Raw genomic sequence first — 43,904 nt, forward strand, 5'->3', positions numbered from 1 at the left:
TCGCGATCTCTCTCCTCGAAAGCCATAGTCTGATCCTCCCGATCAAGCTTGAGTACGGTGGCACGAACTACTGGCTCGTCGGGCTCGGGGTCGGCCTATTCTTCCTGACTGCGGTCTTCGTGCTCGTGTACGATAAGCGGATTGGGTGGTTCGGCTCGTGACCATGTCGCTCGGGCCTTCGCATCGACTGACGCAAGTTCGGGGGGTGGGACGGCGAGCGAACGAGCCGCTTGAACCGGGTACTGCCTTGTGAGGAACGATCGTCCTGGTCCGTACGGAGGGCCGGGGAGTTTCGCACGAGGAGAACCCACCATTGGCCCACGAACTCTGCACCGTCAACGGCCGAACCGCAATGATGTACGTCGACGCCGCCCCCTGGCACGGCCTGGGGCAGCGTCTTGATGCCCCCGCCACCGCCCGGGAGGCCATCGTCGCCGCCAACCTCGACTACGAGGCCGCCCTGGCCGACTTGGCCACCACCGCCGGGATTCCCGTCAACGGCAAGAAGGCCGTCGTCCGCACCGACACCGACGACGTCCTGGGGGTTGTCGGCGACCGGTATCGCCCCATTCAAAACGCCGAGGCGTTCGCCTTCTTGGACGCCATCGTCGCCGACGGCGGCCTCCGCTACCACACCGCCGGAGCCCTCCGCCGGGGCGGGAAGATCTGGCTCCTGGCCAAGCTCCCCGGCCAGATCCGCGTCCGTTTCTCCGACGACGTATCGGAGAAGTACCTCCTGCTGACCAATAGCCACGACGGCTCGTCGTGCCTGCGGGTCTTCTTCACCTCGATCCGCGTCGTCTGTGCCAACACGCTGGCGGCGGCCAACCGCAAGGGCCGGGGGGAGGGCATCTCCATCCGCCACGAGGGCAACCTCGTCTGCAAGATCCGGCGGGCCCGCGACGTCCTAGGCATCGCCGCCCGCTACTTCGACGACCTGGAGGGCCGGTTCGACCTGATGGCCCGCCACTACCCGACCTTCGCCCAGGTCTCGGCCTACTACAAGTCCCTGGTCCCCGACCCCGAGGACGCCCACCCCGGCCGGGCCCAGAACACCCGCGACGAGCTGTTCCGGCTCTACGAGCAGGGCAAGGGCCAGGACATCCCCCAGATCCGGGGGACGACGTGGGCCGCCTTCAACGCCGTCACGGAGTACACGGACCACTACCGGCCCACCCGCGGCAAGGAGGACTTCGATCGTGCCGCCGGTCGGCTCGACTCCGCCTGGTTTGGCAGCGGCTCCCGGCTCAAGCAGCGGGCCTTCGAGCTCGCTCTCGAGATGGCGGCCAGCAACAACTGACCACGTCCCACACGTCGCCCGGCGTCACCCGACCCCCTCGCGGACCAACGCCTTCCGACGCCGGGCGGGGTACTCCGCATGTCCGCTGAATCCTGATCACCCCATCCTAGTGAGGGCCCGCCCATGCTCCGAGCGAACGTCGGCGTCTCAAGGAAGACGTCCAAGGATTACAACTCCCGGGGGTTCATGCTGAACCTGGAGGGCGAGATCAACGCCGCCCTCGACGACCCCGAGGCCGTCATCGAACGGATCAAGGAGCTCTACTCCGTCGCCGAGGAAGCCCTGGACCGTCAGGTCGCCGAGGCCGAGGAGATCGACCGCATCGCCTCCCGGGACGCCGAGGGGCCTCCCCGTCCCCCGAGCAACGGCCACTCCAACGGTCATGCGAACGGGGAACCCGCCCGAAACGGCCACCGGGAGTCTAGGCCCACCGACCCCGAGCCGGCGACGAACAAGCAGGTCCAATTCCTCCAGACCCTGGCGAAGCGTCGGAAGCTGTTCGGGGCCAAGCTGGAGGACTTCATCGAGGAGATCGCCGGCCGTCGCTGCTCGCCGTACGACCTGACCAAGAAGGAGGCCGGGGCGGTCATCAACGCCCTCAACCCCGAGGCGTCCGGGGACGATCGGGCCCGACGATGAAACGGAGGAACCATTTCGACTCCCTGATCCGGGGATGGGGATGACCCTTCCCCGACTTCTTTTGGAGGACCCATGAGGACCGTCATCGCCAGGCCGCACTGGTCGTACTCGTCGGTGAGCCAATATTTGAAGTGTCCGCTCCAGTACTACTTCGAGAGGGTGGCGAAATTGCCCCGGAAGAGGGTGACCGACGCCCAGGTCCTCGGATCGGCCGTCCATTCGGCCCTGGCCGCCTATCACCGCAAGCTCCAGTCCGGAGAGCCCATCTCGTCGGAGGCCGTCCGCCACGCCTACCTCGATTCATGGGACGGCCAGGTCGGCGACGGCCGGGTCGTCGCCTCGGGGGGCAAGCCCCTCGGAGCCAGTCGCGACCTCGGCATGGCCCTCGTGGACATCTATCTGGAACAACCGCCCCCTCGAACCATCGTCGCGGTCGAGTGCCCGAAGATGGCCCCCATCGCCGACTCCCGCGGGGACTACCTGGAGAAGCCGGTGATGGTCGTCGCCGACCTGGTCACCCGCCGGGAGGACGGTTCGCTCCGGATCACCGAGATCAAGACCTCGGGCCGGGCCTACTCGGAATCCGAGGCGGCGACCTCCCTCCAGCCGACGTTCTACGCGAACGCTTACTACGAGTCGGCCGGGGAGGATCCGGCCGTCGAATTCGCGGTCCTGGTGAAGACGAAGGTCCCCAGGCTCCAGAGGATCCAGGCCGTCCGGACGACGAGCGATTACCGGAGGCTCGGCGACCTAATCAAGGTCGTGGAACGGGCCGTCGACGCCGAGATCTTCTACCCCGTCGAATCGCCCCTGAATTGCTCGGGGTGCCCGTTCCATCGCCCCTGCCGGGAATGGACCGGACGTCACGGTCGGACGCACGTCGTCGCGAGTCGCCCCGAGGAGCTCGTCGCATGTTGACGGAACTCCTGGGCAAGGGGGGCGATCTCTGTTCGCACGCCAGGTCGGGCGATGTCCGCTGCCCGCTCATCGTGAGGCCCACCTCGGAGGACGTCGTCACGGGCCACGTCTTCCAAGCGCTCGGCTGCCTGAACCCCCGATGGTGGCTCCCCGACCTGCTCAACACGGCCCTCGGGGCGGACCGTTTCCGGCGTCGCGTGTTCCGCGATCTGGAGATCCGACTCTGGCAGAATCAGCCTCGCTACCCGAGAGGCCTTCTCCCGTGGGAGGAGGGTCCGACCCAGGTCGACGCCGTGATCACCTGGGAGAATCCGGCCACGACCGTGTTCGTGGAGGCCAAATATGGGTCCGGCCTCTCCGCGAACGTCTCGGGAGACGACGGCTCCAGCGGCTTCCCTTCCGATCAGCTCATCCGCAACATCCGGGTCGGCCTGCATCACGCGGGCTATCTGCGGACGGGACGACGACTCTTCGAGCAACGTCCCCGGGACCTCGTCGTCCTGGTCCTCGCCCCGACCACGGGCCATCCTCTCGTGGGACGATACCGCGACACGGCACGCCTGCTGTCGGCCATCCCCCATTCGGACCGCCTGGACGGGCTCCCGAGAGGCCCCTTCGTCGGCGAACTCGGCTACGACGACGTCAACGCCATCCTTCGGCGTCAATCCCGGTTCATGACGTCGGCGGAGCGTCGGGTGGTCCGCGATCTGACCTCCTACCTCGAATTCAAGGCAGGAAATCCCCCGTCGAGATCGACGCGAATCGCTACCCCGACGGGACCGGGTTCGCCCCCGGAAACTCGCGAACTTCCCGGCATCTCGGGCGGGGGATGCCTGGACTGAACCCCCCCCCGAAATTCCTGTCAGCCTACTGACCCGCCCACGTCAGAGTCATCGGCTAGCATCGCGGCCCTCGCGTCGGAACCGGGATTTCCGCCGCCCGGGGGACGATCTCGACGATGGCCAAGAAGCGGACGGATGCACAACGGAGGGTTCGCCAGAGCGATCGGCTGGCCCGGGTCCTCCGTCTCCTGCAACTGATCCAGGGACCGGGGAACTGGAACGCTTCCACCATCGCCAGGAAGCTCGATTGTTCCGAACGGACCGTCTACCGCGACCTCCAGACGCTGTCGGCGGCGGGAATCCCCCTGTACTTCGACGACTTCAGCCAGTCCTACCGCTTGCGAGAGGGCTACCGGGGGCACTTCCCGAAGCCTCCGCCGACTCCGGCCCCGGACCTGGACCCGCAAGGTCCGGTCGGCGATCCCAGGTCCGCCGACGACGCCCGCTCCATCGCCTCCCTCGCCAAGGACGCCGCCCAGCGGCTCCTCGTCGAGGCCGAGGGAGTGGTCCGGGCGTTGGATCGGCTCGCCAAGGCGATCGAGGACATCGCCGGCCCCCGGTCCCCGTGAGCGGGTGCCCCCGGAAAACCCTCGACCCCGAGAGCCTGACTGACCCACTGTTGTCAGGATCCCCGATTAAGCTGCGGCCCACGATCCCCTCGAACCGTCGTGAGCCGACCGCCATGAGCCCCTACGAATACATCAAGCATCGCCAGATCCTCTGGGCACTGCGACACGGCAAGCGTCTGGGAAGCCAATTTCGCCACGACGCCGACCCCGCCCGGGTCGAGCGTGGCGAGAAGCTCTTCACCTTCGACCTCGACGACAACCTCTTCGAGCCCCTGGCGCCCGAGGTCCGTCGGGAGTTCGAGGCCGGGGACGGGGGGGAACTCGAGGGGAAGATGAACGCGGTCCATTCCTCCTCGGCGACCGCCGTCAACTTCTTCCATTACTGGAGGCGACGAGGCCTGATCGCGGAGGCGGCCAGGGCGGTCCGCGTCCCCTCCACCGGGATCGCCGGCTTGAGGTTCGAAGCCCGCTTCCCGATCCATGCCGACTTCTTCAAGGCCCCGAACCTGGACGTCGTGATCGATTACGTCCCGGGGAACGTCCTCAAGGCCACGGCGATCGAGTGCAAATTCAACGAACCCTTCGGGGGTTGGGGGAGGAAGGGCCTCAAGCCGGTCTATCTCGACCACAAGGAATTCTGGACCGAACTCCCCAACCTCCGGGCGATCGCCGAACAGGTCTCGCCGGCCGACACCCGGTTCGTCGCCCTGGACGTACCTCAGCTCCTGAAACACACGCTGGGCCTCATGAACGCCTACGGCAAGCGGGGGTTTCGGCTCCTGTACCTCCATTACGACGCTCCCGGGCCGGCGGCCGTGAGGCACGCCGAGGAGATCGCCGAGTTCTCGAGGCACATGGAACGGGATGGGGTGATGTTCCAATCCTCGACGTATCAGGAAGCGATCCTGAGCCTCGCCAGGGACCGACGGGCCGAGCACGAGGCGTTCGTCGACTACCTCGCGGAGCGGTATCTTTGACCCGTGATTAGGAGTACCGTCGCCTCCGACGCGGACCCGATCGTGGGGATGTTCGACATGGAAGGGATGAAGGCCGAAGACGATCCCGAGGGACGACCGCCCGTCGACTCCGCCCGGTGGGGGGCGTATTACTGGCTGCCGAGGCCCGGGGGCGACGGCGTTTCGTGGGGGATCTTCACCTGTGGCGACGCCGGCCTCGACCCGGACGCCGGCCACGACGAACTCTGGCCGGCCGTCGTCGATCGGCTCGTCGCGGCCTGGGGCCAGGACGCCAGGGCCCTTAGGGGGCGGTTGATCGACCATTACTCGGGACTCCCCCGCGGCCGGGTGACCCGTCGGAGGACTTCGTTCCTCATCCTGCACGGCGGGGACGGACCCGTCCCGGGCTGGCGGGAGGCCGTCGTCGGACGGTTCCACCTGGAAGGGCGGCGGGTGAAAATCCTGTTCGGCGAGCACGAGCGGATGATCGCGGGCGACCCCGAGGCGGTTGAGGAGGCCCTGGGGCTCGAACTAGGCCTGCGGGTGGAAGACGACCGAGCGAGGGAAAGACCTGAGAGGGAACGGCCCTCTAAATCGATCGGATCAACTCCGTGGCCCTCGCGGGTCTCGGCCGAATCCTCGACTTCTCGGGTTCTGCTCGTGCGTGGACGACGGGATCTCCCCCTCCCTCTTCCTGAGGAGCCGGACCCCGGCATCCGGCTCGTCCGACGGCGGTTCAACCCATCCCCGGTACGAGACGCCGGCGGGCTCGTAGGGGGCCGGATCGCCCCAAAGCGACGCGTCCATCTCCGTCAGGACGTACTCGGGGAGGCCCGTCCCGCCCGCGTCGCCGTGCTCGTGCAGGAGCGAGAAGAACCGCCGTCCATGGTGATCCAACGCGGACCTCTGACAGGAAAATCCGCCGAGCCGCACGAGCACCAGGGAATGCAGGCGGACCTTCAAGGGGGTGAAGACGTGTCGAATGGCGGCTTCCGACTCGAATGGGGAGAACCAGAGACGCATCGTTTCCGCCGTCGTCGAAGACCTACCCGATCCGAGGATCAACTCCGCGACGTCCCAGGAAACGCGTCGGGACGGTGCGTCGCCCCACGTCTCGGCCCTTCTCTCATCCGTCAGCCGTCGGACCTCCTCCGCTTCGTCGGGATCGAGCGGCCCCGGCCCGTCGCCGTCGAGCCTGAGGAACCGGACGGAGCGGACCGCGACGCCCTCGCACGGGATCGGGACGGCCGCGGAGCCGTCGACGTCGAGCAGCAGCGACGCGAACCCCGGCGTGTCTCCCGGTCGCAGCCTGTCGAAGTACCGGGCGACCTCAGGGTCGTAGTCCATCATCCAGAGGGTCGGAGCACCCGCCTCCGAACGATTCCGGGGGACGTGCTCGCGTCGTGGGTTGGAAGCGAGCAAGGTCGAGACGGGGGAGAAATCCCGTCCGCATCCGGGATACCAGACGACTTCCATCGGAATACCCTCCAGTTCGCATCGCCGTCGAATCACGACGACCCGGCCGATCGTCGAAGCCTAACCGACGTCGATGACAGGAGCGGGTCACCCTCGTCTCGAATCCACTTGCCCGCACCGATCCGCATGGAACCTGCCCAGGAGGGTGGATCGACCTCGCGACGCGGGTAAGGCGTCCGGAGCGGCGTCGACCCAACGTCGTCGCATTCGTGGAGCACGACGGAAGACGCGATTGGAATCGGGCCGTCTTCGGGCCGAGCTGGATCGAAGCGAGGGGGGGACGTGTCACCGAAACGGCAAGATCGATTTCATAATGCGGGCGGCGGAAAACTTCCCGGAGGTCGACCGCGGAAGCCCGACGGCGAACGGCGGATCCGGCAGGCCGACCGCCTCGCCCGGGTGCTGCGGGTGCTGGAACTCATCCAGGGACGAGGCCGGCACGATCTCGCCGACCTGGCGTCCGAGCTGGAATGCTCGACCCGCACCGTCCGCCGCTACCTCGACGTCCTGGAGCTCGCCGGCGTGCCCTTCTATCGCGATCGCGAGGCGGGGTGCTATCGGGTGCGGCCCGACTTCCGATTCCCGAGCTTGAACTTCACGGGCGGGGAGCTCCTCGGCCAGGCCACTGCGGCGGCGATCACGTCGGCCCCCGGGCTGGACGTCACCCTGGGGGCCGGTCCGACCACGCGGAAGTTGGCGGCGACCTCCGGCGACGAGGCGGCCGCGACCCTCGAGGCGGCCGGGCGGCTGACGACCGTCCTGGACCTCAAACTCGCGGATCACAGCCGGTGCCGCGAGGCCGTCCGGACCGCCCAGTGGGCCCTCCTGGAGGGCCGTCAGTTGGCGGGGCGATACCTGAGCCCGCACGACCCCCGGACGAAGAAGCTGACGCTCCACCCCTACCGGCTCTGCCTGCTCAAGCAGGCGTGGTATCTGATCGCACGCCCCTCCGACGGCGACGGGCCCCGGACCTACCGCGTCGCCCGGTTCAAGACCCTCCGCATGCTCGACGTTGTCGCCGTCGTGCCGCCGGACTTCGACCTGAAGGCCTATTTCGGCGACGCCTGGTGCGTGCTCCGAGGCGAGCGGAGCTACGATGTGGAGATCCTGTTCGACCGCGACGCGGCGGACCTGGCGACCGAGACGACCTGGCACCACACCCAACGAGCCCGCCGCCGTGCGGACGGTTCCTTGTCGCTCGAGTTCCGCGTGGACGGCCTCGAGGAGATCGCCGGCTGGGTCGTCGGCTGGTCGGGCTGGGCCGAAGCGGTCCGTCCGGCGGAGCTGCGGGCGATGGTGGTCGAACGGCTCCGCACGGCCCTTCGAAGGTACGGCGAGGCGACGCTTCCCGGCGATTGATCGATCGGCCTCCCTCCCGGACCGGAACGTCGAAGGCCCTCCGCGAGGGTATCCGAGGTCGACCCCATCCCGACGGAAAGCTCCGACTCCCCGGACCGGCTTGACCCGCCCGTGTCACGCGGCGTCGGCAGGATGGGACGGTCCTGGAACATCCCCGACGACCACGAACCGAAGGAGGAAGAGATGACGGCGGCGACCACCGAGAATCATTGTGCGTTCGGCCCGAAGAGCATTCGCCCGGCCTTATGGCTCCTGACGCTCCTGTTGGGATCGGGCTGCGGCCGGCCGGACGAGGCGGCCCCGGACGCGACCTCCGAGGCCCGCACGGCCCTGGAACGGGGCCTCGACGAATGGCGATCGGGCAAGGAGATGAAGCCGGGGGTGGACGGGGTCCTCACCGTCGGGCACGCGTTCTCCAACCTCCTGGATTACAAGGTCGCCGCCTTCGAGGCCGACCCCGCGACGCCCGGTTCCTACCTCGCGACGGTGAACCTCAAGCTCGAGACCTCGGCGAAGGTGCCCACGCAAGGGGGCGGCCCGGCGGTTGAGACGCAGATCCGATACCGCGTCGCCCCGAAGTCCCAAGGCGGACCGGGAGCATGGTGGATCGGCGAGCTGGTTAAATGAGAGAAGTCCGAGGAATGCGAACCGGGAAAGGAGGATGGACCATCGGCCGCACCATCGCCATCGGAGACATCCACGGGTGTTCCGTCGCCCTGAAGACGCTGATCGCCGCCATCGACCCCCGGGCCGACGACGTCGTCGTCGTCCTGGGCGACGTGATCGATTACGGCCCGGACAGCCGGGGCGTCGTCCAGCAACTCATCGACCTGTCGCGACGCTGTCGTCTCGTGCTCGTCCGCGGCAACCATGAGGAGTATCTTTTCGCCGCCCTCGAGTCCGAATCGGAACTACGAAGCTGGCTGAACTTCGGCGGGGAGGAGACGCTCAAGTCCTATCCCTACCGGGGCGGGGACGAGTTCATCGACCGCGAGCACGTCCGCTTCCTCAAAGCCGTGGCCCGCGACTTCCATGAGACGGACGAAGCCATTTTCGTCCACGCGTCGTGCGATCCGGACACGCCGATGGACCGGCAGTCGAACACGACGCTCCAATGGAAGTTCATCGAGCCGGGGGAAGCGAGGCCGCATCGCTCCGGGAAGACCGTCGTGTGCGGGCACACCCCTCAGGTGAATGGCGAGATCCTCGACCTCGGGTTCCTGGTCTGCCTCGATACCGACTGCAGTCGGGGAGGGTGGCTGACGGGCCTGGACTTCGACGGCGGCGAGATCTTTCAAGCGAATGAGCGAGGCGAGGCACGGCGTGGGGCACGGGCGGTCCCGAGCTGAACCAGGACGCCGAGCCGACTGGATGCATCACGAGGCGGGCCTGGGACGCGGGAGCCCGGCGTGGGTACTATCGGGTACTACTCCCGGGTCGCCGAGTACTACGATTCCTCGCGTTTCCAGGTACTACCTCGCGACTCCTTGCAATTCCTGGACGGTTCGCTAAGATGAAAGGGCCAGAAGACTTCCGGGGATTTCGGCGGGGTGGAAGGCCTCCTTCGCAATGCTGAGGTTGAGGGTTCGATCCCCTTCCGCTCCACTGGCCGACGACGGCCGACACTCACGGGATGCTCTGGTTGACCCGACGAATATTGGCGTAGTATCGCGGGTTCACCGCGCGTCCAACGCCTCTCGAACCTCCCTGGCGGTTCCATCCGCCTAGATAGCGAGACCAGCGGGTCTTCTCCAACCCCCAGGTCTCGCGCCGATCCCGGGCCGCCAGCTTGGCCGATCGCCCCGGGGCCCCACGCCCTCGTTGTCCCTCGGGCGCTCAACACACGGGGCTCCGACGAATCGGATGCTAGGTGACCGGGTTTCCGGCCGGGTCTGAGAGTGCAGGAGCGCCACGCCTCGAGCGCGGCGTGGGTAAGCGGGCGAGGGGTCGGTTCCGACCCTCCCCCGGGCCGTCGAGCAGCGCCTTGGCCCGGCGCGAGGATCACCCGGGCGGGGTGCCCGAGCCCGCTGATCGCCGGGTGCATCTTCGTACCGCAGCCGCCCCGGCCGTGGCCGCGGGGCTGCTCGGACTGGCCTCCGGAGCCATCCCACTGTTGTTTCGAGCCGGCCGCCGCCGGGCGGGCCTGGACCACGGTCGAGTCGAGGACCAGCCACTCCAGGCCCTCGTCCCGCAAGGTCTCCCATTGCCGAGCCGCTCGGGCAGATCCCCCCACGTGGCCCCGGTCGTGGCAATCAAATAGGACGGCGTCGACGAGCCGCCGATGTCCTCGACGACCCCGCCGTGGCCTCCCAGCATTCCGGGGAGCCACTCCTTGACGCGGCCCCATTCGGGGGCCGGGATGGCGTGGCGATGTCGCGCGGCGTCTTCCCTCCACCCCGGGAGGCTGATCAGGACACCAATCGACCGAATGCGCCTCTCCGCCGCCAACGCGACCTAGGTTTGCCTAGGCCGGTCACGCGAGGCAAATCGAACGCGAGCGCTTCGCCCTCGGTGGATCCCGGCGGATCACGGCGTCGAAGCCGTGCCGGCCAGAGGCCATGTCATCGCGGGTTCAGCGGCGCGGATCGGCCTTGCCCGCGAAAGCTCGGAGTCCGGTATGCCAATCCCATCCAGGCGGCGCGCGTTCCAGCCTTCGGTCGAGGGGGTCGAGGCGAGGGTCGTGCTGAGCGCGGGGGTCCAAGGGCAGCTCGTCCAGCAGGTCGTGCAACCTCCGGCGACGATGCGCGCGGCCCCGACGGTGACCGCCCCGAGGGATTTTCCGGCGTCGACCATCGTCCTCGCGCCGATGACGCGTCGCGACCCGTTCGCGATACTCGGGCTCATCGACAAGTCGGAATTGAAGCCCGGCGACATCCTCGTCTCGACCGAGGAGGCGGGCATCTCGAAGAACATCCGCGACGTCACGCGGGCCGCCTATAGCCATGCGGCCCTCTACGTCGGCGACGGGAAGATCATCGACGCGACCAAGGCCGGCGTCACCAAGCGCGACCTCGGCGCGTTGACGGATCCGGCGAGCCGGGTGGGCGTCATCCGGGTCGACCAGCTCACGGACAAGGCCCGCGACAAGGTCCTGGCGACTGCCAACAAGCTCGTGGGCAAGTCGTACAACTACCTCGGGATGGTGTTCGGGATCGTCGGCGAGCTCAGGCCCTCCCTGCGGTTGCAGCGATTGCTGCAGGGCGAGCCTTTCAAGGTGACCGGCTCGACGCTTGGATTCGGCTACTTCTGCTCGGAGCTGGTCATCAAGTCGTACGCCAGCGCCGGGATCCATGTCGCCTCGGATCCCGCCGACTCGCCCGGCGGCATCATCGAGTTCGCCCAGGCGCGTCCGCGAGCCTTCCACTTGGTCGGCCGCATGGATGTCGGGAAGGGTTGAGCGGCCCGCCGACGCCCACGCCAACGACTCGGCGTAACGCCGACGGCGTCCGGCCTCGCGAGGGGGCCCGACGCCGTTCATCGAGCGATGTCACGAATCGGTCATCCCCCGTCGCCGCGTCTGGAGGGACTGCGTGGAATCCCCCCACCGGCTCGGAGCGATGGTCGAGTTAACAGAGGACAGGAGACCTCCGTCGAGCGAAAGCCGGATGTCGGGCGGATGCTCAACCTCATGTGGATGGCCCGACCGTCGCCGATGGACTCGGCATGGCAGGGTCGAATTCCAGGTCGCCGACACTCCATCTCTCCCGCCATGACTGGTCCGAGTCCCCGGAGACCCCGGCTCCGCTCATCTTCCCGCCTCCGCCCGACCCATCTCGAGGGCCCGGCTCTCCTCCGCGGCCCGCGCCTCGCCGAAATCGACCGCGACTTCCTCGCCTTCTTCCAGGCCCGACACGACCTCGACCCGATCGGGCGTGGATCGTCCGGCGCGGATCACGCGTCGCGACAGGCCCTGGCGCGTCGCGACGTAGCATGCGGATTCGCCCGCGGTCCTGGACATCGCGCTCACGGGGATCGCCAGGGCGTCTGGGATGCTTCCCGTATCGATCTCCACCTGGGCGGACATCAAGGGCAGCAGGCCCGGGGGGGTCTCATCCATCTGGACGCGGGCGACGTACTGGCGCATCCGCTCGTCCCATGCCTTCCAGTCGGCGATGGGCAGGGGGAGGACCGACGCCACCCGGCCGGGGAAGGTCCGGCCGGGGACCGCGTCGATGCTCACCGTTGCCGGCATCCCCGCCCGCACCACGGCGCCGGCCGTCTCGTGGATCGCGACTTCGACCTCCATCCGGTCCAGGTCGGGGATCTTGATCAGGTCCTGGCCCTCGTAAACGAGCGACCCGGGGAGCATGGGGTTCCACCGCGACCGCCAGTCGTGCACCGCCACCCCATCCTGTGGCGCGAGGATGACGCAGTTGGCGACCTGCCGTCGAGCGTCCTCAAGGCGCTTCTCCTGGGTCGACAGCCGCTCCTCCTCCAGCCGATACGCATGCTCCGCGGCGGCGATCTTGCTCCTGAGGGAGTGGACCTCCTTGGGGGCCTTGAAGTTTCGGAACAGCCGATACTCCCCCTCGGCCTTCTCGCGTTCGTGCTCCGCCTTGTCCAGCTCCTGTCGCTCGCTCAGGAATTGCCCCCTGGAGGCGTAGCCCTTGGCAACCATTTTTTCGGTCCAGAGCAGCCTGTCGGCGAGCAAGGAGCAGTCCGATTCGGCTATCGCGATCCGACGCTCGAATTCGCTGGTCTGCGTCCGGGTCTCCCCCCCCTCGTACTGGGCCAGCGCGATCCTCGCGACCTCCAGCGTCGCCAGGGCCTGGTCGCGAGCCGCCCTCGCCTCGTTCAAGGCGATCTCGACCTGACGGGCGTGCTCCTCATGCGCCGAGGAGTCTAGACGGCAGAGCACGTCCCCCTTCTTCACGCGTGCGCCGTTCTCGACGAGGCTGACGACGGCGACGCCGCCCGCGCCGGTCAGATCCCGCACTTCGCATTTCAGCGACGCCTCTCTCGCCGACAGCAGGTCGCCCCCCGCCACCAGTCGCGATTCCAGGGGCGCTCGCCGCACGGTCGTGGTTTCGACCGAGACCCGCACGCGCTCCGCGCCCGCGAGGGCCCACCAGGCGCTCGCGGCCACGATGCACCCCGCCGCGAGCCAGTTTCGCATCGACGCCACGATCTCCGCCCTCGGGGTCACGGCCATCCGCGCCTCCTTCGGCGATCGAAAAGGAGTTCGCGGCGGCCCCGTGCAAGCGGCGCCTTTCCGCGTCCGAGCAGTCTCCGACAAGTGTAGCCAGAGCCGTTGACACTTGTAAGGGGTTGGTCGCGAATTTTTCACTGGCGTTGCGAAGCCGTGATTCCGAGAGCCGGCGGGGTTCCGGCGCTCACCGGGGGCCCTCGCATCGCGCGGGGAACTTCGCGCGTCGGGGCTCGGCGGCCAGCCTCCGCCGCTCGCGGCCGAGGTCTTCCCCGGCCCGCATGCTCGCCTCGTCGTCCTGAACGCCGGGAGCAGGATGGGGGACGGGAAGTCGGGGTCGATCGGGCACTCGTCATTCCCCCGGAGTCTGGGACGCATATGATTCCGGCGTGGGCGACCATCAAGGCGTCGCCCCGTTTCCGCGACGAGGGCCGGTCGTTCGCGAAGGCCCCGTCGGCCACGCGGAGCCGAATCATGTCCGAAGTCATCGCGGGGATCCGGATCCCCGACGGCAAGATCGCCCGCGAGGCGACCGAGCTGCTTCGCGAGCACGGCACCCCGCTGCTCTTCGCCCATTCGCTGAGGGTCTTCCTCTTCGGGTCGCTCCGCGGCCGCCATCGAGGCCTGCGGGTCGATCCCGAGCTGCTCTATGTTGGGGCCGTGTTCCACGACCTGGGCCTGACCGAGAAGTATCGGAGCCGCGACCAGCGATTCGAGCTGGACGGGGCCGACGCGGCCCGCGACTTCCTTCGGGCCAATGGCGTCGACGAGGCCCTGGCCGAGATCGTGTGGGATGCCATCGCGCTGCACACGACCCCGGAGATCCCCTGGCGCAAGCGCCCGGAGATCGCCCTGGTCACCGGGGGCGTCGAGGCCGACGTGCTGGGCGACGGGCTCGACGAGATCTCGCCGGAAGACCGGGCGAGCGTCCTCGCCGCGTACCCGCGGGTCGACTTCAAGGAGGGGATCATCCGGGCGTTCGACGAAGGCTTCGGCTATCGACCGGAGACGACCTTCGGGACGATGAACACGGACATCCTGGAGCGGACGCGGCCCGAGTACCGCCGGCCGAACTTCTGCGACCTCATCGCGGCCAACCCGCTGGGGGGCTGAACGCCCCCAGACCCCGGGGCCGTGGACGCCGCGGCCCGGCGACGCGGCCGGATGGCCCCGCCCGGCGGGCTCGGGATGACGCGAACGACGACGTCTCGGCCGTCGTTCGCGAGGGCCTCGTCATTCCACCTCGTGGACGAGGATGGCGTTGTGGGTGGGGTCGCCGGGGACGACGCCGCGGACGATGACGATGCGGTCTCCGCTCCTGAGGAGGTCGTGCTCGCGGCACCATTCGTCGGCGAATGTGAGGACGTGGACGGAGGCGAAGAGATCCGGGACGTGCACGGGGGTGACGCCCCAGTAGAGGGCCATCGCCAGGGCGACCTCGGGGTCGTCGGTCAGGGCCAGGGTCGGCGTGGCGCCGCGCTGCTTGGAGACGGCCAGCGCCGTGCGTCCGGAGTGGGTGGCGACGATCATCTGGGTCGCCCGGAGCTTGGAGGCGACCTGGCTTGCCGATTCGACCACGGCCTCGGTGATCGGCCGCACCTGGCTGGCGCGTGAGACGGTGCCGCTGGGCCCGCAGGGGCAATGGCGGCAAGTGGACGAGGAGAGGAGCCAGTCGCTGAAGCCGTCGCCGAAGCGGTTGAAGACGAGGTGCTCGGCCTCGTGGGCGATCTGGCTCATGATCGAGACGGCCTCGACGGGGTACCGGCCGATCGCGGTCTCGCCGGAGAGCATCACGGCGTCGGTGCCGTCGAGGACGGCGTTGAAGACGTCGGACGCCTCGGCTCGGGTGGGCCGGCTGGACGCCTCCATGCTGTTGAGCATCTGCGTGGCGGTGATGACCGGCACGCGGGCGCGGTGGCAGACCTCGATGATGCGCTTCTGGACCGCCGGAACCTTGGCGACGTCGATCTCCACGCCCAGGTCGCCGCGGGCGACCATCACGCCGTCGGTCTCGGCGACGATCGATTCCAGGTTGGCGACGGCCTGCGGCTTCTCGATCTTGGCGATCACCCGCGCCCGGCTGCCGCGGGATTCCAGCTCCGCCCGCAGCCGGGTGACGTCGGCCGCGTGGCGGACGAACGAGAGGCCGACGAAGGAGACCTCGTGCCGGGCGGTCCACTCCAGGTCGGCCAGGTCCTTCTCCGTCAGCGCGGAGACCGACAGGGCCGCGTCGGGGACGTTGATCCCCTGGTTGGACCGGATGCGGCCCGGCAACGTCACCTTCATCCGGGCCCAGCCCGGCCGCTTCTCCTGGACGACCATCCCGACGGTGCCGTCGGCGAACAGGACCGTCTGGCCGACGTCCAGGTCGTCGGCCAACTCCTGGTAGGTGCAGGTCAGCTCATGCGGGTCGAGCGGGTCGGTCGGGGCCGAGGTCAGGACGAACTCGGCGTCGAGGTCGCAGGTGACGACGTCGCCGGGGATGCTCCCCAGGCGGATCTTCGGCCCGCACAGGTCCTGGAGGATGGCCACCTGCCGGCCCATCTCGCGGGACGCCTCGCGGATGGCGTGGTAGTTGGCCGTGTGCTCCTCGTGCGACCCGTGCGAGAAGTTCAGCCGGAAGACGTCCACCCCGGCCGCGATCAGCCTCCGGATCATGATCGGATCGCGCGAGGCGGGCCCCAGCGTGGCGACGATCTTGGTCCTGACCTTGCCGAGCGGCTCGACGTGGGCTTCCGTCATGAGATGGGGGATCCTGCCTGGTGGATGTCGCCGTGATTTCCCGCGAGTCGACGCGGACGCCGTCGGAGGGGAGGGACGCAACGATTCTAAGGAGTCCCGCCGGCCCTGCCCAGGCCTCCCGCGCCCGACCGGCCGTCGGATCGGTCACGACCCGTCGCGACGGCGCGCGATCGGGCCGGGTCGAATTGACGAATCCGGGGGCGTGGCGGACAATTGGATGGACCGGGAGGGCGTGAAGGCCTCGACCGGTCCCCGCCGTCGTGCATCCCCCGCCGGGCCCCCATCCTCGCGAGGCCGGTCCATCCATGAAGCGAACCTTCGCGGTCGTCGTCCTGCTCGCCGCGCTCGGGGTGATGGTCAAGCTGGCCTTCAAGCCCGCGACCGAGCCCGCGCGCCCCGACGACCGCGCCGCGACGGCCGCCGCCCCCGCCCCCGCGGGAGTCTCCGAGGAAGAGGCGCTCGTCGCCCGCTACGCCGACGCCCCCCCCGACGTCCGCGACCTGGTGGCGCGCACGGTGGAACGCTACCGCCGCAACGCCGTGGCGGTCGAGCGGTCCGACGGCCTTCGCGGGCTCAGGCTGCTGGACCGGATGGACCTGGAGGCCCTGTTCCTCCACGAGAAGCACCCCTCCGAGTTCCGCGCCCTCCGCGACCTGCTGGACGACGACGCCGCGGCCGACCTGCTGCTGCACTGGCGGGAGTACTTCGGCCTGAAGCGGGCCGACGACACGGACCGCAAGATCCTCATCGCCGAGCTGGAGGCCCTGACGCCCTCTCAGCGCCGGCTGGCGGCCCGGCGGCCCAACGCCCTGCCGCTGATGCTGGCCGAGCCCGAGGGGGTCGCCGAGCTGATGGCCGCGAGCGACGACGAGGCCGAGCTGGCCGACCTCCTCGTCCTCCTCGGCCTGGTCAGCCTGGAGCACGGCGCGGCGGACCTGCGCTCCGCCCTGAGGACGGTGGGCGACCACCCGACCCTCGCCCTCGACGCCTTCCGGCTCCACGGCATGGAGGGCTTCGCCCTGGTGAGCCTCTACGGCCCCGTGCTGGAGGCGATCGGCCCCGCCGTGCCGCTCGACGAGAGCCTGGTCCTCCTGCGGGTGAACTCCGCGTTCGTCGACGAACAGCTCCAGACCCATCGGCCCGGGACGGTCGCGACGCGGCTCGCTCGCGTCTGGTCGGCCGGGCTGGCCGAGCAGGTCGGCGGCAGCCCCAACGGCCTGCGGCTGTCGGTCGAGTACGGCGAGCTGGGGGACCGCGCCCTCGCGAAGGGGGGATCGGACGCCGCCGACGTGGTCTTCGACTCCTACACCGACCCCGTCCTCCGCCGCCAGGCCGCCGCCGCCATCGCGGAGCACGGCGCGATGGCCCTGGCCATGCTGGAGAAGTACGCCCCCGACCCCGACTTCCGGGACGTCCTCCGCGCCCACGGGCCCGGCGTCATCCCCCCCATCGCCAGCGCCGACGCCAACCCGGAGACCCTCGCCCAGCTCCAGGCCAAGGACAGGACCACGTTCACGGAGAAGCTCGCCAGGACCGCCCTGTACCTCGCCGGCGGCGACGGCCAGTCCGTGATCCGGGCGATCAAGGCCGACGGCCTGGAGCGGGTCGCCAGCCTGTCCGACGCCGACCTCCGCTTCTATCACTTCCTCCCCCTGTACGACGTCGTCCACCTGGGCGACGTCCTGCGTCGCGGCTACGCCCCCACGACCGGCGAGGCCGCCTGGGCGCTCCTGGACGCCGGGTTCATCGTGGCCGACGTCCTCAGCCTGGCCGCCATCCAGCCCGGCGCGGCGGTCGCCGTGGAGGCCGCGCGGGCCGAGCTCAAGGCGACCGTCCGCGAGGCGTCGAAGGCGGGCCTCGAATCGGCCGCGAAGGCCGGCGCCCGCGAGTCGGCCGACGCCGCGCGCCAGGTCGCCCGCTGGTGGGCCGTCCGCTCCGCCGGCGGCTTCTATCGCGTGTTGAAGCGGACCCCGGAGGCCCTCGCGCGGATGACGCTCGGCCAGGTCGCCGACGTCGCCCGCCCCCTCGCCGCCAGGGCCGGCATCCGCCTGACGAACTGGGCCCCCGTCACCCTCCTGAAGGACGGCGTCGAGGTCGTCCTGAGGATCCCCCCCGGGCGCGGCCTGAAGTATCTCGGCGCGCAGCTCGCCCAGGCCGGCGTGGGCGTCGTCGGCATGCACAAGATGGAAGAGCACCTCTCCAGCCGCAGGCCCCGACCGGCGGAGTGACGGCCCCGCGCGGGAGGCGCGCGCCCACGCCCCCCCGCGCTCCGCGGACCGGGCGTGGGCCTTTCTCGCGCGCCATTCGGCGTCGCGCGGCCAGGACCGACCTTGAGTGCCAAAGTGTATGAATTAGGGTTTCGCGATACGCATTCATGCGGCTCGCATGCCCGCCTTCATGTGCCTATTCGAGGGTCCGGGGCATGCTGGCACCGACTTCGCGCGGGCTGAAGCGAGATCGCGGCCGGGATAAACCCTAAAATCGCCGAGGGTTTTTGAAAAGTAAAGCCGTTATCCGGATTTTAGGCCGTCTTGAAAAGCATCTGTGTTTCGTTTTCCCAACGCGAACCGGGAAAATCAAAAAGGTTCAAGTTGTATCCTTGACGATCGCGCGGAGGGCTCTGTAGATTCAGCATGTGCTTACGTTACTGTCCTCCCTCGGAGTCACCACCATGATCAGCAGCCTTCGCTCGCTCCCGACCCGTCTCGTGACGCCCGTCGCCCTGGCGATGGGGCTGGTGGCCGCCGGCGTCCCCGAGACTCGGGCCGACGTCTATGCCTACTCCCGCCAGACGCTCTCCGACCTGGTCGTCGGCGGGACCACGGTCTCCAGCCTGACGACCTCGACCCAGGACTCGGCGACCCTCAACGGCTCGGGGCCGGCGAATTCCGACCCGACCGACGCGCCGCAGGCGTTCGTGGGGGCGGGGGCGCTCAACCCCGGCGAGAACGTCTTCACCCAGGCCGGGGCCCTGGGCTCCCCGACGTTCGCCCGGGGCGACGTGCTGTGGGCCGGCGCCGCCGGCGGCGCCTCGACCGTCGCCGAGGGCTCGGTCATCAACACCGCCTCGGCGTCCGCGTCCGCCTCGTACACCCTGACCGCGGAGTTCTCGCTGGCCGCGGACGGGGCGGTGGACCTGTCGTTCGATTTCGAGAATTCGGCCATCGTGCAGTTCCTCGGCTCCTACCTCGGGCTCGCCGCGGCCGACTTCAACTCGAACCTCACCATCATCATCACGGACTCCAGCGGCGCGGTCGTCTTCGACGAGAGCCCCGACGAGCTCAACACGAGCCTCAGCCTGACCGCGGCGGGCTCCCTCTCGGACGGTACCAGCGGCACATTCACCTTCGACGTGGGGACGCTGGTCGCGGGCGACTACACGGCGACCCTGTCCGGCTCCTCCGAGATCGCCCTGCGGCAGGCGGTCCCCGAACCGTCCTCGGTCATCCTGATGGGCTGCGGCGTCATGGCGGCCGTGGGCTTCGGCGTCCGCCGGGCCCGCCGGGCCCGCGTCGAGGCCTGAACCCATCCGCCAGCTAGGCCGAACCCGGCCTGGACCCTCGAAGGCCGCCGGCCTGGCGTCCCCGCCCCCGCGGGGACGCCAGCGGCGGCCTTCGCTCGCGCGCGACCTCGACGGCCGCCGTTGACAGGGGCGAGGGCGGTCCCTATCGTTAACCCAATTCGTTCGCGTCCAAGTCGTTCGAGCGACCGTCGGGGCTCACGGAGGGCCGCGGCGGTCGCGTCGGCGTTTCGTCGGGCCAGATGAGAGCCATGACCGTACGCACCCGCTTCGCCCCCAGCCCCACCGGATATCTCCACATCGGGGGCGTCCGCACGGCCCTCTTCAACTGGCTGCTCGCCAAGCGCCACGGCGGGCAGTTCATCCTGCGGATCGACGACACCGACCAGGAGCGCCACGTCGAGGAGGCCGTCGCCAAGATCGTCGACGGCTTCCGGTGGCTGGACATGCTCTGGGACGAGGGGCCGGAGGTCGGCGGCCCGCACGGGCCGTACTACCAGTCCCAGCGCCAGGATCTCTACCGCGCGGCCGTCGACAAGCTGGTCGCCGCCGGCAGGGTCTACCGCGACTACTCCACCGACGCCGAGCGCGACGCCGGCCGCGATGCCGCGAAGAAGGCCAAGCAGGCCTACCGCTTCCGCCGCGTCGAGTATTCCGACGCCGACCTCAAGCGGTTCGAGGACGAGGGCCGGCCCTACGCCCTGCGGTTCGAGGTGCCGACCGGCCGGACGCTGGTGCTGAACGACCTGGTCAAGGGGGAGGTCTCGTTCAACACCGACGAGATCGGCGACTTCGTCGTGGTCCGCCCCGGCGGGCAGCCGCTGTACAACTTCGCCAGCATCGTCGACGACGTGGACATGAAGATCACCCACGTCGTTCGCGCCGAGGAGCACCTGTCCAACACGTTCCCACAACTCCTCGTCCTGGAGGCGCTGGGGGCGACGCCGCCGGCCTTCGCCCACGTCCCCTACGTCGCCGAGCCGGGCTCGCACGCCAAGATGTCCAAGCGGAAGACCGAGGAGTACGAGAAGCGCGGGATCCTCATCTTCCTGCACCAGTACATCGAGCGCGGCTACCTGCCGCACGCCCTGATCAACTACCTGGCGCGGCTGGGCTGGAGCTTCGACGACACCCAGGAGCTGTTCACCCGCGCCGAGCTGATCGAGAAGTTCTCGCTCGACCGCGTCAACAGCTCCCCCGCCAGCCTCGACCCGGACAAGCTGTTCTGGATCGAGGGCCACTGGATGAAGGAAGCCCCGATGGAGGACAAGGTCGCCGGCGCGATCCCGTTCCTCGCGCGGGAAGGCCTGGCCTCCGAGCCGATTTCGGACGAGGTCCGGGCCCTGCTGGAGGCGGTGATCCTGGCCCTCGGCGACCGGATGAAGACGTTCTCCGACGTCGTGAAGCTGGGCCGGTTCTTCTTCGAGGACGAGATCAAGTACGACCCGGACGCCGTGAAGAAGCGGCTCCGCAAGCCGGGCGTGCCGGAGATGCTCCGCGAGCTGGACGCGCTGCTGGCCGAGGCCGAGCCCTACGACCTGCCGACGCTGGAGAAGGCCGTCCACGACTACGCCGAGAAGTCCGGCCGCAAGATGGGCGACGTGGTCAACCCGCTGCGCGTCGCGACGACGGGGCAGGGGGTCGGCCCCGGCCTGTACGACTGCCTCTTCCTCGTCGGCCGCGACCGCTGCCGCGCCCGGATCGCGAAGGCGATCGAGATGCTGGAAGCGGCGAGTTGAGCGGCCGATCCCGGAGAGAGTCGAAGGCCGACGCGGATTCCCCCCTTCTCCCCTCGTGGGAGAAGGTGCCCCGGAGGGGCGGATGAGGGGGGCGTGACCGGCGGCCCGCGGTTTCCCCCTCATCCGGCCTTCGGCCACCTTCTCCCACGAGGGGAGAAGGGATGTTCGTCGCGGGCCCGCCGACCCACTCGCCGGGCCGCGTCCGAGTTGTCCATTTCCCCAAAGGATTCTCATTTTCATGCGCGTCTTCGTCACCGGATCGATCGCCTTCGACTACATCATGGTGTTCCCGGGCAAGTTCCAGGACCACATCCTGCCCGAGAAGGTCCACGTCCTGAGCGTGTCCTTCCTGGTCGACTCGCTGACCCGCCGGCGCGGCGGCACCGGGGCGAACATCGCCTACAACCTCGCCCTCCTGGGGGGGAAGCCGACCCTGGTCGGGACCGTGGGGGAGGACTTCGAGGACTACCGCAAGCACCTGACCGGGCGCGGGGTGGACGACTCGGGCGTTAAGGTGATCAAGGACGAGCACACCGCGAGCTGCTTCGTCAACACGGACATGTCCGACAACCAGCTCATCGCGTTCTACCCCGGCGCGATGTCGAAGGCGTCGACGATCTCGCCGAAGGACCTGGGAGCGACGGCCGACGACCTGGTCGTGATCGCCCCCAACGACCCGGCCGCCATGGCCCGCTACGCCGCCGAATGCACGGTCGCCGGCGTCCCTTACCTGTACGACCCGTCGATGCAGCTCCCGCGGATGGACAAGGCCGAGCTGGAGGAAGGCCGCAAGGGGGCCAAGATCCTCGCCGGCAACGACTACGAGTTCGGCATGATGGCCGAGAAGCTGGGCGTGAGCGAGGCCGAGCTGCGCCGGAGCGTCCCCATCAGCGTGATGACGCTGGGGGCGAAGGGCGCCCTGATCACGACGGACGGGACCGAATACGAGATCCCGCCGGCGAAGCCCGGGAAGGTGGTCGACCCGACCGGCGCCGGCGACGCCTTCCGCGGCGGGTTCGTCGCGGGGATGAGCCTGGGGCTCCCCTGGCCGGTCGTCGGCCGGATGGCCTCCTTGACGGCGGTCTATGCCATCGAGCATCCTGGACCCCAGGAACACTCGTATTCGCTCGACGATTTCATCGCGCGCTACCGGGAGAACTTCGGCCCGGCGGAGGAGCTGGAAGCCCTCGGGCGCGGCGAGGCCTGACCCCGCCCCCGGGTCCGGCCGGGGCCGCGCGGCGCGACGAGGCGTCGGAAGCCAAGAGAACCGGCGCCATGTCCGTCTTCCGCCTCGGCCCCGACCCGATCTTCCCCCCGCCCCACCTGGCCGAGCCGGAAGGCCTGCTGGCGATCGGGGGGGACCTCGCGCCCGACCGCCTGATCGCGGCCTATCGCGCGGGGATCTTCCCCTGGTTCGAGCCGGGCGGCCCCATCCTCTGGTGGTCGCCCGACCCCAGGCTGGTCCTCTTCCCTGACGAGTTGAAGGTCTCCGGCCGGCTGGCCCGGACGATCCGCTCCGGCCGGTTCGAGATCCGCTTCGACTCCGCCTTCGACGACGTCGTCCGCGCCTGCGCCGAGGTCCCTCGCGACCACGAGGACGGCACCTGGATCACCCCGGAGATGCGCGAGGCCTACGGCCGCCTGCACCGCCTGGGCCTGGCCCGCAGCGCCGAGGCCTGGCGCGACGGCCGGCTCGTCGGCGGGGTGTACGGCGTGGCGGCCGGTCGTTGCTTCTGCGGCGAATCCATGTTCCACTTCGAGACCGACGCCTCCAAGGTCGCGCTCGTCGCCCTGGTCGAGCGGCTGGCCGCGGAGGGCTTCGAGATGCTCGACTGCCAGATCCGCAGCGAGCACATGATCCGCCTGGGCGCCCGCGAGATCCCCCGCGACGAATACCTCTCGCGGCTGGACCGCGGCTGCCGGGACGCCTCGGCGCGGCCCGGCGCCCGGAGGGGGTCGCCGGCGCGGGCCGCGCGCTGAGCGGTCGCGGACATCCTCGAACACCCTGGGACGTGAAGATGGCGGAATATCGCGTCGGCGTCGTGATGAACGGCGTCACCGGCCGGATGGGGATGAACCAGCACCTGATCCGCTCCATCGTCGCGATCCGCGACCAGGGGGGCGTGGCCCTCCCCGACGGCGACCGCCTGATGCCCGACCCGCTTCTGGTCGGCCGCGACGCCGAGAAGGTCGCGGCGCTGGCGCGGCGGGTCGGCGTGTCGCGGTGGACGACCGACCTGGACTCGGCGCTGGCGGACCCCAACGACGCCGTCTTCTTCGACTCCGCCACCACGCAGGGCCGCCCCGGCGTGCTCCTGAAGGCGATCGCCGCCGGGAAGCACGTCTACTGCGAGAAGCCCGTCTCCGTCGACCTGGCCTCGGCCCTGGAACTGGTCCGCGCGGCGCGCGCGGCGGGGGTCAAGCACGGCGTGGTGCAGGACAAGCTCTGGCTGCCCGGCGTCCGCAAGCTGGCCATGCTCCGCGACGCCGGCTTCTTCGGCCGCGTCCTCTCCGTCCGCGGCGAGTTCGGCTACTGGGTCTTCGAGGGCGACCTCCAGCCCGCGCAGCGGCCCTCCTGGAACTACCGCGCCGAGGACGGCGGCGGCATCATCCTGGACATGCTCTGCCACTGGCGCTACCTGATCGACAACGTCTTCGGCCCCATCAAGTCGGTCTCCTGCCTGGGCGCCACCCACATCCCCGAGCGGCGGGATGAGCGAGGGCGGCCTTACGAGGCCACGGCCGACGACGCCGCCTACGCGACGTTCGAACTCCACAACGGCGTCATCGTCCAGATGAACAGCTCGTGGACGGTCCGCGTCCGCCGCGACGACCTGCTGACGCTCCAGGTCGACGGCGTGCTCGGCTCGGCCGTCGCCGGGCTGACCGACTGCCGGACGCAGTCCCGCGTCAACACCCCCCGGCCCGTCTGGAACCCCGACGTCCGCAATTCTCAAGACTACCACGCCGACTGGGCCTTCGTCCCCGACACGACGACTTATGAGAACGCCTTCAAGGCCCAGTGGGAGCTGTTCCTCAAGCACGTCCACGGCGACGGCGAATTCCCCTGGGATCTCCTCGAAGGCGCCAGGGGCGTGCAACTCGTCGAACTCGGCCTCCAATCCTGGCGCGAGCGGCGGTGGGTCGACGTGCCGGAGTTGGACGTCTGAGGCGAGACGTCGGCCCGATCGTCCCTGGAGCCGTTCATGCCTCGAATCAACCTCCTCGCCCACCATGGCGTCGTTGAACCCTACACCCTTCGCGGCTCGCGATCCTGGGACGCCCCCGCGAAGCCGGCGTTCAACCGGGTCGCCTTCTCGGCGGCGCACGTCGTGGCCGACGCCCGGAGCGCCGCGGATCCCTGGGTCGAGGCCGCCGTGGACTGGGACGCCACGCTGCGGTACCGCGAGCACCTGCTGTCCCTCGGCCTGGGCGTGGCCGAGGCCATGGACACGGCCCAGCGCGGCATGGGGCTCGACTGGCCGACGGCCCTGGGGCTGATCGAGAAGACCGTCGCGATGGCCCGAGGCAAGCCCGGCGCGCTGGTGGCCTCGGGCGTGGGGACCGACCAACTTCCCCCCCGGCCGGGGCTGACGACGGCCGACGTCATCGCCGCCTACGAGGAACAAGCCGAGGCCGTGGAGGCCGTCGGCGGGCGGATCATCCTCATGGCCAGCCGCGCGTTGGCCGCCTCGGCTCGCTCGCCCGAGGATTACGAGCACGTCTACGGCGCGATCCTGGGGAGCGTCCGCGAGCCGGTCATCCTCCACTGGCTCGGCCCCATGTTCGACCCCGCCCTCGCGGGCTACTGGGGCCATGACGACCTGGACGCGGCGATGGACGTCTGCCTCCGCGTGATCGCCGCCCACGCCGCCAAGGTCGACGGCATCAAGATTTCCCTCCTCGACAAGGAGAAGGAGATCGCGATGCGTCGCCGCTTGCCGGAAGGCGTGAAGATGTACACGGGCGACGATTTCCACTACCCCGAGCTGATCGAGGGGGACGACCTCGGATATTCCCACGCCCTGCTGGGGATCTTCGACGCGATCGCCCCGGCGGCCTCGGCGGCGCTCCAGGCATTGGGGGCGGGGGACGAGGCCGAGTACCGCCGGATCCTGGCGCCGACGGTCCCGCTCTCGCGCCACGTCTTCGCGGCGCCGACGCGGTTCTACAAGTCGGGAGTGGTCTTCCTGGCGTGGCTCAACGGCTGGCAGGACCACTTCGTCATGGTCGGCGGCCAGCAAAGCGCCCGGAGCGCCCGGCATTACTGCGAGCTGTTCCGCCTGGCCGACGCGGCGGGACTGCTGGACGACCCCGACCGCGCCGTCGCCCGGATGCGGGCGCTCCTGACGGTTCAGGGGATCGACGCATGATCGAACGAGGTCGTCCCGATCCGTCGCTCCTTTCGATCAACACGGCGACGCTCCGCGGCCAGTGGGGCCTGCGCGAGATCCTCGACGGCTGCGCCCGCCACGGCATCCGGGGCGTCTCCCCGTGGCGCGACCAGGTACACGCGATGGGGCTGGGCGAGGCGGCGGCGAAGGTCCGCGAGCACGGCTTCACCGTCACCGGCTACTGCCGCGGCGGCATGTTCCCCGGCGCGACAGAAGCCGAGCGCCTCGCCGCCCGCGACGACAACCGCCGCGCCGTCGACGAGGCGTTGACGCTCGGCTCGCAATGCCTGGTCCTGGTCGTCGGCGGCCTGCCGAAAGGGTCGAAGGACATCGCCGGGGCACGGTCCCAGGCCCGCGACGGCATCGGCGAGCTGCTCGATTACTCCCGCCCCGCCGGCATGCCCCTGGCGATCGAGCCGCTGCACCCGATGTACGCCGCCGACCGGGCGTGCGTCAACACCACGGCCCACGCCAACGACCTGTGTGACGAGATGGGCGACGACGGGCTCGGCGTCGCGCTCGACGTCTACCACGTCTGGTGGGACCCGGAGATCCATCGCCAGATCGCCCGCGCCGGCGCGAGGCGTCTCCTCGCCTTCCACGTCTGCGACTGGCTCGTCCCGACCCGCGACATCCTCCTCGATCGCGGCATGATGGGCGACGGCGTCATCGACATCGCCGGCCTCCGCGCCGCCGTCGAGGCCCAGGGCTATCGCGGCTTCCACGAGGTCGAGATCTTCTCGGCCGAGGACTGGTGGAAGCGACCGCCCGACGAGGTCCTCGCGACCTGCGTCGAGCGGCATCGGACGTGTTGTTGAGCTTGGATATTTAGATGCCGCTGTGCATCCTCGGCCCCGGCGACTGCGCGGCCAGGATGGCGGCCTCCGCCTCCAGCAGCTCGGCCCAGCGCGCGTCCACGACGTCCGGCGGCAGGACGTGGCCGGCGAGCATCAGGAAGACGCGATAGTGGCCCAGCTCCGACGAGCCCAGGCGGTTGTAGAACCGCGCCAGTTCGCGGTCGGTCGTCGTCGTGGCGCGGGCCAGGGCGAGGAAGCGCTCGCACGAGCGGGCCTCGATCAGGGCCGAGATCAGCAGCCGATCGACCAGCTCCTCATTGCCTCGCCCCTTGCGGACGTGCTGGCGCAGGGCGTTGGCGTAGGGGTTGCGGTGCGTCCGCTCCAGCCGGCCGCCGCGACGCCCCATCAGCCGGAGCACGGAGCTGAGGTGCGCCGCCTCGTCGTGGGCCACCGAGGCGAGCGTGGTCGTCCAGACGTCGGGCGGGGCGGGCTCGGGCCAGCGGTTCAGCAGCTCCAGCGCGTTGGCCGCGGCCTTCTTCTCCAGATAGGCGTGGTCGTTGAGGAGCGCCAGCGGCTCGCGGAGCGCCCGGACCGCCCAGGCGTCGGGCGTTCGCGAGAGCAGCGGCAGATCCTCGACCGACTCGACCAGGCTCATCGTGCCGGTCCTCCCAGGAATTCGCATGGATGGGCGCGGGGCGAAAGGCCCGCGACGTTCCCGCATCCCCCCCAGATATACACGGTTGGGCGTCCGGGGCCGGGAAAACGGCTTTGCGGTGCAAAGTTTTCTCGGCAGCCATGTAGACACGGCGGGGGTGAATGTCCACAATAGCACCGGGCGCGGGGAGTTGGGAGGATGGGCCCCTCCGGGGCCGGCTCGCGAGGCGGGTCGGCTTCATGGAGGAAGGCCCGCGCCGGGGCCCGCGCGAGATCACCACACCTTCATGACGAGCGGTTCACGAACCTTGTCCGCACACTCGCTCGATGAGCATCTCGACGCGCATCGGCGTCGGGTGGAAGACGCGCTGGCGGCGGCCCTGCCGGACGCCGAGCCGGCCGCGGGGTGTCCCGAGCGGTTGGCGTCGGCGATGCGGTACAGCGTGCTGGGGGGGGGGAAGCGGCTGCGGCCGGTCCTCTGCCTGATGGCGGCCGAGGCCTGCGGCGCGGGCTGGTCCGACGCGATGGCCCCGGCGGTCGCGCTGGAGCTGGTCCACGCCTACTCGCTGATCCACGACGACCTGCCCGCGATGGACGACGACGACCTGCGTCGCGGCCGCCCCACCTGCCACAAGGCCTTCGACGAGGCGACGGCGATCCTGGCCGGGGACGGCCTGCTGACGCTGGCGTTCGGGCTGGTGGCCGGCGGGGTGAAGCCGGCGGAGTCGGCCGTGGAATGCGTCCGGCTGCTGGCCGAGGCGGCCGGCCCCTCGGGGATGGTCGGGGGCCAGATGGCCGACCTCCAGGCCGAGGAACGCTCGGCCGAGGGGGCGGACGGCTCCGCGGCCGAGCTCGAGGCGATCCACCGCCGGAAGACCGGCGCGCTCCTGCGGGCACCGCTGGAGATGGGGGCGGTGGTGGCCGGCGCGCCGGCCGAGGAACGCCGGGCGCTGGCGGCCTACGGCCGCGCGGTGGGCCTGGCGTTCCAGATCGTCGACGACCTGCTGGACGTGGTCGGCGAGGAGGCGAAGCTGGGCAAGCGGGTCGGCAAGGACTCGGGCCACGGCAAGTGGACGTACCCGCGGTTCCTGGGCGTGGAGGGGAGCCGGGCCAGGGCCCGGCGGTCGGCGGACGAGGCGGTCGCCGCCCTGGCCCCGCTGGGCGGTCGCGGCGATCGGCTCCGCGAGCTGGCCCTGGCTCTTTTGGAGAGGGAGTATTGATGCTCAGCCCGGATACCATCCTGTCCCGGATCGCCTCGCCGGCGGACCTCAAGGAGCTTTCCGACGAGGAGTTGGGGCGGCTCGCCGGCGAGATGCGCTCCGCGCTGATCGACGTGGTCGGGCGGCGCGCGGCGCACTTCGCCAGCAACCTGGGCGTCGTCGAGCTGGCGCTGGCGCTGCACCTGACGTTCGACTTCGCCCGCGACCGCCTGATCTGGGACACCGGCCACCAGATCTACCCGCACAAGCTGATCACCGGCCGCGCCGCCGAGCTGCACACGATCCGGACCAAGGGGGGCCTGATGGGCTACCCCAACCCGGAGGAGAGCCCCTACGACCTGTTCATGACCGGCCACGCCGGCTGCGCCCCCTCCACGGCCCTGGGCCTGAAGCTGGGCGACGAGCTGTCCGGCCGGGCCGACGCCCACTCCGTCGCGGTGATCGGCGACGGCGCGTTCCCCTCCGGCATCGTCTTCGAGGCCCTGAACCACGCCGGCGGCTCGGAGAGCAAGCTGCTGGTCATCCTCAACGACAACAAGATGTCGATCTGCCCCCCCGTCGGCGGCTTCGCCAACGCGCTGGACCGGGCGCGGATGTCCACGACGTATCACGACTGGAACAAGCGGCTCAAGTCGCTCCTGCCGACGATCCCGCTGGTGGGCGAGACGGCCGAGCGCTGGCTCCAGCAGTTCAAGGACGCCATCAAGGCGACGTTCCAGCACGGCATGCTGTTCGAGGAGCTGGGCTTCACCTACCTCGGCCCGATCGACGGCCACGACCTGATGGGGCTGCGGTCGTACCTGGAGCGGGTCAAGGAGATGCGCGGGCCGGTCCTGCTGCACGTCCTGACCAACAAGGGGCACGGCTTCGAGCCGGCCGTGAAGGACCCGGTGCGGTTCCACGCGCCGGCCCCCTTCCGCAGGGCCGAGGAGGGGATCGTCCCGCTGAAGGTCTCCTCGCGGGAGACCTACACCGACGCCTTCTCCGCCGCGCTGTACGACGCCTGCGCCCGCGACCCCAAGGTGGCGGTGCTGACGGCGGCGATGTGCGAGGGGAACAAGCTCCAGAAGGTCCGCGAGGGCTTCCCGAGGCAGTTCTTCGACGTCGGCATCTGCGAGAGCCACGCCGTGGCGCTGGCCGGGGGGATGGCCAAGGCCGGCGCGCGGCCGGTGGTCGACATCTACAGCACGTTCCTCCAGCGCGCCTACGACCAGATCTTCCAGGAGGTCTCGCTCCAGAACCTGCCGGTGGTCTTCTGCCTCGACCGCGCCGGTCTCGTCGGGGCCGACGGGCCCACGCACCACGGCAGCTACGACCTGGCCTACATGCGGATCTTCCCCAACATGGTCGTCATGGCGCCGGGCGACAGCCGAGACGTCGGGCCGATGCTGGATTTCGCCCTGGGCCACGACGCGCCGGTCTCCATCCGATACCCCCGCGCCAACCTGGAGGCGGTCGAGCGCGACCCCCAGCCGATCGAGCTGGGCCAGGCCGAGGTGATCGAGTGGGAGACGGACGGCATGTTCATCGCCTGCGGGGCGATGCTGGGCGCCTGCGTCCGGGCCGCCGGGGTGCTGCGCGAGCGCCACGGGCTGAACGTGGGGGTGGTCAACGCGCGGTTCGTCAAGCCGCTGGACCGCGCGACGATCGGCAAGGCCATCGAGGAGGCGGCGTTCGTCCTGACGGTGGAGGAGGGGTGCCTCAACGGAGGCTTCGGCTCCGCCGTGCTGGAGGCGGCCAACGACGCCGGCCTGCCGACCCACCACGTCCGCCGGATCGGCCTGCCCGACCGCTTCGTGCTCCACGCCGAGCGCGACGAGCAGCTCGCGGAGGTGGGCCTCGACGTCGACGGCCTGGTCGCCTCGGCGCTGGAACTGGCCCGATCCGTCGGGCTGGACGTCGCCGACCTCGGCCCGGCCCCGGCGAACGGCAGGGCCCACGCCGGCGCCAACGGCTCCACGGTCGCCGCCGCGGCCCCCTCCGAGCCGTGATCGGCATGGGCCCCCCACGGCTGGTGGTCCTCGGGAACGGCTCCCGACAGATGGCCCGCGCCTACGTCGACCGGGTGGTCGAGGTGGTGCGGACCGTCCCGGGGGTCGACCTGGTCGGCGTCGACCTCTCGCCGGACTCGGACCTCACGGCGTGCCCGGCCGACGTGGCGGTGGTCGTCGGCGGCGACGGGACGGTGCTGCACACCGTCCGCCGCATGGACGGCCATCCCACGCCGATCATCGGCGTCAACGCCGGCCGCCTCGGCTTCCTGGCCGACCTGACCGTCGAGACGTTCGTCGAGCGCCTCCCCGACCTGACGGTGCGGCGCTACACGATCGAGAAGCTGATGACGATGTCGGTCACCGTCGCCACCCCGCGCGGACCGACGCGCGTCTTCCGCGCCCTGAACGACGCGGTCCTCCGCGCCTCGCCCTATTTCCGGATGGTGGAGATCGGCCTGTCGATCGACGGCGAGAGCGTGATGAGCTACCGCGGCGACGGCCTGATCGTGGCGACCCCCGTCGGCTCGACGGCGCACAGCCTCTCGGCCGGCGGGCCGATCCTGCCGCCTTCGGCCCACATGTTCGTCGTCACGCCGATCTGCGCCCACTCGCTGACCCAGCGCCCGCTGGTCGACGGCGGCCACAAGACGTATGAACTGACCCCGCACGGCGAGGGGATCGCCACGGTCCTCGTCGTCGACGGCCAGATCCAGATCCCGCTCCAGGAGGGGGACCGCGTGACGATCCGCCGGGGCGACCCCCCGTTCCCCATCGTCCGCCTCCCCGGCTACAGCTTCTACGACACCCTCCGCGCCAAGCTCGGCTGGGGTGCCTACCCCGCCGGGGACCGCGGCCCGAGCACCTGAACCCCGACGCCGAAGTTGGCTTCGTTCGCGCCGGGGCGACGGCTGGTGGTTTGACGCAAGTCATTGCATGTCAGTGGCTTGCGGTGCTGGGCGGTTGGCTTCGTTCGTCGTTTTCGAAGCGGTTTTTCGCGTTTCGCCCGGCCCATCGAGCGTGCGAAGAGCTTTGCCCCTTCGGGGACTGGGACGGCTCGCGATCCGCGCGGTCGAGTCACAGCCCCGAGGCGCCCTGCACCGAACCGCCCCGCGCCGAGGTTTGGGTTCGTTCGTCGCGGAGAGTCAGATTGGCGATCGACGCAAAGACTGTTAATTCAAGCACTTGAAGCCGAATCGCGTTGGCTTCGTTCGTCGAATTTGAAGTGGTGCCGCGCCCCATGTCAAGTCGATCGGGCGTGGGACGCGCGTCCCCTCTCCCGGCGCAGGATTATTCGTTCACGACGCAACTCGCCGGATCCCGAGCAGGCCCATGACGGCGTTCACGATCAGCTTGGGCCCGATCCAGACGACGACCCGCTTCGGGGTCCGCACTCAGTGCGGCAGCATCGACACCCCCTGGCGGCTCGTCAGGTCGCCGAAGTGCCGCTCGATCAGCGCGCGCTCGGCGTACAGCGACCGCCCGTAGGGGGTCTCGAGCAGCTCCAGGCCGCGCAGCCGCGCCTCGCTCTGGTCATGGTGGCCCAGTCCCGCCCCCCGGCGCTTCTTCGGCGCGATCAGCTGGTGGCCGCGCTCCATGGCGGCGTCGTACAGCGCGTTGCAGTCGAAGATCGAGTCCCCCAGGACGTAGCCGAAGCCGTCCAGGCGGGCCAACAGGCCGCGGGCCACGGTCGACTCGGACTCGTTCGCCGGGCGGACGGACCAGGCGAGCGGGGCCGGGGCGGAGCCCCAGAGGGCGTGCGGCTTGTAGCCGCGGTACCAGCCGCCGGCGCCGCGGCCGGTGCGCGCCGAGCGATCCTTGCCGAAGCCGCCGACGCGCAAGGGCAGGCCGTCGACGACCTTGAGGAGCCCCTGGCGGAACGCCCGTCGCGCCGGGCCGGGGCCGCCCGGCGCCGGCGAGCCGCCGCCGAGGCGTTCGAGCATCAGGGCCAGGACCCAGAGGAAGGCCGGCGAGCGCAGCCGCCGGCTCATCGTCGGCTGGGAAGGGAGCCGGACCGGCCTCGGGTCGGCCGGCCAGTTGCGCGGCCGGCAGGCCCAGTAGACGGGCCGGTCGTGGACCACGGCCCACATGTAGACCAGGAGGATCCAGCGGTCGGAATAGCGGACGCCCGGGTGCTCGATCTTGGAGCAGACGTCGACGGCCAGGGCGCGGATGTAGAGCCAGGTCTGGCGTTCCATGGGATCACCTCCGGCGGGCCGGAGGGCGCCCCGCCGGAGGGATGGATCCGCAAATCCCGTGACCGTCCGGGGCCCGAGGACCCACGAATAATCCTGCCCCGGGAGAGGGTGGCCCGAAGGGCCGGGTGAGGGTCGTCGGACGGTAGAGCTAGCGGCGGTTCATGGCATCCCGCCCCGATGGCGACTCCGCGCTCCGGCGACCCTCACCCGCCGCTGGCGCGGCTGCCCTCTCCCGGGGGGAGAGGGGACGGGATTAGGCCGGCGGGGTCCCTCCAACGATGCGTCCCATGTCGTCACGGGAGCGTCCTCCCGTCGCTTGTACCGAATTCGGGATGTCAAAGAGCGCGATCATCGAACATCCGTATGCTCCGCGGCGCGGGGGCGGTGGTTTCAGGTTTCCGGAAAATTTTGGCGAAGGCTCGCCGGGGTCCGCCGGCCGCGCTTGAAGCGAGGGCGGGGCGGCGTCTACGATGGGGGCGGATCAACGCCGGTCGAGGGCCCGTCATGTTCGTCGTCATCGCCAACATCCAGGTCAAGCCGGAGCACGTCGAGGCGTTCCGCGCGGCCTGCGTCGAGAATTCCCGCGGCAGCCTCCGGGAGCCGGACTGCCTCCGATTCGACGTCCTCCAGCAGCAGGACGACCCGACGCGGTTCTCGCTGTACGAGGTCTACCGCGGCGCCGAGGGGTTCGCCGCGCACAAGCAGACGCCGCACTACGCCGCCTGGGCGGAGAAGGCCGCCGCGATGCAGGCCGCGCCGAGGGCCTCGGCCAAGTACGCCAAGATCCACCCCCAGGACGCGCCATGACCTTCGAGTTCGCCACCGCCGGCCGCGTCGTCTTCGGATGGGGGACCTTCGGCCAGGTCCCCGACCTGGCCCGGCCTTTCGGATCGAAGGCGCTGGTCGTCCTCGGCCGCGAGGGGCGCCGGGGGGACGAGTTGGCGGAACGCCTGGCCGCCGCCGGCATGCGGAGCGTCCCGTTCCGCGTCGACGGCGAGCCCAAGGTGGCGACCGTGGAGTCGGCCGTCCGCCTGGCGCGGGCGGAGGGCTGCGACCTGGTGATCGGCGTTGGCGGCGGCAGCGTGATCGACGCCGCCAAGGCGGCCGCGGGGATGGCCACGCAGGCCGGCGGCTTGCTGGAACACCTGGAAGTGGTCGGCGAGGGGAAGCCGCTCGTCGCCGACCCCCTCCCGTTCATCGCCGTCCCGACAACGGCCGGGACCGGCGCCGAGGTGACGCGCAACGCCGTGCTCGACGTCCCAGATAAGCGCGTGAAGGTCAGCCTGCGCAGCCCCGCGCTCCTGCCGAGGGTCGCGGTGATCGACCCGGAATTGACGCTCTCCATGCCCCCTCGCGTCACCGCCTACACCGGCATGGACGCGCTGACGCAGCTCATCGAGCCGTTCGTGAGCAACGCCTCCAACCCGATCGTCGACGGCCTCTGCCGCGAGGGGATCGCCCGCGCGGCGCGGTCGCTGCGGGCGGCCTTCCGCGACGGCTCCGACCGCGCCGCCCGCGAGGACATGGCGACGGCCTCGCTCCTGGGGGGCCTGGCTCTGGCGAACGCCAGGCTCGGCGCGGTCCACGGCTTCGCGGGGGTGCTGGGGGGGACCTACGGCCTCCCCCACGGCGCCATCTGCGCGCGGCTCCTCCCGTTCGTCATGACCGCGAACATCGCCGCGCTGGAGGCCCGATCGGCCGACGAGCCGGCGCTGGTCCGCTACCGAGCCGTCGCCCGGATCGTCACCGGCCAGCCGGCCGCGACCGCGATGGACGGCGTCCAGTGGGTCGCGCGGCTCTGCGACGACCTGGAGATCCCGCCGCTCGCCATCGACCACTCGCCGGCCGCCCTCGACGCCGTGGTCGCCGGGGCGAGGCGCGCCAGCAGCATGAAGGGGAACCCCGTCGAACTCCCCGACGACGTGCTGCGCCAGATCTTGCGCGGCTCGTCGGCCGTCCGAGAGGTTATCGGGTGAGGTAAGTGCTAGCGCTCCATCCTGGCCCTCGTGACGGACTCCACCCTCTCAGGACGGCTTCGGGTCGAAGTACAGTACGAAACAGAGGTACTGATTCAGGTCCACGCCCTCGGCATGCAGCTGAGCCAATACCGGCCATTGAAGCGCTTCCTTGGTGAAGTCCGTCCGTCCTCTTAGAGCGGTGAACTGCGCGAGCACTTCGCTGGCGCTGCGGGCGACATAGCTCTCCCACGGTTCCTCCGGGAGCCGGTCGCCGCTGTCGACAGAGAGCCAGTACAACTCGCAGGTCCAGGCCGGGACGCGGAACTGGGCCTGGCCGCCGCGGTTGGCCAGCCCGCACGCGGCGGCGGCCTTGATCGCCTCCTCCACCGCCGCCATGGGCCAAGCGTACTCGGCTCCCCGGAGCGAGGCACGGCTCAGGACGGCGGCCGGAAGTCGATGCTCGCACATGGCGCCTGGCCCTGCTAAACCGCAATTCGAGACCATTTGCACTGTCAGGATTCGCGTTGCCTTGGGGATTTTAGTGCCTGATCTCCATTCGGGATAGCCGCTCGGGCGTCGCGGAATCCGGGGCGATCGGCCTTGACCGTTTCCCCGATTCAAGCCTCACGCCCCGTCGATCCGATCTAACGCCTACGCCGCGAGGCCTCGGTGGGACTCCGCCCGCCGCGACATCAGGCACGGATCGGGAGGTGGACGTTGGCGACCGACAGGCGCTGGATCGGGGCGGAAGTCGCGACGGTCGCCCTCGTCGCGGCATGCCTCGCCGGGACGCTCAACCTGGTTATCTCCGTCCACCGCAAGGCCTTGCAGCCCCCGAAGGTGGCGAGCGTCGTCCCGCCGGCTCCCCCCGAGCCGGCCCCGACGCCCGAGCCCGAGCCCGAGCCGGCGCCCGTGCAAGTCGTCGAGCAGCCCCGGCCCGCGCCGTCGCCCCCGCCCGAGCCGGCGGAGGACCCGACGCCGAAGGTCCTGGCGGGGATCGCCGAGGCGACCGCCGCCGAGCGGGCCGAGGCCGATCGCCTCGACCGCGAGGCGGCCGGGCTGGAGCAGGGGAGCAAGGTCGCCGCGGCCGGGGCCGAATCGTGGCGAAGGCGGGAGATGCTGGTGAAGCAGCAACTCGCCGCGCTGGACGACAAGGCCCGCGAGACGGCTCGCGAGGTCGACGCCCACGCCGCCCGTCGCGACGTGCTGGAGCGCGAGCGAGACGCCCTGAAGGCGGCCGTCGCCGCCGCGCCGGGGGAGGGGAGCTACGCGGTGCTGCCGTACCAGGGCGAGAACGGCACCTGGCGGCGGCCGATCGTGATCGAATGCACGGCCGGGCAGGTGACCATGCGCCCGAATGGCCCGTCGTTCACGATGCTGGAGCTGTCCGGCCTGGCGAACCCGCGGTCGAGCCCCGTCGTGGTGGCGATCGCCCGCGAGCTGCTGAAGGTCCAGAATTCGGGTTCGCCCGACGGCTCGCCGGTCACGCCCTACTTCGTCTTCCTCGTCCGCCCCGACGGCGTCCGATCGTACTACGAACTCCGCGCCCGGCTGGAGCCGCTGGGGATCGCCTTCGGCTACGAGCTGGTCGACGCCGACATGGAGGTCCACGTCCCGGACTACGACAACCTCGCCGCGTGGGACGGGACGCCGACGCTGGACGCCCCCCCGTCCGGCCTGGCCGGCGGCGGGCCGGACGGCCGCGGCGCGGGGGGAGGGGCGGGCTCGCTGGCCGGCGGCGGGCTCGCCTGGCCGGGGGCCGGGGGCGGCGGGACCGGGACAGGCTCCCGGCCGCGCCTGGACTCCGGGGCCTTCGACCTGGCTCGCGGCCGAGGGGCGGGGGAGGGCGCCGGCCCCGGTGGCGACGGCGCCGGCGACGGCCCCGACGCGTTCGTCTGGCCGTCGCGACGCTCCGGCGCGGGGCGCGGCGGGGCGCTTGAAGGGCTCGACGACGCCGAATCGGTCGAGCCGGGCGCGGACGAGCCGGGGACGCGCGGGGCGATGGCGGGCGGGGAGCCGTCGTCCAGGCCCGACGTGAACCGCGGCGGGCGGCCGGGCGGCGGCATCAAGCCGCCGGCCCGCGACGCCGGCCGGCCCGACTTCGCCCGACGCGGCGAGGGGACCGGCCTCGACCGGCCGGGTGCCGGGCGCAACGCGACGGCCTCGCGCGACGCCGCCGAGCCCGGCGGCGGCCTGATGTGGGGCGACTCGGCCCCGCCGGGGGTCTCGCCGAGCGTCGTCCGCGGCTATCGCGGCGGGCGGCTGGCGAACGCCGGGGCGGCGGAAACGCCATCGACCGGCCCGTCGTCCGAAGCCGCCGGGGAACCCCCGCGCGAGCTGTCGCTCGGCGACGCCATCGGCGACGCGCTGGAGGCGTCGGGATCCGGCATGAAGCCGTCGGTCGGTGCTTCGGGATCGGGCATGTCGCCGCCGGCGGGTGCTTCGGGGTCGGAGATGACGCCGCCGCCGGGGTTGTTGGGATCGGGCATGAAGCCGCCGGAGGGCGCGTTGGGATCGGGGATGAAGCCGCCGGCCATCGCGCCCGGCGTGGCGGGGGGGCTCGCGCGGCTCGCGCTGGGGATGGGGGCGTCGGGGGGAGGGCAGCCCGGCCCCGGCCTGATGCTCGGTGGGGCCGCCGAACCGGCGAAGGGGGGGGGCGGCTCGGGCGGGTCGGCGTCGGATGGCGGCGAGGCGGGGATGGGGCCGCTGATCCCGGACCCGGACGGCGAGCGGCCGAAGAACGTCAGCGTGCCGTTCGAGATCGTCGTCGCCTGCGGCCGGGACGGCGTGACGATCCAGCCGGGGAGCCGGCGGATCACGACGCACGCGCTCAAGCACCGCCGCGACGAGGAGCTACTGGTCCGCAACCTGGAGGCCGAGGCCCGCCGCCGGGCGACGCTCGACCCGGCGCTCCGGCCGCGGCCTCGCGTGAAGTTCGTGGTTCAAGAGGACGGCGCGGCGAACTTCTGGGAGGCCCGCCGGCAGTTGCTGTTCTCCGGGCTCGACTGGCCCATGTCGCTCCAGGTGGCCGGGGCCCAGAACCCCAGGCTGCTCGACGAAGGGGGGATCTGGTGATGACCGACAACGCCCGCCAGGCCCTGGCGATCCCCGCGGTGCTCGCCGCCGTCGTCGCCCTCAACCTCCTGGTGAACCGCCCCCGCGCGCCCGAGCCCGCCCCTCCGGCGGCCGTCGAGGCCCCGCCCGAGACGCCGCCGGTCGCGAAGGTCGAGCCCGCGCCGGCTCCCGAACCGGAGCCGGAACCCGAGCCCCCGCCGGCCCCGACGCTGGACCGCGAGGCCGTGGCGAGGGCCGAGGCCGAGCGCGACGCCGCCGCCCGCGACCGCGCCCGCGCCGAGGCCCGCGTCGAGGACGCCCGGCGCGCCCTGGCGGCGACATCGACCCAGGCGGCGCTGGAGGCGGCGAAGGGGAAGCGGCTGGCGTTCCGGGTCCAGAACCCGAGCGTGCGGATCGCGCAGGCGTCCGCCAAGGGGGGCTTCCTCAAGGCCGAGAACGACAAGCTCGCGAAGGAGGTGGCCGACCTGCGGGCCCTGCCGCTCCCGAAGCCGACGCCGCTGCTGAACAAGAGCCCGGTCGCCCGCCCCGTCAACGCGGACGAGTACCACTTCGAGCTGCGCCGGAGCCGCATCGGCTACGTCGACCTGGAACGCCTGCTGGAGCTGGCCAAGGCCGACGCCCAGGTGAAGCTCCGCATGGCCGACCGGATGGGCGTGCTGTCGTCGCAGGTTGGGCCCGTCGGCTCGTACTCGCTGGCCTACGTCCTGGGCCGGGCGCCGACGGGGATCGAGGAGCTGTTGGAGCGCCACAGCATCCGGTTCGACCTCCGCGGCTGGGAGGTCGTCCCGACGTCGGAAGCCCGCGGCGAGACTTACGAAACGACCCGCAACCCGATCTCCGAATACGCCCGCGCCATCAACCGCCTGAACCCCGGCCGGGCCGTCGTGACGATGTGGGTCTACCCGGACAGCTTCCCCCTGTACCGCGTCCTCCGCGACGAGCTGACCGCCCGCGGCTACAGCGTCGCCGCCCGCCCGCTGCCCGAGGACATGACCATCCGCGGCAGCCCGATGGGATCGGTCTCGGCGACGCAGTGAGCCGGGGGAAACGGTCCTTGGTGTGATTGATATCGAGGTGCGCGGATGTCTGGTTCCCTCCCTTCTCCCCTCGTGGGAGAAGGTGGCCCGGAGGGCCGGATGAGGGGGAAGCCAGGCGAGACGGCCGTCGGGATCCCCGGCCGGTCAAATGGGCTTTCGAGGACTCCAACGGCCCTCGCGCTTGTCGTCCCCCTCATCACACCGCGCCGGGGGGTCATCCGGGATCGCGCCGCCGGTCGCCCCCCACATCCGGCCTTAGGCCACCTTCTCCCACGAGGGGAGAAGGGAGGCTTGTCGTCGCCTTCCTCGTTGCGTCGTCGGTCAGTCCCCCGACGCCTTCACGGTGGCGCGGCGGGTGTCCGGGGCGCCGTAGAGGCGGCCGGTGTCGGGGTCGACGACGATGGAGTTGGCGTTGCCCTGGCGGGAGACTGTCCGGACGCGATGGCCCATGTCGGTGAGCGCCTTGACGGTCTCCTCGGGCCAGGACTTGCCTTCCAGCGAGAGGACGTCCGGGAACCACTGGTGATGGGTCCGGGGCGCGTCGACGGCGGCCTGGGGGTCGAGGCCGAACTCCAGGACGTTGAGGACCACCCAGAGCGTCGTGTTGGGGATCGTCCGGCCGCCGGGGGAGCCGGCGACGAGGCGCACCTTGCCGTCCTTCAGCGCCAGCATCGGGCACTGCGAGGAGAGCATCCGCTTGCCCGGGGCCACCTGGTTCGGATAGGTCCCGATCGAGCCGGCGTCGTCGGTGCGGCCGGGGCGGACGTTGAAGTCGCCCATCTCGTTGTTGAGGATGAACCCGGCGCCCTTCACCACGGCCTTGGAGCCGTAGCTGTCCTCCAGCGTGTACGTCATCGCCACCGCGCCGCCGTTCGAGTCCATCACCGAGAAGTGCGTCGTGTGGTCGGGCTCGCTGGCGATGATCGGGAACGGCGCGAGGTCCGCGCTCGGCGTGGCGCGGGCGTCGTCGATGCCCTCCGCCAGCGCGTCGGCCGCGGCGCGCGAGGCCAGCTCGGCGACCGGCACGTCGACGTAATCGGGATCGCCGATCTTCGTCGCCCGGGTGAAGTAGGCCCGACGCATGGCCTCGGTCACGCGGTGCAACGTGCGGGGGGACGCGGGGCCGTCGGCCTTGAGGTCGTAGCGCTCCAGGATGTTGAGCATTTGGCAGAGGACGATGCCCCCCGACGACGGCGGGCCGATGCCGTAGATGTCGTGGCCGCGGAACGTCGAGTGGACGGCGGGCCGTTCCTTGGCGCGGTAGTCGGCCAGGTCCTTCTTGGTGATCTGGCCGCCGTTTTCGAGCATGTAGGCGGCGATGATGTCGGAGGTCTTGCCGGTATAGAACTCGTCGGGGCCGCCGGCGGCGATCCGTTCGAGCGTGTCGGCGAGGTCGGACTGGATGAGCCGCTCGCCCCCCTTCCACGGGGCGCCGCCGGGCTTGCCGAACGCGGCGACGGACTCGGGGAAGTCGGCCATGCGGTTGCCGAAGTCGGGCACGGCCGCGGGACCCCCCTCGCGGGGGCGGAGCTGGGCGTTGAGCGCGGCGGCCAGCTCGTCGGAGATCTCGAACCCCTCGCGGGCGAGCTTCACGGACGGGGCGACGAGGTCGCGCCAGGGGAGCGTCCCCCACTTCGCGTGCGCCAGTCCGAGCCCGCGAACGGTCCCGGGGACGCCGCCGGACCAGGCGCCGGCGCGGTGGCGGGGGAGGAGCTTGCCGGTGTCGTCCAGGTACATGCGGGGCGTGGCGGAGGCCGGCGCGGCCTCGCGGAAGTCGACCGTGACGACCTCCTTCGTGTCCGGCAGGTACGCAACGATGAAGCCGCCGCCGCCGATGTTGCCGGCCTCCGGCAGCGTCACGGCCATCGCGAACGCCGTGGCGATCGTCGCGTCGATCGCGTTGCCGCCGGCTCGCATTACGTCGCGGCCGACGTCCGCGGCGTTCGCCTCCTGCGCCGAGACGACGTGTTTCTCGAACCAGCCCCCCTGGCCCAGCGCCATTGTCGGCGCGACCAGCAGCGACAACACCACCACCGCCGCCAGCGCGGCCCGACCCCGGATCGTCTCTCGTCTCATCAGTCCGCCCGTCTCGCCGTTGAGGATGCGCCGCGAGGTTCGTCCGCGACGGTCCCATCCTAACCCCCCGGCGTCGCGGTCGACAGGGCGCGAGGGGCCAGGAGGGGCCCGCGATGGGTACCCTTAGAATCCCTCGGGAACGGTTTCCCCGTGCTTTACGCGGTCGGCCAGCACCCGTAACGCCAGCGCCCGGACGTTCGCGACGGCCTCGGTCGCCGTGGTGCCGTTGGCCAGGACGCCCGGCAAATCGGCGACTTCGGCCAGCCAGCGGCTGTCGTCCTCGCGTTCGACATCAATAGGCAATAGCATGGCGATCCGACCTCCGACACTCGCCCGAATTCTATGAATTCCTTAGCATCGACCCCGTCCCAACATCGACGTCTTTGCGACCGCATCCCGATCGATCCCGAGCCGGCGTTATGCGGGCGGCTGCCCCGTCGTCACTTCCCCTTCGCCAGGCCGCGGAGGATGTCCAGGCCGCGGCGGAGGGTGTCGTCGGAGGCGGCGTAGGAGATGCGGAAGTGGGTGTCTCGGCGGCTGAAGACGTTGCCGGGGATGACGAGGAGCTCGCGGCGGATGGCCTCGGCGCAGAACTCGGAGGCGGTGCCCCAGGGGGCCTTCGGGAAGGCGTAGAACGCGCCGTCGGGGCGGGCCAGCTCGTACAGGCCGTCCAGGGCCTCGATCACCATGTCGCGCTTGCGGCGGTAGGCGGCCACCTGGTCGGCGAAGTCGAGCGTCCCCCCGGCGATCGCGCGGGCGACGCCTTGCTGCAACGGCGTGGGGGCGCAGACGAAGGTGAACTGCTGGAGCTTGGCCATCTCCTGGATGATCCAGCTCGGCCCGTGCGCGAAGCCCAGCCGCCAGCCGGTCATGCCGAACGCCTTGCTGTAGCCGTCGACGACCAGCACGTCCTCGTTCCACTCGGCCGGCGAGTGGAAGGCCGCGTCGTGGACGAGCGAGCCGTACACCTCGTCGCTGATCAGCAGGATCCCGCGCTCCTTGCAGAGCGTCGCCAGCCCCTTCAACTCCTCCGCCGAGGCGACGACCCCGGTGGGGTTGTTGGGGCTGTTGACGACGATCGCCTTGGTCCGCGGCGTGATCGCGGCGGCGACCCTGGCCATGTCGAGGCGGAAGTCGGGGTAGGTGTCGACCACCACCGTCGTCCCCCCGGCGAGGGTCGTCTGGTGCTGGTACATGACGAAGTACGGGTCGAAGACGATGACCTCCTCGCCCGGGTTCACCGTCGCGGCGATGGCCAGCATCAGCGCCCCGGCGGTCCCGGAGGTGACGATCACCTCGCGGTCGGCGTGGCCGTAATGGGCGATGGAGCCGCGGATCGTCTCGCGCAGCTCGGGGAGGCCCATCGTCACGGAGTACTGGTTGCGGCCCGAGCGGATCGCCTCGCAGGCGGCGTCCTTGATGGCGTCGTCGACGTCGAAGTAGGGCATCCCGATCGACAGGTCGACGGGATTCTTCATCGCCCCGGCCATCTCGAAGGCCTTGCGGATCCCGGATGCGTCGATGCGCGACATCCGGTCGGCGATCCAGCGGTCGTTCACGGCGATTCCCCCCCCCCCCCGAGATTCTGTACTGTTGAACACATTCGGGATCGGCGACGACGCGCATCCCTTCTCCCCTCGTGGGAGAAGGAGGCCGAAGGCCGGTTGAGGGGGAATGCCCAGGCTCCCGGCCGCGCGCCCCCTCATCCGCCCCGTCGGGGCACCTTCTCCCACGGGGGGAGAAGGGATTGCGCTTGCCCGGTCGTCGGTCAGTAGGTGACGAGGCTGAAGACGTCGGAGCAGGTCCCGAGCTTCTCGCGGCCGCCTAGGAAGGAAAGCTCGATGACGAAGGCGCAGGCGACCAGCTCGGCGCCGGTGGACTTCACCAGGTCCCGGCAGGCGGCCATGGTGCCGCCGGTGGCCAGAACGTCGTCCACCAGCAGCACCTTCTTGCCGGGGGCGAGGGCGTCCGAGTGGACCTCCAGGCGGTCGTTGCCGTACTCCAGGGCGTACTCCTGGGCGATCGTCGCGTACGGCAGCTTGCCGGGCTTGCGGATCGGGACGAACCCCGCGCCGAGCCGCAGGGCCAGCGGGGCGCCGAAGATGAACCCCCGGGCCTCGGCGGCGGCGATGACCTCGATCCCCTTGCCCCGGTACTCGGCCTCGAGCTGGTCGATGCAGGCGGTGAACGCCGCGGGGTCGCCCAGCAGGGGGGTGATGTCCTTGAACAGGACGCCGGGCTTGGGGAAGTCCGGGATGTCCCGGATCCAGTTCCGAATGTCCACGGGGGCGGACGTCGCCATCGTATGCGTGCTCCAGGTCGTCGGGCGCCGGGCCGTCGGGGCGGGCGAGAGCCCTACTATGCGGCATCCCCCCCGCCGATGTCCAGCGCCCCGCGACGCCTCGACCTCGCGGGTCAGGGGGCGAAGGCGTCGATGTCGGCGGTGGTGGCGGAGGGGGGGAGGGGGAGCGGGACGGCCTCGCCGGGGGCGGCGCCTTCGAAGTCGGGGGCCGGCTGGCCGATGAGGCCGCCGGTGAGGTCGTGGGGGACGGGGATCTTCATGCCGCTGAACTCGGTGCTCTTGCGGATCGACCCGCTCTGGATCGGGCCGCCCCCCATGACGTAGACGTCCTTGGCGTTGGACTTCGACTGCGACGTGCCGGAGGTCCAGACGAGCTGGCCGCTGGCGCGGTCGTAGGCGAACAGGGCCATCTTCACCACCCCGTGCTGGTCGGTCCGCTTCGCCAGCGACATCTCCGGGATCGTCCCCGCGGGCATGCCGGGGATGACCATGGGGACGGTCGTCTGGGGGACGCCGATGAGCAGGTCGTACTGGTCGGTCCCGTAGGCGCCGACGCGGGCCTCGACGATCCACTGCGCCTGCTCGGGCTTGGCCCGCAGCAGCACCCCCTGCTGGAGCATCGCCTGCTTCAGGCTGGAGACCACGTAGCCCTGGTCGACGGCCGTGATGTGCTGCGTCTCCAGGTGGCAGGGGACGCCGGTGAGGGGGCGGAAGTCGATCCGGGAGAGGGCCTGGTCCCAGGCGTCGGTGAGCAGGAGCTGCTCGGTGCCGGTACGGGCGGTGTTGGTCGTCTTCACGGTGCCGCAGCCGGCGACCACGGCCGCGAGCGCCATGGCGAGGGCCAGGCGCGCGGGGCGGGGACCGACGGGGGGCCGGGCGGGGGCGTGGCGTGGGGGGGCGGTCGTCGTCATGGCGTCGTTCCACGGACTCGGTCGAGCCGGGCGGGCCCGGATGCGGCGGCGCCCGCCCCGGATCGCTCCGGGGCGGGCGCTCGAT

38 protein-coding genes (1 of these 38 running past the window's edge) are annotated in these 43,904 nt (G+C 70.6%); 28 read left to right on the forward strand and 10 right to left on the reverse strand.

Annotation, left to right across the window (positions count from 1 at the left end; genetic code table 11):
* From WG209_RS12690 to WG209_RS12745, 12 genes are all read left to right on the forward strand, one after another.
* A protein-coding gene (locus tag WG209_RS12690; protein ID WP_337175418.1) for a hypothetical protein crosses the window boundary here: on the forward strand, window positions 1–161 show its 3' portion. It extends 910 nt beyond the left edge of the window; only the last 161 of its 1,071 coding nucleotides appear in the window; its start codon lies off the left edge, out of view; its stop codon occupies window positions 159–161.
* Window positions 162–313: 152 nt separating this feature from the next.
* Window positions 314–1,300 carry a DUF932 domain-containing protein gene (locus WG209_RS12695; RefSeq protein WP_337175419.1) on the forward strand — a complete coding sequence of 329 codons (987 nt, stop codon included), beginning with the start codon at window positions 314–316 and terminating at the stop codon, window positions 1,298–1,300.
* Window positions 1,301–1,423: 123 nt separating this feature from the next.
* On the forward strand, window positions 1,424–1,939 hold the full coding sequence (locus WG209_RS12700) for a hypothetical protein (protein ID WP_337175420.1): 516 nt from the start codon (window positions 1,424–1,426) through the stop codon (window positions 1,937–1,939).
* Window positions 1,940–2,011: 72 nt separating this feature from the next.
* On the forward strand, window positions 2,012–2,857 hold the full coding sequence (locus WG209_RS12705) for a PD-(D/E)XK nuclease family protein (RefSeq protein WP_337175421.1): 846 nt from the start codon (window positions 2,012–2,014) through the stop codon (window positions 2,855–2,857).
* A complete protein-coding gene (locus WG209_RS12710) occupies window positions 2,851–3,699 on the forward strand; it encodes a hypothetical protein (RefSeq protein WP_337175422.1) in 849 nt (282 codons plus the stop codon). The genes WG209_RS12705 and WG209_RS12710 overlap by 7 nt, the downstream gene beginning before the upstream one ends.
* Window positions 3,700–3,815: 116 nt before the next feature.
* The gene (locus WG209_RS12715; RefSeq protein ID WP_337175423.1) at window positions 3,816–4,268 is read left to right on the forward strand and encodes a helix-turn-helix domain-containing protein; all 453 of its coding nucleotides are present in this window, start codon (window positions 3,816–3,818) and stop codon (window positions 4,266–4,268) included.
* Between the two features lie 113 nt (window positions 4,269–4,381).
* Window positions 4,382–5,245 (forward strand): hypothetical protein, encoded by an 864-nt coding sequence (locus WG209_RS12720; protein ID WP_337175424.1) that lies wholly within the window; start codon window positions 4,382–4,384, stop codon window positions 5,243–5,245.
* A gap of 3 nt (window positions 5,246–5,248) precedes the next feature.
* Complete coding sequence (locus WG209_RS12725; RefSeq protein ID WP_337175425.1) at window positions 5,249–6,871, forward strand: hypothetical protein; 1,623 nt, start codon at window positions 5,249–5,251, stop codon at window positions 6,869–6,871.
* Window positions 6,872–7,108: 237 nt separating this feature from the next.
* Window positions 7,109–8,059 carry a transcriptional regulator gene (locus WG209_RS12730; protein ID WP_337175426.1) on the forward strand — a complete coding sequence of 317 codons (951 nt, stop codon included), beginning with the start codon at window positions 7,109–7,111 and terminating at the stop codon, window positions 8,057–8,059.
* Window positions 8,060–8,242: 183 nt separating this feature from the next.
* Window positions 8,243–8,686 carry a hypothetical protein gene (locus WG209_RS12735; RefSeq protein WP_337175427.1) on the forward strand — a complete coding sequence of 148 codons (444 nt, stop codon included), beginning with the start codon at window positions 8,243–8,245 and terminating at the stop codon, window positions 8,684–8,686.
* A gap of 14 nt (window positions 8,687–8,700) precedes the next feature.
* Window positions 8,701–9,408, forward strand: a complete 708-nt coding sequence (locus WG209_RS12740; RefSeq protein WP_337175428.1) for a metallophosphoesterase — start codon at window positions 8,701–8,703, stop codon at window positions 9,406–9,408.
* Between the two features lie 1,268 nt (window positions 9,409–10,676).
* Window positions 10,677–11,456, forward strand: a complete 780-nt coding sequence (locus WG209_RS12745; protein WP_337175429.1) for a YiiX/YebB-like N1pC/P60 family cysteine hydrolase — start codon at window positions 10,677–10,679, stop codon at window positions 11,454–11,456.
* Window positions 11,457–11,804: 348 nt separating this feature from the next.
* Here the strand turns inward: WG209_RS12745 and WG209_RS12750 are convergent, their stop codons facing one another.
* A complete protein-coding gene (locus tag WG209_RS12750; RefSeq protein ID WP_337175430.1) occupies window positions 11,805–13,211 on the reverse strand; it encodes an efflux RND transporter periplasmic adaptor subunit in 1,407 nt (468 codons plus the stop codon).
* 468 nt (window positions 13,212–13,679) lie between these two features.
* Here WG209_RS12750 and WG209_RS12755 point away from each other — a divergent pair, with 468 nt between their 5' ends.
* A complete protein-coding gene (locus tag WG209_RS12755) occupies window positions 13,680–14,318 on the forward strand; it encodes an HD domain-containing protein (RefSeq protein WP_337175431.1) in 639 nt (212 codons plus the stop codon).
* Between the two features lie 120 nt (window positions 14,319–14,438).
* Here the strand turns inward: WG209_RS12755 and pyk are convergent, their stop codons facing one another.
* Complete coding sequence (gene pyk / locus WG209_RS12760; protein WP_337175432.1) at window positions 14,439–15,947, reverse strand: pyruvate kinase; 1,509 nt, start codon at window positions 15,945–15,947, stop codon at window positions 14,439–14,441.
* A 305-nt stretch (window positions 15,948–16,252) separates the two neighbouring features.
* On the opposite strand from pyk, the gene WG209_RS12765 reads away from it, so the two are divergent.
* The 8 genes from WG209_RS12765 (at window position 16,253) to WG209_RS12800 (ending at window position 26,418) form a co-directional block, all read left to right on the forward strand.
* A complete protein-coding gene (locus WG209_RS12765; RefSeq protein WP_337175433.1) occupies window positions 16,253–18,175 on the forward strand; it encodes a hypothetical protein in 1,923 nt (640 codons plus the stop codon).
* Window positions 18,176–18,618: 443 nt separating this feature from the next.
* The gene (locus WG209_RS12770; RefSeq protein ID WP_337175434.1) at window positions 18,619–19,470 is read left to right on the forward strand and encodes an EDSAP-1 family PEP-CTERM protein; all 852 of its coding nucleotides are present in this window, start codon (window positions 18,619–18,621) and stop codon (window positions 19,468–19,470) included.
* Between the two features lie 248 nt (window positions 19,471–19,718).
* A complete protein-coding gene (gltX, locus tag WG209_RS12775; protein WP_337175435.1) occupies window positions 19,719–21,206 on the forward strand; it encodes a glutamate--tRNA ligase in 1,488 nt (495 codons plus the stop codon).
* Between the two features lie 238 nt (window positions 21,207–21,444).
* Window positions 21,445–22,413 carry a carbohydrate kinase family protein gene (locus tag WG209_RS12780; RefSeq protein ID WP_337175436.1) on the forward strand — a complete coding sequence of 323 codons (969 nt, stop codon included), beginning with the start codon at window positions 21,445–21,447 and terminating at the stop codon, window positions 22,411–22,413.
* Window positions 22,414–22,481: 68 nt separating this feature from the next.
* Complete coding sequence (gene aat / locus WG209_RS12785; RefSeq protein ID WP_337175437.1) at window positions 22,482–23,186, forward strand: leucyl/phenylalanyl-tRNA--protein transferase; 705 nt, start codon at window positions 22,482–22,484, stop codon at window positions 23,184–23,186.
* A 38-nt stretch (window positions 23,187–23,224) separates the two neighbouring features.
* Window positions 23,225–24,376 (forward strand): Gfo/Idh/MocA family oxidoreductase, encoded by a 1,152-nt coding sequence (locus tag WG209_RS12790; RefSeq protein ID WP_337175438.1) that lies wholly within the window; start codon window positions 23,225–23,227, stop codon window positions 24,374–24,376.
* A gap of 36 nt (window positions 24,377–24,412) precedes the next feature.
* The gene (locus WG209_RS12795; RefSeq protein WP_337175439.1) at window positions 24,413–25,579 is read left to right on the forward strand and encodes a dihydrodipicolinate synthase family protein; all 1,167 of its coding nucleotides are present in this window, start codon (window positions 24,413–24,415) and stop codon (window positions 25,577–25,579) included.
* On the forward strand, window positions 25,576–26,418 hold the full coding sequence (locus WG209_RS12800; protein ID WP_337175440.1) for a sugar phosphate isomerase/epimerase family protein: 843 nt from the start codon (window positions 25,576–25,578) through the stop codon (window positions 26,416–26,418). The genes WG209_RS12795 and WG209_RS12800 overlap by 4 nt, the downstream gene beginning before the upstream one ends.
* Window positions 26,419–26,428: 10 nt before the next feature.
* On the opposite strand, the gene miaE is transcribed toward WG209_RS12800, so the two are convergent.
* The gene (gene miaE / locus WG209_RS12805; protein WP_337175441.1) at window positions 26,429–27,052 is read right to left on the reverse strand and encodes a tRNA isopentenyl-2-thiomethyl-A-37 hydroxylase MiaE; all 624 of its coding nucleotides are present in this window, start codon (window positions 27,050–27,052) and stop codon (window positions 26,429–26,431) included.
* A 307-nt stretch (window positions 27,053–27,359) separates the two neighbouring features.
* Between miaE and WG209_RS12810 the strand changes: the two genes are divergently transcribed.
* The 3 genes from WG209_RS12810 to WG209_RS12820 are packed head-to-tail and all read left to right on the forward strand — an operon-like array spanning window position 27,360 to window position 31,131.
* Window positions 27,360–28,271: a polyprenyl synthetase family protein gene (locus tag WG209_RS12810; protein WP_337175442.1), complete on the forward strand. Its 912-nt coding sequence runs from the start codon at window positions 27,360–27,362 to the stop codon at window positions 28,269–28,271.
* Window positions 28,271–30,262: a 1-deoxy-D-xylulose-5-phosphate synthase gene (gene dxs, locus WG209_RS12815; RefSeq protein WP_337175443.1), complete on the forward strand. Its 1,992-nt coding sequence runs from the start codon at window positions 28,271–28,273 to the stop codon at window positions 30,260–30,262. The genes WG209_RS12810 and dxs overlap by 1 nt, the downstream gene beginning before the upstream one ends.
* 5 nt (window positions 30,263–30,267) lie before the next feature.
* Window positions 30,268–31,131, forward strand: coding sequence for an NAD(+)/NADH kinase (locus tag WG209_RS12820; RefSeq protein ID WP_337175444.1), 864 nt, complete (start codon window positions 30,268–30,270; stop codon window positions 31,129–31,131).
* Window positions 31,132–31,656: 525 nt separating this feature from the next.
* Here WG209_RS12820 and WG209_RS12825 read toward each other — a convergent pair.
* Complete coding sequence (locus WG209_RS12825; RefSeq protein WP_337175445.1) at window positions 31,657–32,460, reverse strand: transposase; 804 nt, start codon at window positions 32,458–32,460, stop codon at window positions 31,657–31,659.
* 504 nt (window positions 32,461–32,964) lie between these two features.
* Between WG209_RS12825 and WG209_RS12830 the strand changes: the two genes are divergently transcribed.
* Entirely contained in the window at window positions 32,965–33,267 is a 303-nt protein-coding gene (locus WG209_RS12830; protein ID WP_337175446.1) for an antibiotic biosynthesis monooxygenase, read from the forward strand.
* On the forward strand, window positions 33,264–34,436 hold the full coding sequence (locus WG209_RS12835; RefSeq protein WP_337175447.1) for an iron-containing alcohol dehydrogenase: 1,173 nt from the start codon (window positions 33,264–33,266) through the stop codon (window positions 34,434–34,436). The genes WG209_RS12830 and WG209_RS12835 overlap by 4 nt, the downstream gene beginning before the upstream one ends.
* Before the next feature lie 48 nt (window positions 34,437–34,484).
* On the opposite strand, the gene WG209_RS12840 is transcribed toward WG209_RS12835, so the two are convergent.
* Complete coding sequence (locus WG209_RS12840; protein WP_337175448.1) at window positions 34,485–34,814, reverse strand: hypothetical protein; 330 nt, start codon at window positions 34,812–34,814, stop codon at window positions 34,485–34,487.
* A gap of 321 nt (window positions 34,815–35,135) precedes the next feature.
* Here WG209_RS12840 and WG209_RS12845 point away from each other — a divergent pair, with 321 nt between their 5' ends.
* Entirely contained in the window at window positions 35,136–37,493 is a 2,358-nt protein-coding gene (locus tag WG209_RS12845) for a hypothetical protein (protein WP_337175449.1), read from the forward strand.
* Window positions 37,490–38,530, forward strand: coding sequence for a hypothetical protein (locus WG209_RS12850; protein WP_337175450.1), 1,041 nt, complete (start codon window positions 37,490–37,492; stop codon window positions 38,528–38,530). Before WG209_RS12845 ends, WG209_RS12850 begins: the two co-directional genes overlap by 4 nt.
* Before the next feature lie 321 nt (window positions 38,531–38,851).
* On the opposite strand, the gene ggt is transcribed toward WG209_RS12850, so the two are convergent.
* The 5 genes from ggt to WG209_RS12875 all read right to left on the reverse strand — a co-directional run bounded on the left by ggt (window position 38,852) and on the right by WG209_RS12875 (window position 43,819).
* A complete protein-coding gene (gene ggt, locus WG209_RS12855) occupies window positions 38,852–40,606 on the reverse strand; it encodes a gamma-glutamyltransferase (protein ID WP_337175451.1) in 1,755 nt (584 codons plus the stop codon).
* 123 nt (window positions 40,607–40,729) lie between these two features.
* Window positions 40,730–40,915, reverse strand: a complete 186-nt coding sequence (locus WG209_RS12860; RefSeq protein WP_337175452.1) for a type II toxin-antitoxin system HicB family antitoxin — start codon at window positions 40,913–40,915, stop codon at window positions 40,730–40,732.
* A gap of 131 nt (window positions 40,916–41,046) precedes the next feature.
* Window positions 41,047–42,165 (reverse strand): aminotransferase class I/II-fold pyridoxal phosphate-dependent enzyme, encoded by a 1,119-nt coding sequence (locus WG209_RS12865; protein WP_337175453.1) that lies wholly within the window; start codon window positions 42,163–42,165, stop codon window positions 41,047–41,049.
* 209 nt (window positions 42,166–42,374) lie between these two features.
* Complete coding sequence (locus tag WG209_RS12870; RefSeq protein ID WP_337175454.1) at window positions 42,375–42,908, reverse strand: adenine phosphoribosyltransferase; 534 nt, start codon at window positions 42,906–42,908, stop codon at window positions 42,375–42,377.
* Between the two features lie 113 nt (window positions 42,909–43,021).
* On the reverse strand, window positions 43,022–43,819 hold the full coding sequence (locus WG209_RS12875; protein WP_337175455.1) for a DUF6655 family protein: 798 nt from the start codon (window positions 43,817–43,819) through the stop codon (window positions 43,022–43,024).
* Window positions 43,820–43,904: the final 85 nt, after the last annotated feature.

Origin of the sequence: Paludisphaera sp. (genome assembly GCF_037189885.1) — a bacterium.
Taxonomy (GTDB): Bacteria; Planctomycetota; Planctomycetia; order Isosphaerales; family Isosphaeraceae; genus Paludisphaera.

Bases quoted from the DNA above. Each gene is read 5' to 3' on its own strand.
- WG209_RS12700 (WP_337175420.1), top strand. From the start codon at position 1,424: ATGCTCCGAGCGAACGTCGGCGTCTCAAGGAAGACGTCCAAGGATTAC.
- WG209_RS12705 (WP_337175421.1), top strand. From the start codon at position 2,012: ATGAGGACCGTCATCGCCAGGCCGCACTGGTCGTACTCGTCGGTGAGC.
- WG209_RS12710 (WP_337175422.1), top strand. From the start codon at position 2,851: ATGTTGACGGAACTCCTGGGCAAGGGGGGCGATCTCTGTTCGCACGCC.
- WG209_RS12715 (WP_337175423.1), top strand. From the start codon at position 3,816: ATGGCCAAGAAGCGGACGGATGCACAACGGAGGGTTCGCCAGAGCGAT.
- WG209_RS12720 (WP_337175424.1), top strand. From the start codon at position 4,382: ATGAGCCCCTACGAATACATCAAGCATCGCCAGATCCTCTGGGCACTG.
- WG209_RS12735 (WP_337175427.1), top strand. From the start codon at position 8,243: ATGACGGCGGCGACCACCGAGAATCATTGTGCGTTCGGCCCGAAGAGC.
- WG209_RS12740 (WP_337175428.1), top strand. From the start codon at position 8,701: ATGCGAACCGGGAAAGGAGGATGGACCATCGGCCGCACCATCGCCATC.
- WG209_RS12745 (WP_337175429.1), top strand. From the start codon at position 10,677: ATGCCAATCCCATCCAGGCGGCGCGCGTTCCAGCCTTCGGTCGAGGGG.
- WG209_RS12750 (WP_337175430.1), bottom strand. From the start codon at position 13,211: ATGGCCGTGACCCCGAGGGCGGAGATCGTGGCGTCGATGCGAAACTGG.
- WG209_RS12755 (WP_337175431.1), top strand. From the start codon at position 13,680: ATGTCCGAAGTCATCGCGGGGATCCGGATCCCCGACGGCAAGATCGCC.
- pyk (WP_337175432.1), bottom strand. From the start codon at position 15,947: ATGACGGAAGCCCACGTCGAGCCGCTCGGCAAGGTCAGGACCAAGATC.
- WG209_RS12765 (WP_337175433.1), top strand. From the start codon at position 16,253: ATGAAGCGAACCTTCGCGGTCGTCGTCCTGCTCGCCGCGCTCGGGGTG.
- WG209_RS12770 (WP_337175434.1), top strand. From the start codon at position 18,619: ATGATCAGCAGCCTTCGCTCGCTCCCGACCCGTCTCGTGACGCCCGTC.
- gltX (WP_337175435.1), top strand. From the start codon at position 19,719: ATGACCGTACGCACCCGCTTCGCCCCCAGCCCCACCGGATATCTCCAC.
- WG209_RS12780 (WP_337175436.1), top strand. From the start codon at position 21,445: ATGCGCGTCTTCGTCACCGGATCGATCGCCTTCGACTACATCATGGTG.
- aat (WP_337175437.1), top strand. From the start codon at position 22,482: ATGTCCGTCTTCCGCCTCGGCCCCGACCCGATCTTCCCCCCGCCCCAC.
- WG209_RS12790 (WP_337175438.1), top strand. From the start codon at position 23,225: ATGGCGGAATATCGCGTCGGCGTCGTGATGAACGGCGTCACCGGCCGG.
- WG209_RS12795 (WP_337175439.1), top strand. From the start codon at position 24,413: ATGCCTCGAATCAACCTCCTCGCCCACCATGGCGTCGTTGAACCCTAC.
- WG209_RS12800 (WP_337175440.1), top strand. From the start codon at position 25,576: ATGATCGAACGAGGTCGTCCCGATCCGTCGCTCCTTTCGATCAACACG.
- miaE (WP_337175441.1), bottom strand. From the start codon at position 27,052: ATGAGCCTGGTCGAGTCGGTCGAGGATCTGCCGCTGCTCTCGCGAACG.
- dxs (WP_337175443.1), top strand. From the start codon at position 28,271: ATGCTCAGCCCGGATACCATCCTGTCCCGGATCGCCTCGCCGGCGGAC.
- WG209_RS12820 (WP_337175444.1), top strand. From the start codon at position 30,268: ATGGGCCCCCCACGGCTGGTGGTCCTCGGGAACGGCTCCCGACAGATG.
- WG209_RS12825 (WP_337175445.1), bottom strand. From the start codon at position 32,460: ATGGAACGCCAGACCTGGCTCTACATCCGCGCCCTGGCCGTCGACGTC.
- WG209_RS12830 (WP_337175446.1), top strand. From the start codon at position 32,965: ATGTTCGTCGTCATCGCCAACATCCAGGTCAAGCCGGAGCACGTCGAG.
- WG209_RS12835 (WP_337175447.1), top strand. From the start codon at position 33,264: ATGACCTTCGAGTTCGCCACCGCCGGCCGCGTCGTCTTCGGATGGGGG.
- WG209_RS12840 (WP_337175448.1), bottom strand. From the start codon at position 34,814: ATGGCGGCGGTGGAGGAGGCGATCAAGGCCGCCGCCGCGTGCGGGCTG.
- ggt (WP_337175451.1), bottom strand. From the start codon at position 40,606: ATGAGACGAGAGACGATCCGGGGTCGGGCCGCGCTGGCGGCGGTGGTG.
- WG209_RS12860 (WP_337175452.1), bottom strand. From the start codon at position 40,915: ATGCTATTGCCTATTGATGTCGAACGCGAGGACGACAGCCGCTGGCTG.
- WG209_RS12870 (WP_337175454.1), bottom strand. From the start codon at position 42,908: ATGGCGACGTCCGCCCCCGTGGACATTCGGAACTGGATCCGGGACATC.
- WG209_RS12875 (WP_337175455.1), bottom strand. From the start codon at position 43,819: ATGACGACGACCGCCCCCCCACGCCACGCCCCCGCCCGGCCCCCCGTC.